Source organism: Streptomyces sp. NPDC090088, assembly GCF_044747345.1.
GTDB lineage: Bacteria > Actinomycetota > Actinomycetes > Streptomycetales > Streptomycetaceae > Streptomyces.
Map to the genome: position 1 here is coordinate 817,692 of NZ_JBIVDZ010000003.1, position 57,671 is coordinate 875,362.

General features: G+C 70.1%; 45 protein-coding genes, 1 tRNA gene and 5 pseudogenes (2 of these 51 cut by a window edge). 31 read left to right on the forward strand and 20 right to left on the reverse strand.

Features of this window, described 5'->3' with window-relative positions; genetic code table 11:
* A protein-coding gene (locus ACIPSJ_RS19530) for a hypothetical protein (protein WP_401347219.1) crosses the window boundary here: on the reverse strand, positions 1–1,529 show its 5' portion. It extends 304 nt beyond the left edge of the window; the window shows 1,529 of its 1,833 coding nt (coding positions 1–1,529); its start codon is at positions 1,527–1,529; the stop codon falls past the left edge of the window.
* 498 nt (positions 1,530–2,027) lie between these two features.
* Between ACIPSJ_RS19530 and ACIPSJ_RS19535 the strand changes: the two genes are divergently transcribed.
* Positions 2,028–3,173: a DNA cytosine methyltransferase gene (locus ACIPSJ_RS19535; protein WP_401347220.1), complete on the forward strand. Its 1,146-nt coding sequence runs from the start codon at positions 2,028–2,030 to the stop codon at positions 3,171–3,173.
* 43 nt (positions 3,174–3,216) lie between these two features.
* On the opposite strand, the gene ACIPSJ_RS19540 is transcribed toward ACIPSJ_RS19535, so the two are convergent.
* On the reverse strand, positions 3,217–3,474 hold the full coding sequence (locus ACIPSJ_RS19540; protein WP_401347221.1) for a DUF397 domain-containing protein: 258 nt from the start codon (positions 3,472–3,474) through the stop codon (positions 3,217–3,219).
* Positions 3,471–3,981, reverse strand: a pseudogene (locus tag ACIPSJ_RS19545) (DUF5753 domain-containing protein). The gene ACIPSJ_RS19540 and the pseudogene ACIPSJ_RS19545 overlap by 4 nt, the downstream one beginning before the upstream one ends.
* A gap of 152 nt (positions 3,982–4,133) precedes the next feature.
* On the opposite strand from ACIPSJ_RS19545, the pseudogene ACIPSJ_RS19550 reads away from it, so the two are divergent.
* A pseudogene (locus ACIPSJ_RS19550) lies at positions 4,134–5,293 on the forward strand (IS3 family transposase).
* Between the two features lie 598 nt (positions 5,294–5,891).
* Here the strand turns inward: ACIPSJ_RS19550 and ACIPSJ_RS19555 are convergent.
* The 3 genes from ACIPSJ_RS19555 to ACIPSJ_RS19565 all read right to left on the reverse strand — a co-directional run bounded on the left by ACIPSJ_RS19555 (position 5,892) and on the right by ACIPSJ_RS19565 (position 7,780).
* Positions 5,892–5,965, reverse strand: a tRNA-Pro gene (locus ACIPSJ_RS19555).
* A 74-nt stretch (positions 5,966–6,039) separates the two neighbouring features.
* Positions 6,040–6,798: a Pr6Pr family membrane protein gene (locus ACIPSJ_RS19560; RefSeq protein ID WP_401347224.1), complete on the reverse strand. Its 759-nt coding sequence runs from the start codon at positions 6,796–6,798 to the stop codon at positions 6,040–6,042.
* A 55-nt stretch (positions 6,799–6,853) separates the two neighbouring features.
* Entirely contained in the window at positions 6,854–7,780 is a 927-nt protein-coding gene (locus ACIPSJ_RS19565) for a metallophosphoesterase (protein WP_355712574.1), read from the reverse strand.
* 117 nt (positions 7,781–7,897) lie between these two features.
* Here ACIPSJ_RS19565 and ACIPSJ_RS19570 point away from each other — a divergent pair, with 117 nt between their 5' ends.
* On the forward strand, positions 7,898–8,365 hold the full coding sequence (locus tag ACIPSJ_RS19570) for a GatB/YqeY domain-containing protein (protein ID WP_355712572.1): 468 nt from the start codon (positions 7,898–7,900) through the stop codon (positions 8,363–8,365).
* A gap of 153 nt (positions 8,366–8,518) precedes the next feature.
* Here the strand turns inward: ACIPSJ_RS19570 and ACIPSJ_RS19575 are convergent, their stop codons facing one another.
* A complete protein-coding gene (locus ACIPSJ_RS19575; protein WP_359206158.1) occupies positions 8,519–10,798 on the reverse strand; it encodes a transglycosylase domain-containing protein in 2,280 nt (759 codons plus the stop codon).
* 538 nt (positions 10,799–11,336) lie between these two features.
* Here ACIPSJ_RS19575 and wblA point away from each other — a divergent pair.
* Positions 11,337–11,675: a transcriptional regulator WblA gene (wblA, locus tag ACIPSJ_RS19580; protein WP_063777071.1), complete on the forward strand. Its 339-nt coding sequence runs from the start codon at positions 11,337–11,339 to the stop codon at positions 11,673–11,675.
* A gap of 29 nt (positions 11,676–11,704) precedes the next feature.
* On the opposite strand, the gene ACIPSJ_RS19585 is transcribed toward wblA, so the two are convergent.
* Positions 11,705–13,174, reverse strand: coding sequence for an ArsA family ATPase (locus ACIPSJ_RS19585; protein ID WP_401347227.1), 1,470 nt, complete (start codon positions 13,172–13,174; stop codon positions 11,705–11,707).
* Complete coding sequence (locus ACIPSJ_RS19590) at positions 13,171–14,148, reverse strand: ArsA-related P-loop ATPase (RefSeq protein ID WP_355712562.1); 978 nt, start codon at positions 14,146–14,148, stop codon at positions 13,171–13,173. Before ACIPSJ_RS19590 ends, ACIPSJ_RS19585 begins: the two co-directional genes overlap by 4 nt.
* A 107-nt stretch (positions 14,149–14,255) precedes the next feature.
* Between ACIPSJ_RS19590 and ACIPSJ_RS19595 the strand changes: the two genes are divergently transcribed.
* Genes ACIPSJ_RS19595 through ACIPSJ_RS19610 form a run of 4 tightly spaced genes read left to right on the forward strand, consistent with a single transcriptional unit; the run spans position 14,256 to position 16,638 of the window.
* Positions 14,256–14,411: a DUF4177 domain-containing protein gene (locus ACIPSJ_RS19595; protein WP_355712560.1), complete on the forward strand. Its 156-nt coding sequence runs from the start codon at positions 14,256–14,258 to the stop codon at positions 14,409–14,411.
* Positions 14,411–14,875 carry a RidA family protein gene (locus tag ACIPSJ_RS19600; RefSeq protein WP_359206153.1) on the forward strand — a complete coding sequence of 155 codons (465 nt, stop codon included), beginning with the start codon at positions 14,411–14,413 and terminating at the stop codon, positions 14,873–14,875. Before ACIPSJ_RS19595 ends, ACIPSJ_RS19600 begins: the two co-directional genes overlap by 1 nt.
* A 57-nt stretch (positions 14,876–14,932) precedes the next feature.
* Positions 14,933–15,811: an NUDIX hydrolase gene (locus tag ACIPSJ_RS19605; protein ID WP_359206151.1), complete on the forward strand. Its 879-nt coding sequence runs from the start codon at positions 14,933–14,935 to the stop codon at positions 15,809–15,811.
* Positions 15,808–16,638, forward strand: a complete 831-nt coding sequence (locus ACIPSJ_RS19610; RefSeq protein ID WP_359206149.1) for an MBL fold metallo-hydrolase — start codon at positions 15,808–15,810, stop codon at positions 16,636–16,638. The genes ACIPSJ_RS19605 and ACIPSJ_RS19610 overlap by 4 nt, the downstream gene beginning before the upstream one ends.
* On the opposite strand, the gene ACIPSJ_RS19615 is transcribed toward ACIPSJ_RS19610, so the two are convergent.
* Positions 16,635–17,465 carry a nucleotidyltransferase domain-containing protein gene (locus ACIPSJ_RS19615; RefSeq protein ID WP_359206148.1) on the reverse strand — a complete coding sequence of 277 codons (831 nt, stop codon included), beginning with the start codon at positions 17,463–17,465 and terminating at the stop codon, positions 16,635–16,637. The genes ACIPSJ_RS19610 and ACIPSJ_RS19615 overlap by 4 nt on opposite strands.
* Positions 17,466–17,552: 87 nt before the next feature.
* A complete protein-coding gene (locus tag ACIPSJ_RS19620) occupies positions 17,553–18,227 on the reverse strand; it encodes a Crp/Fnr family transcriptional regulator (protein ID WP_018547939.1) in 675 nt (224 codons plus the stop codon).
* A gap of 275 nt (positions 18,228–18,502) precedes the next feature.
* Here ACIPSJ_RS19620 and nth point away from each other — a divergent pair, with 275 nt between their 5' ends.
* The 3 genes from nth to ACIPSJ_RS19635 all read left to right on the forward strand — a co-directional run bounded on the left by nth (position 18,503) and on the right by ACIPSJ_RS19635 (position 21,615).
* A complete protein-coding gene (gene nth, locus ACIPSJ_RS19625) occupies positions 18,503–19,588 on the forward strand; it encodes an endonuclease III (RefSeq protein WP_401347233.1) in 1,086 nt (361 codons plus the stop codon).
* An 82-nt stretch (positions 19,589–19,670) separates the two neighbouring features.
* A complete protein-coding gene (locus ACIPSJ_RS19630; protein ID WP_359206144.1) occupies positions 19,671–20,402 on the forward strand; it encodes a CoA pyrophosphatase in 732 nt (243 codons plus the stop codon).
* Positions 20,403–20,415: 13 nt separating this feature from the next.
* Positions 20,416–21,615: a MarP family serine protease gene (locus ACIPSJ_RS19635; protein WP_359206142.1), complete on the forward strand. Its 1,200-nt coding sequence runs from the start codon at positions 20,416–20,418 to the stop codon at positions 21,613–21,615.
* A gap of 45 nt (positions 21,616–21,660) precedes the next feature.
* Here ACIPSJ_RS19635 and ACIPSJ_RS19640 read toward each other — a convergent pair whose 3' ends face one another.
* From ACIPSJ_RS19640 to ACIPSJ_RS19665, 6 genes and pseudogenes are all read right to left on the reverse strand, one after another.
* Positions 21,661–21,840, reverse strand: coding sequence for a hypothetical protein (locus ACIPSJ_RS19640; protein WP_355712546.1), 180 nt, complete (start codon positions 21,838–21,840; stop codon positions 21,661–21,663).
* A gap of 127 nt (positions 21,841–21,967) precedes the next feature.
* Positions 21,968–22,888, reverse strand: coding sequence for an alpha/beta fold hydrolase (locus ACIPSJ_RS19645; RefSeq protein ID WP_401347237.1), 921 nt, complete (start codon positions 22,886–22,888; stop codon positions 21,968–21,970).
* Positions 22,885–23,370 carry a phage holin family protein gene (locus ACIPSJ_RS19650; protein ID WP_401347240.1) on the reverse strand — a complete coding sequence of 162 codons (486 nt, stop codon included), beginning with the start codon at positions 23,368–23,370 and terminating at the stop codon, positions 22,885–22,887. Before ACIPSJ_RS19650 ends, ACIPSJ_RS19645 begins: the two co-directional genes overlap by 4 nt.
* A 51-nt stretch (positions 23,371–23,421) precedes the next feature.
* Positions 23,422–24,884 (reverse strand): annotated as a pseudogene (gene nhaA, locus ACIPSJ_RS19655) (Na+/H+ antiporter NhaA).
* A 191-nt stretch (positions 24,885–25,075) separates the two neighbouring features.
* The gene (gene acs / locus ACIPSJ_RS19660; RefSeq protein WP_401347241.1) at positions 25,076–27,034 is read right to left on the reverse strand and encodes an acetate--CoA ligase; all 1,959 of its coding nucleotides are present in this window, start codon (positions 27,032–27,034) and stop codon (positions 25,076–25,078) included.
* A 131-nt stretch (positions 27,035–27,165) separates the two neighbouring features.
* Complete coding sequence (locus tag ACIPSJ_RS19665; protein WP_401347244.1) at positions 27,166–29,574, reverse strand: bifunctional SulP family inorganic anion transporter/carbonic anhydrase; 2,409 nt, start codon at positions 29,572–29,574, stop codon at positions 27,166–27,168.
* A 336-nt stretch (positions 29,575–29,910) separates the two neighbouring features.
* Between ACIPSJ_RS19665 and ACIPSJ_RS19670 the strand changes: the two genes are divergently transcribed.
* Positions 29,911–31,176, forward strand: a complete 1,266-nt coding sequence (locus ACIPSJ_RS19670; protein WP_359206133.1) for a hypothetical protein — start codon at positions 29,911–29,913, stop codon at positions 31,174–31,176.
* A 22-nt stretch (positions 31,177–31,198) separates the two neighbouring features.
* Here the strand turns inward: ACIPSJ_RS19670 and ACIPSJ_RS19675 are convergent, their stop codons facing one another.
* Positions 31,199–32,179, reverse strand: coding sequence for an ATP-binding protein (locus ACIPSJ_RS19675; protein ID WP_401347247.1), 981 nt, complete (start codon positions 32,177–32,179; stop codon positions 31,199–31,201).
* A 100-nt stretch (positions 32,180–32,279) separates the two neighbouring features.
* Here ACIPSJ_RS19675 and ACIPSJ_RS19680 point away from each other — a divergent pair, with 100 nt between their 5' ends.
* On the forward strand, positions 32,280–33,104 hold the full coding sequence (locus ACIPSJ_RS19680; RefSeq protein ID WP_355725024.1) for an oxidoreductase: 825 nt from the start codon (positions 32,280–32,282) through the stop codon (positions 33,102–33,104).
* Positions 33,105–33,487: 383 nt separating this feature from the next.
* On the opposite strand, the gene ACIPSJ_RS19685 is transcribed toward ACIPSJ_RS19680, so the two are convergent.
* On the reverse strand, positions 33,488–34,312 hold the full coding sequence (locus ACIPSJ_RS19685; protein ID WP_401347249.1) for an HAD family hydrolase: 825 nt from the start codon (positions 34,310–34,312) through the stop codon (positions 33,488–33,490).
* 583 nt (positions 34,313–34,895) lie between these two features.
* Here ACIPSJ_RS19685 and ssd point away from each other — a divergent pair.
* The 10 genes and pseudogenes from ssd (at position 34,896) to ACIPSJ_RS19735 (ending at position 44,337) form a co-directional block, all read left to right on the forward strand.
* Positions 34,896–35,993 carry a septum site-determining protein Ssd gene (ssd, locus tag ACIPSJ_RS19690; protein ID WP_401347252.1) on the forward strand — a complete coding sequence of 366 codons (1,098 nt, stop codon included), beginning with the start codon at positions 34,896–34,898 and terminating at the stop codon, positions 35,991–35,993.
* Positions 35,990–36,868 (forward strand): annotated as a pseudogene (locus ACIPSJ_RS19695) (TadA family conjugal transfer-associated ATPase); the annotation flags it as partial. The gene ssd and the pseudogene ACIPSJ_RS19695, both read left to right, overlap by 4 nt.
* A 186-nt stretch (positions 36,869–37,054) precedes the next feature.
* On the forward strand, positions 37,055–38,224 hold the full coding sequence (locus ACIPSJ_RS19700) for a tyrosine-type recombinase/integrase (RefSeq protein ID WP_401347255.1): 1,170 nt from the start codon (positions 37,055–37,057) through the stop codon (positions 38,222–38,224).
* On the forward strand, positions 38,221–40,668 hold the full coding sequence (locus ACIPSJ_RS19705) for a tyrosine-type recombinase/integrase (protein ID WP_401347258.1): 2,448 nt from the start codon (positions 38,221–38,223) through the stop codon (positions 40,666–40,668). The genes ACIPSJ_RS19700 and ACIPSJ_RS19705 overlap by 4 nt, the downstream gene beginning before the upstream one ends.
* A gap of 498 nt (positions 40,669–41,166) precedes the next feature.
* Positions 41,167–41,469 (forward strand): annotated as a pseudogene (locus ACIPSJ_RS19710) (secretion protein); the annotation flags it as partial.
* A 95-nt stretch (positions 41,470–41,564) separates the two neighbouring features.
* Entirely contained in the window at positions 41,565–42,431 is an 867-nt protein-coding gene (locus ACIPSJ_RS19715) for a type II secretion system F family protein (protein ID WP_401347260.1), read from the forward strand.
* Positions 42,428–43,231, forward strand: coding sequence for a type II secretion system F family protein (locus tag ACIPSJ_RS19720; protein WP_401347262.1), 804 nt, complete (start codon positions 42,428–42,430; stop codon positions 43,229–43,231). The genes ACIPSJ_RS19715 and ACIPSJ_RS19720 overlap by 4 nt, the downstream gene beginning before the upstream one ends.
* Before the next feature lie 59 nt (positions 43,232–43,290).
* Positions 43,291–43,479 (forward strand): DUF4244 domain-containing protein, encoded by a 189-nt coding sequence (locus tag ACIPSJ_RS19725; protein WP_359206122.1) that lies wholly within the window; start codon positions 43,291–43,293, stop codon positions 43,477–43,479.
* Positions 43,466–43,822: a TadE family type IV pilus minor pilin gene (locus ACIPSJ_RS19730; protein ID WP_401347265.1), complete on the forward strand. Its 357-nt coding sequence runs from the start codon at positions 43,466–43,468 to the stop codon at positions 43,820–43,822. The genes ACIPSJ_RS19725 and ACIPSJ_RS19730 overlap by 14 nt, the downstream gene beginning before the upstream one ends.
* A gap of 29 nt (positions 43,823–43,851) precedes the next feature.
* Positions 43,852–44,337 (forward strand): Rv3654c family TadE-like protein, encoded by a 486-nt coding sequence (locus ACIPSJ_RS19735; RefSeq protein WP_401347446.1) that lies wholly within the window; start codon positions 43,852–43,854, stop codon positions 44,335–44,337.
* On the opposite strand, the gene ACIPSJ_RS19740 is transcribed toward ACIPSJ_RS19735, so the two are convergent.
* Entirely contained in the window at positions 44,306–46,756 is a 2,451-nt protein-coding gene (locus ACIPSJ_RS19740; RefSeq protein ID WP_359206118.1) for a DEAD/DEAH box helicase, read from the reverse strand. The two genes, ACIPSJ_RS19735 and ACIPSJ_RS19740, sit on opposite strands and share 32 nt — an antisense overlap.
* Positions 46,757–46,838: 82 nt before the next feature.
* Between ACIPSJ_RS19740 and bldG the strand changes: the two genes are divergently transcribed.
* From bldG to tmk, 8 genes are all read left to right on the forward strand, one after another.
* Positions 46,839–47,180 carry an anti-sigma factor antagonist BldG gene (gene bldG, locus ACIPSJ_RS19745; protein ID WP_010986038.1) on the forward strand — a complete coding sequence of 114 codons (342 nt, stop codon included), beginning with the start codon at positions 46,839–46,841 and terminating at the stop codon, positions 47,178–47,180.
* Between the two features lie 240 nt (positions 47,181–47,420).
* Positions 47,421–47,855: an ATP-binding protein gene (locus ACIPSJ_RS19750; RefSeq protein WP_359206116.1), complete on the forward strand. Its 435-nt coding sequence runs from the start codon at positions 47,421–47,423 to the stop codon at positions 47,853–47,855.
* A gap of 329 nt (positions 47,856–48,184) precedes the next feature.
* A complete protein-coding gene (locus ACIPSJ_RS19755; protein WP_401347269.1) occupies positions 48,185–50,590 on the forward strand; it encodes a sodium-translocating pyrophosphatase in 2,406 nt (801 codons plus the stop codon).
* Between the two features lie 270 nt (positions 50,591–50,860).
* Positions 50,861–51,475: a small secreted protein gene (locus tag ACIPSJ_RS19760; RefSeq protein ID WP_355722501.1), complete on the forward strand. Its 615-nt coding sequence runs from the start codon at positions 50,861–50,863 to the stop codon at positions 51,473–51,475.
* 89 nt (positions 51,476–51,564) lie between these two features.
* Positions 51,565–53,094 (forward strand): methyltransferase, encoded by a 1,530-nt coding sequence (locus tag ACIPSJ_RS19765; protein WP_401347272.1) that lies wholly within the window; start codon positions 51,565–51,567, stop codon positions 53,092–53,094.
* Positions 53,095–53,369: 275 nt separating this feature from the next.
* Complete coding sequence (locus tag ACIPSJ_RS19770; protein ID WP_355722496.1) at positions 53,370–53,567, forward strand: hypothetical protein; 198 nt, start codon at positions 53,370–53,372, stop codon at positions 53,565–53,567.
* A gap of 255 nt (positions 53,568–53,822) precedes the next feature.
* On the forward strand, positions 53,823–56,660 hold the full coding sequence (gene topA / locus ACIPSJ_RS19775; RefSeq protein WP_401347275.1) for a type I DNA topoisomerase: 2,838 nt from the start codon (positions 53,823–53,825) through the stop codon (positions 56,658–56,660).
* 167 nt (positions 56,661–56,827) lie between these two features.
* Positions 56,828–57,671, forward strand: the 5' portion of a protein-coding gene (tmk, locus tag ACIPSJ_RS19780; RefSeq protein ID WP_401347278.1) for a dTMP kinase. Its footprint extends 2,471 nt past the window's final position; only the first 844 of its 3,315 coding nucleotides appear in the window; the start codon lies at positions 56,828–56,830; the stop codon falls past the right edge of the window.

Consider the following 57,671-nt stretch of genomic DNA (forward strand, 5'->3'; position numbering starts at 1 on the left):
GGGGCGACGCCCGTGCGGCCTTCCTCTTGCCACTGAGTGACCTGGTCGACGACCTCAACGCCCTTGCTGGGGACTCGCCGGGAGATCACGGCCGCGCGTGCGCGGTGGGTGAAGAAGGCGGGGTCGAGTATGAAGAAGTCAGGGTTGCTCCCGGCCCGGTGGATGCCCTGGACGGCCTCCAGGCCCTTGAGGAAGCGGTCTCTCACCCTGGTGTCTGCAGGGTCCCGGTTCTTGTCCTGGACAAGAACGAAGTCATCGCCAGCCTGCAAACCCATGCGGGCGAAACGGTCCGTGTTGTCGTCGCTGTTGAAGAAGTCAGCTCGTCGCAGGAATGTGTACAAGCCCCGCAAGTGTTCGGCCTGTTTCTGGACGTCCCGATTCGTACGGACCTTCTGCAGGTAGCTGCTGGCATCCGCGGGAGGGAAGTCGCCGGCCGTGTCCGGGTCCAGCCGGTCGTCGACCTGGCGACGGGAGACCTTGCCTGGGTCCAGCTTTCGTAGGGCGAAGAAGGCAGGGACCAGATGACGCTGTTGCTGGGTCATCCGGTCGCCGAAGAGCGCCTGGTGATACAAGTGGGGAGCCTGCCACAACCTGTTCGAGTGCGACCGCTGGTACTTGGCATGGACGTTCTCACAGGACAGCCCGCCGGTGAGCATGTAACTGGTCACCGACAGCGCCTGACGGGTCGTTACTACAGCCCCGGTGCGCTCGGCCGCGGCGAACACGTCCCGGATCGCGTCTCGGCGCTGAGGCCCGCGGGTGAGATCGCTTAGCTCGTCGCGGTTGGCCAGGATCGGGCAGACCTTCCGCGCATCACAGGTCTCGCAGGGCTTCCACCGCGACCATTGCGTCGTCGTCCACTGCTTCAGGATCCAAGGGATGAGCCCGCCGTTGGGGCTGTCTGCCGCTACGGACTGGTAGTTGAGGTTGATGACGGTGACTGTGCCATCGGGGTCGCTGACCTGCCCACGGACAATGCCTCCCGTGAGGGTCTCCACCAGAATCTTGGCGTGTCCGGTGCCGTCTTTGTTGAGGTTGTCGTCTTCGGCGACGCACTTACGTAGCTGGCCCTCGTTTGCGCAGATGACTGCGATGCCCTCGTCCGGAGGGTCAAGCAGCTCCACGAGCTTGCGAGCGCCCGCCCGCAGGCTGAGTTCGCTGAGATCTTTGAGGATGTACAGCGGGCGTCCGCTACGGGTCCGGCCGATAGGGCGGCTGGCGTCTCCGGACTCGGACAGCTCACGGAAAACTGCCTTCCGGACATCTGCTGTGTTCGTCTCAGCCTCGGTCCGCAGCTCGGCCAGAAGGCTGGCACACAGGCTCGTCTTGCCATGCCCGGCGTCCCCGGTGAGGACGATGGTCTTCGTGGTCGGTCGCTCGATAGCGTTCAGCAGGTAGTTCAGCGTCACGACGGTGAACAGTGGCTGCGTCCAGTCTGCCTGCAGCTCGTAGATCATCTCAGAGGTGTCGGCGTCGAACGGCTGGTAACGACGTATCCGTTGGACGTGTTTGTTGACCTCTAGCGGCATGCTGCTGTCCTTTGTCGACCGGGCCCGGAGCGCTACAGAATTTTAGCTGCCAGCGCTCCTGACGGTAGATCAAATTCCGCGTCAGAGCGCCCAAGTACGCCTGGTTTGCCAGCGCGTAACTGTGTCGCGGATCCTGAGTCCGTGATCGTCGTGCTTGGCTGCGACGCTCGATGCTGACTGCGATCGCGTTGAGGAAGCGCGGGACGTCGGCCTTGTCGATGCTGTGGTAGCAACAGCGTGGCATCTGATGGCCGTTGATGAGCTCGTTCAGGGGCCCGTGATGCCGGAAGGAGAGGCGTAGAACCGTAGCGATCGGCACGTCAGGCGGCACTTAGGTATCGGTCTACCGCGCGTGCCCACTCTTGATCGAGTACGATTACCGCTCGTTCCGCCGGTTCTACAAGCAAGCGCAGATGGGGGTCACACGTGGGTGAGCGGTACCCCTTGCGGGCCAAGCGGCGGCCGAAGTTCGAGGAGGGTGTCGGCTCCCTGCGAGTCGTGGATCTCTTCGCCGGCTGCGGCGGCCTCACCCTCGGTATTGCCCAGGCAGCCCACAAGCATGACGTCTCGCTCGACGTTCGTCTCGCAGTTGACTTCGAGGCAGCTCCCACCAAGGTCTTCAAGGCTAACTTTCCCACGGCCAACGTCCAGCAGGGAACCGTCGAATCCTACTTCGACGGTGACCTTGGCGCCTCGTTGACCGCTCGGGAGAACGAGACTCTCTCCATGGTGGGTGAGGTGGAGCTCCTGATCGGCGGACCGCCGTGTCAGGGGCACAGTAACCTCAACAACCACACACGCCGCGATGATCCCAAGAACCGGCTGTACCTGCGTATGGCTCGCGCCGCAGAGGTTCTGCGCCCCAGCGTAGTCGTCATCGAGAACGTGCTGGCCGTTGTCAATGACAAGCAGCAGGTGGTCTCTCGCGCCATCTTTCACCTTAGGAAGCTTGGATACGATGTCGCCACTAGTCGTATCGACCTACTCAAACTCGGGGTCGCCCAGACGCGCAAGCGCCACATACTGCTGGCCGTCCGCGAAGACGCGCTGCCTTTTGGGTATTCGGCGGCTGACCTGCTGCAGATCGAAGACCACAAGGCCACGCCTCATGACCTGCGTTGGGCGATCGACGACCTGCTCGACGTTCGACCGAAGTCATTCTTCGATGAAGCTGCCGTACCCAACCCGGACAACGAACGGCGTATGAAGTATCTCTTCGAGAACGACGAGCACAATCTGCCGAACGAAGAGCGCCCCGAATGTCATCAGGGTAAACATAATTACACCTCAATGTATGGCCGTTTGTGGTGGGATCGTCCTTCTCAGACCATTACCAGCGGTTTCGCGACGATGGGTCGCGGGCGGTTTGTCCATCCTGGTGTCCCCCGATGTCTGACCGCCCATGAGGCCGCGCGTATCCAGGGCTTCCCGGACTATTTCAAGTTCGTCGACGAGAGGGTCAAGCCTCGCTACGAGCTGACTCGCACCGAGGTTCAGGTCATCATCGGCAACGCCGTACCTCCGCCTCTGACCGAGGCGCTGACCTCCAGGCTCTTCGACGCTGACGTTTTGCATGCGAAGGACGACGCTCCCGGGCTGCTTGAGGACGACTACGCCGCTTCTGCTGTTGACCTTGCCTGCTGAGCCTGCAACGGGCTGATTCTGTCCGAGGGGAGTGTCTTTTTCCTCAGCCCCAATGCTCACTGTTGGATCCGCTAGCGATTCCGGTGACCAGCGCACGCATCGCCGCCATCGAGAAGAGCAACGGCCCACGGCTGATGTCCTTGGAGTCGCGCACTGCGGCTCGCTCGCCCAGTTCCGCAACTTCCACACAGTCGTTCGCACCCCCGCTGTATGAGCTCCTGCGCCACTGCGCGTGCGCGAGATCGACGCAGTGTGAGGCTGTTGTGACGTTGTGCGAGGCGGCTGTGCTGGGCGTGCTCACTCTTCGAGCTCCTTGCTGATGCGTGCGATGCGGGTGCGGGTCTCCGACGGGTCGAGGGCGCTTTCCCTCAACTGATCGAAGATGTCCGTGTAGTTGTCCACGTCCTCAGGGGACTCCAGATACACGGAGTTCTTGGGGTTCTCCAGCCACACCAGGTCCGGCGTGGGATTGCGGGAAGGCCAAGATGACGAACGGGCCGTACAGCCCGGGATGCGCGCCGAGTGAGAAGGGCAGCAGCTGCACGGTGACGTTCGACTGTTCGCTCGCCTCCACCAGTTTCTGTAGCTGGTCGCGCATCACTTCTGCAGAGCCGACCGTCCTGCGGAGCACGGCTTCGTCGAGGATCGCCCAGAGTCTGGCGGGGGCCTCGCCACCCAGGCGGCTGTTCTGCCGCTCCAGGCGGACCCTGACCAGGGACTCGACTTGCGGCGGGGACAGGTCCTTCCTCATCTGGGAGATCACGGCACGTGCGTAGTCCTCGGTCTGGAGCAGCCCTGGCACGAGCATCGGTTGGTAGCTGGCGAGGTGCGTCGCGCCGGCCTCCAGTGCGAGGTACCCGTCGGGTCTGCCGCACGATCGGGTGACATCTTGACCTGCCTCACCTCTGGGGTTCCAGTTCTGGTGGCTAACTGACAGCCCTTCACGGAAGGCTGGCAGTCATGCCTCGTCCCTATCCTCCGGAGTTCCGGGCGCGCGCCATCGCGCTGATCCGCGCCGGCAAGCAGGCCAGACAGACAGCGGTGGAGCTCGGCATCCATCCCGTCACGTTGTCGAAGTGGTTGCGGCAGGACGACATCGACAACGGGCGGCGACCGGGAACCCCGTCGAGCGAGTCTGCTGAGTTGCGGGCCGCGCGTCGGCGGATCCGAGAGCTGGAAACCGAGCTGGCGATCGTCCGGCAGACGGCGAAGTTCCTCGGCGAGGACAAGCCCCGCCCAAAAGGCTCTACCCGGTGATCGACCGACTCGTCGATGCCGGGGCACCGGTCGACAGGTGCTGCCGGATCCTTGGTGTCGCCCGGCAGAACTACTACAAGCACAAGCGCACACCGACCACTCCACGGCGGCTACGGCGGGACTGGCTGACCGGGCTGATCCGAGAGGTCCACGTCGCTTCCCGCGGCACCTACGGCTACCGCCGCGTCCACGCCGAACTCACCCTGGGCATGGGCATCCGGGTCTGCTCCAGGACCGTGTCGGTACTGATGACACAGGCCGGGATCCACGGACTGCCCGGACCGGTGCGCATCAAGCGGCTGCGTGGCATCGTCACCGCCGAGGACCTGGTCAATCGCAAGTTCCATCGGCTGCGTCCCGACGAGCTGTGGGTCACCGACATCACCCAGCACCGCACCAGGGAAGGGTGGGTGTACTGCGCGGCGGTCCTGGACGCGTTCAGCCGCAGGATCGTGGGCTGGTCCATCGACTCACGGCAGGACTCCACCCTCGTGGTCAACGCGCTGGACATGGCCATCCGCAACCGCCGCCCCGAGCCGGGCGGGATCGTTCACGCCGATCACGGCACCCAGTTCACCTCCTGGGTCTTCGGGGAGCGGATCCGCTCCGCCGGCCTCCTGCCGTCGTTCGGCACCGTCGGGGACGGCCTGGACAACGCGATGATGGAGTCGTTCTGGTCCTCGATGCAGATCGAGCTGCTCAACCGCAAACGCTGGAAGACCCGGGTCGAACTGGCCAACGCGATCTTCGAGTTCATCGAGATCTTCTACAACCGCCAGAGACGACACTCGGCACTGGGCTACCGCGCCCCCATCGAGTACGAACTACTCTCCGAGAACGACACCACCCCAGCTGCCGGTTAGCCACCGAGCCTGGAGCCCAAACGGTGGGGCAGGTCAACCTGTCACCCCAACCTGCATCAGACCCGGGACGGGGCCGTGACTTGCTTCTGTGGTGGCGGGGCCGGTCGTGCTCGCTGGTCGGAGTCCGTTGACCGTTGCCTGCGCTGAGTTGGTTCCGGCCGGTCCGGGTGATGGCCGTGTTCCAGGTAGAAGCGCCCCGCGTCAGTGATCTCCGCTTGCCACTTCCCATCCTGCTTGGGCATGGTGATCAGGCGCCGCTCCTTCAGCGCGCGGGCGGTGAGAGCGAACTCGGGGCTGTCCGACGTCACGGGGTCGGCTCCGCCCCCGATGCGGGTGAGGAGTGCGAGCTGCCGGTCATTTAACGGAGACCATCGGTGCATGTCGATCGTCGTACCGTTTGTTGTCTCCTCGGCACAAGCTGTGGGGAGGACTCCTGCGGAGCGCGCGGCGCACTCGGAGGCGGAACATCTCTCGCTGGGAGCCGCCGGGGAGCCGCTCCTCGAAGTCGGCTCCCAAATGGCTCCCAAAACGGGGCCGCAAAGCAAATCAGGCCCGTTGCTGATCCCTCAGCAACGGGCCTGACCTGCTCTTTTGGCTGTCGGGGTGGCGGGATTTGAACCCACGACCTCTTCGTCCCGAACGAAGCGCGCTGCCAAGCTGCGCTACACCCCGGTGTCGCTGCTGTACTGCTTGTTGCGGCGACGTCGTTTACTTTAGCCCACTGGTGGCCGGAGACGAAATCCGGTTTAGGGGCGGCGGCCGACGGGGTTCGGGCGGGTGTGGTCGAGGGCTACGAGGAGGACCGCCAGGGCGTAGAAGGAGAGGCCGAGGAGGAGGGCGTTGGCGAGGGTGGCGCGGTAGGTGTGCTGCTCGGCGTCGAGGAAGGGGTAGAGGTAGCGGCCGGGCGTGCCGGGCAGGAGCAGTTCGGCTCGGGTGAGGTAGAAGGCCAGGTAGGCCAGGGGGCAGAGCATCCAGCCGGCCGTCTGGCGGAGGTGGAGGCGGGCGGGGGGCGTGAGGAAGAGCCAGTCCACCAGGGCCGCTGCGGGGGCCGCCGTATAGAGGAGTTGCAGGGCCAGCCACTGGGGGTGCCAGGGCACCGGAGGGTGTGCGGCGCCCGGCATGGAGAACGGGGGCGTCGTGTGGCCGAGGAGCAGGTGGTAGACCAGGGCCGAGATCAGCGCGTAGAGAAGTGCCGCGCCGGTCAGGGACGAGGACAGGGGGCGGGCCGCCTGCCAGGCGCGGCGGGCCGAGGCGAGGCTGACCAGGACCAGGAGCAGCGCCGCCTGGACTCCGAAGTAGCTCATGATCCGGCCCGGGCTGCCCAGCAGCAGCTCCAGGGCCACGCCCGCCGCGGCCAGCGCGGCGGTCACCAGGCGGAACACGGCGGTGACGGGGCGGCGGATCGGGGCCACCACCGCCGTCGCCGGAACGTATGCGGGCATCAGTACGGGCGTGCCCGGGACCGCGGGGAGGTCCGGGATGTCCCTGGGTATCGGGGCCGTCATGCCCTCAACGTAGAGAGGAGGGGCATATCCGGCATTTCGGTGTACGCCGGGTGGGTTACTCCCGGGCCACCAGCGTCAGCAGCGTCGCCTCCGGCGGGCACGCGAAGCGGACCGGCGTGTAGCGGTTGGTGCCGCAGCCGGCCGAGACATGGAGGTAGGAGGTGCGGCCGTCCGCCGTGTGCGTCGACAGGCCCTTCACCCGGTCCGCGTCCAGGTCGCAGTTGGTGACGAGGGCGCCGTAGAAGGGGATGCAGAGCTGGCCGCCGTGGGTGTGGCCGGCCAGGACCAGCGGGTAGCCGTCGGCGGTGAAGGCGTCCAGGACGCGCAGGTACGGGGCGTGCACGACGCCCATCGAGAAGTCCGCCGTACCGGACGGACCGCCCGCCACCTGCGGGTAGCGGTCGCGCTTGATGTGCGGGTCGTCCAGACCCGTCAGCTCGACCGAGACGCCCTCGATCTTCAGGACACCGCGGGTGTTCGTCAGGTTCAGCCAGCCCGCCCCGTCGAAGCCGTCCCGCAGGTCCTCCCACGGGTTGTGGATCACGCCGACGGCCGGCGGGTTGCCGTTCAGGCCGTGCTTGCCGCTCGCCTTCTCCACCAGGTAGCGGGCGGGGTTGCGGGGGACCGGGCCGTAGTAGTCGTTGGAGCCGAAGACGTACGCGCCCGGGAACTCCATCAGCGGGCCGAGCGCGTCGAGCACCTCCGGGACGCCCTCCGGGTCGGACAGGTTGTCGCCCGTGTTGAGTACGAAGTCCGGGCGCAGGCCCGCCAGCGACCGCAGCCAGCGCTGCTTCTTGCGCTGACCGCCGACCATGTGGATGTCGGAGACCTGGAGCACGCGCAGCGGGCGCATCCCCGGCGGGAGGACCGGGACCGTCACCCGGCGCAGACGGAACGAACGGACCTCGAAGCCGGCCGCGTACAACACACCGGCGGCGCCGAACGCCGCGATTCCCAGGGGTACTCCGTATCGAGCGCGCATACGACCATCGTGTCAGACCGGGAGCGGGGCCCGGGACCGCCCTGTCCCGCAGGCGTCCGACGGGCGGGGGCAAAAAGGGCGGGCGGTCGGCTTGCGGCACCTGCGACAATCGGTGTCATGACCACCACGCTCAAGTCGAAGCTGCACGACGACCTCAACGTCGCGATCAAGGGCCGCGACGAGCTCCGCTCGTCCACGCTCCGGATGACGCTCGCCGCGATCACCACCGAGGAGGTCGCGGGCAAGCAGAAGCGCGAGCTCTCCGACGACGAGGTGCTCAAGGTGATCGCCAAGGAGGCGAAGAAGCGCCGCGAGGCGGCCGAGGCCTTCGCACAGGGTGGCCGTGCCGAGAGCGCCGAGCGGGAGAAGGCGGAGGGCGCGGTCCTCGCCGAGTACCTGCCGAAGCAGCTCGACGACGCGGAGCTGGACGCGGTCGTCGCCCAGGCCGTCGCGGAGGCGAAGGCGGCGGGCGCCGAGGGCCCGCGGGCCATGGGCGCCGTGATGAAGATCGTGAACCCGAAGGTGGCCGGCCTGGCCGAGGGCGGCCGCGTCGCCGCCGCGGTCAAGAAGCACCTCCAGGGCTGAGAAGGCCCAAAGGCTGAGCAGACCCCCAAGTCTGCGCAGACCCCCAAGGCTCAGCAGACAGTACGACGGCGGGGCCGCACCTCTTTCCTCGAGGTGCGGCCCCGCCGTCGTACCGGAAACCGGAAGAGTGGCTCGGGCGCCGGAGGCCGGGGCTCAGCCCCGGCCGCCCCCGTTCCCGTTGTTCCCGCCGTTCCCGTTCCCCTGGATGAAGCCGTCGGGGAAGGAGAAGGTCGGGGTCGGGGTGGTGCCGCCGTCGGTGGAGCCGTCCGTCGTGCCGCCGTCGCTCGTGTCGCCGATGAGACCGCCGATCAGGCCACCCGTGTTGTCGCCGTTGCCGTTCCCGTCGTGCTTGCCGTTGTTGTCGTCGTCCGGGATGTCGACGAGGTTGAAGGACTCGTCCGACTTGCCCACCAGGGCGCCGGTCATGGCGTCCTTCCAGATCGGGCCGGGGGTGTCGGCGCCGTAGACCTCGGAGTGGTAGACGCCGCCGATGGTGATGTTGGTCATCTCGATGTTCTGCTTGGCGCTGCCGACCCAGACCGCGCCGGCGAGGTTCGGCGTGTAGCCGACGAACCAGGCGTTCTTGCGGGAGTCCGTCGTACCCGTCTTGCCGGCGCTCTCCCGGTCGTCCAGACCGGCCTGCTGACCGGTACCGGAGTCGATCACGCCGCGCAGCAGGGTGTTGATGGTGTCCGCGGTCTTCTCGCTCATCGCACGCGAGCAGGTCGACTTCGGGACGGCGAGGGACTTCTCCTCGTTGCCGACCTTCTGGGTGATCGACTCGATGGCGACCGGCGTGCAGTACATGCCGCGGTCGGCGAAGGTGGCGTACGCGCTCGCCATGGTCAGCGGCGAGAGGCCGATCGCGCCGAGGGCGATGGCCGGGGTCTGCGGGAGCTTCGAGCCGTCGCCCTGGTGGACGTGGAGCGCGTCCGTCATCTTGACCACCGGGCACAGGCCGATGTCGGAGATCAGCTGGACGAAGTAGGTGTTGATCGACTTCGCCATGGCCTTCTTCATGGCGTACGGCCCGACCTCGGACTCGTTCTCGTTCTCGACCTGCTCGCCCGTCGTGTTGACCCACTGCTTGCCGTCGCACTGCTGGACGGGGCTCGGGTAGTTCATCTTGTACGGCGACGAGTACTTCTGCGTCGCCGACTTGCCGCCCTCGATGGCGGCGGCGGCCACGAACGGCTTGAACGTCGAGCCCGTCGGGAAGCCGTAGTTGGAGCCGCCGTAGTCCCGGTCGACCGAGAAGTTGTACTCGGTCTCGTTCTTGCTGTAGCCGTACGGCTTCGACTGGCCCATCGCCAGGATCTTGCCGGAGCCGGGCTCCACGAGGGTGGCGGCCGCCGCGACCGAGTCGGACTTGTAGACGTGGTCCTTGATCGACGTCTGTACCGACTCCTGGGCCTGCGGGTCCAGCGTCGTACGGATGGTCAGACCGCCCTGGTTCCAGAGCTTGGCGCGCGCCTCGCGGGTCTTGCCGAAGACCGGGTCGGTGAGGAAGACGTTCTCGACGTACTTGCAGAAGAACCCGGCGCCCTTGACGGCGGTGATGCAGCCGTTCTTCGGCTGGGTGATCTTCAGCCCGAGCGGCTTCTCCTTGGCCTTGTCCGCCTCCGCCTGGGAGATGTCACCCAGCTGGGCCATGCGCTCCAGCACGACGTTGCGCCGCTTGGTGGCCTCGGCCTCGTCGTTGACCGGGTCGTAGCGGCTGGGCGACTGGACGATGCCGGCCAGCAGGGCGGACTGCTCCAGGGTCAGGTCCTTGGCGTGCTTGGAGAAGTACCGCTGGGAGGCGGCCTCGATGCCGTAGGCCTGCTCGCCGAAGAAGGTGATGTTCAGGTAGTTCTCGAGGATCTTCTTCTTGCCGAGCTTCTCCTCCAGCTGGATCGCGTACTTCAGCTCCTTGACCTTGCGGCCGAGGGTCTGCTGGGTGGCCTGGGCGACCTTCGTCGGGTCGTCGCCGGCCTCCTCGATGAAGTAGTTCTTCACCAGCTGCTGGGTGAGCGTGGACGCGCCCTGGGAGACCCCGCCGCTCTGCGCGTTCTTGTTCAGCGCGCGCAGCACGCCCTTCAGGTCGATGGCGCCGTGCTGGTAGTAGCGGGAGTCCTCGATCGCGACGATCGCCTTCTGCATGTACGGCGAGATGTCCTTGAGGTCCACCACCGTGCGGTCGCGGGAGTAGACCTGGGCGATCTGGTTGCCCTTGCTGTCGAGGATCGTGGTCCGCTGGCTGAGCTGCGGGCTCTTCAGGTTGGCCGGGATCTCGTCGAAGCCCTGGACCGAGCCCTTGGCCGCGAGGCCCAGGGCGCCGGCCGCGGGCAGCGCGATGCCCGCCATCACGGCTCCCGCGAGCACACTGACACCGAGGAACTTGGCGGCCTGCTGCGTGGTCGACAGACCACCGCCCGAGCGCTTCTTTGGCATGGGGGCAGCCTAATCCGTGGGGATGAGCATTCCGGGTGAGCGGGTGGCCCTCGGGATGTTCAAGTGCCGGATCGTGACATAGAGGGCGACACCGCGGACTGTGTCCCAGGGCACGACGACATGAACGGTCTACCTTGCCATTCGCCGGACACGCGTACAGGCCTTGGCCTAAGCTGCTCTCAACTGTCACAGCAGTGCGGCCACGTATCAATACGTCCGGCGACCCCGAATCGTTTCGGAACCCGACCACTTTTTTTCGGGTGATGTGTTGATGGCGCGTCCGAATCCGCCTCGTGTGTCACCAGGCGTCCGTTGTGGCGCACCACAGCTGTACCGGTTTGCCGGGATGATCACGCATGTCGCCAGCTCACTCCCGCGGGTGATCTGCCGCTTACCCATAGTCCGTTCGGGCCATTCAAGATTGGGCCCGAAGGGGGTGTTGCGCTGTGCCCACCTTCCGTAACGTCCTCAACTGGCGGCGGTGAATATGCCGCTGCCGCCGTGGGGGAGCCTCGATTCGGGAGAGGACGGCGCCGGTATGGGCTGGGTAACCGACTGGAGTGCGCAGGCTGCCTGCCGCACTACCGATCCGGATGAACTGTTCGTTCAGGGAGCAGCGCAGAACAGGGCCAAGGCGGTGTGCACCGGATGTCCGGTACGCACGGAATGCCTGGCCGATGCGCTGGACAATCGCGTCGAGTTCGGCGTGTGGGGAGGCATGACGGAGCGGGAGCGCCGCGCACTGCTGCGCAGGCGGCCCACCGTGACCTCCTGGCGTCGGCTCCTGGAAACAGCGCGCTCGGAGTACGAGCGGGGGACCGGAATCGTCCCCCTCGACAACGACGAGGTGTACGAGAACTACGCGGCCGTGAGCTAGACCGCACAGGTCAGCTGGACCGCACGGGTCTAGGGCAGCTCCGGCCGGCCGGCCGCGAGCCGGTCACCGATGTCCCGCAGTCCCGCGAGGTCATGTACGTCGCCGGGCAACGCGGCCACCTCCACCACGGCCACCTCGGGGTGGCGCGCGGTGAAGCGGTCACGTGTGCGCTGCTCGCGGGAGAGCAGCTGCATGCGCTCGGCATGCAGCCTCAGCAGGCCTGCGGTGAGCTGGTCGACGGTGCGATCCGGATCCTCTGGCGAGTCCGAGTCTTCTGACGGGTCCGGGTCTGCTGATGAGTCCGGTTCTTCTGACGAGGGGGATTCGTCAGTCCTGTCCGCGTGCCCTGACGAGGGGGATTCGTCGGGCCGGGACCCGGACGGCGCGGGCGCGGGTGATTCAGAACTCGCGGGTGATTCAGAACTGCCGTACGTGTCGGGAGAGTTACGAAGTCCAGCTTTCCCGCCACCCTGATCGACAATGCGGGGCTCTTCAAGATTTTCCGCGGCGGCGAGTGCCCGTTCGGCCGACAGCCGGTCGGCGTCGCTGCCGTGGACACGGTTGAGGACCAGCCCGACCAGCGGCATGTCCTCGGCGGCCAGCCGTTCCACGAAGTACGCGGCCTCCCGCAGCGCGTCCCGCTCGGGAGCCGCCACCACCAGGAACGCCGTACCGGGCGCCTGAAGCAGCTTGTACGTCGCGTCCGCGCGCGTGCGGAACCCGCCGAACGTCGTGTCCATCGCGGCCACGAACGTCTGGACGTCCTTCAGCAGTTGCCCGCCGAGCAGCTTGCCGAGGGTGCCGGTCATCATCGACATGCCGACGTTCAGGAAGGCCATGCCCGCGCGGCCGCCCAGTTTCGCCGGCGCGGTGAGCAGCCGGATCAGCTTGCCGTCCAGGAAGGAGCCGAGCCGTTTCGGCGCGTCGAGAAAGTCCAGCGCCGAGCGGGAGGGCGGGGTGTCGACCACGATCAGGTCCCACTCGTCCCGGGCCCGCAGCTGGCCCAGCTTCTCCATCGCCATGTACTCCTGCGTGCCCGCGAAGCCCGCCGAGAGCGACTGGTAGAAGGGGTTGGCCAGGATGACGGCCGCCCGCTCCGCGTCCGCGTGCGCCTCGACGACCTCGTCGAAGGTGCGCTTCATGTCGAGCATCATGGCGTGCAGTTCGCCGGTGCCGTCGGTGCCCTTCACCTTCCGCGGCACGTTGTCGAGCGAGTCGATGCCCATGGACTGCGCCAGTCGCCTGGCCGGGTCGATGGTGAGCACCACCACCTTGCGGCCGCGCTCGGCCGCCCGCAGGCCCAGCGCCGCCGCGGTGGTGGTCTTCCCGACCCCGCCCGAGCCGCAGCACACCACGATCCGGGTCGCCGGGTCGTCGAGCAGCGGGTCGACGTCGAGCGCGGGCGCGTGGGCCAGCCGCCGCGTGCCGTCCTGCGCCGGTTCCTGTGCCGACTTCTGTGCCGGTTTCCGCGCCGGGTCCTTTGCCCGTTCCGGAGTCATGACATCCCCTGTTCCCGCAGCTCGGTCGCGAGTTCGTACAGGCCCGCCAGGTCCATCCCCTCGGCGAGCAGCGGCAGTTCGTGCCGCTCCAGGTCCAGCTCGGCGAGGACCGCGCGCTGCTCGTGCTCCAGCGCGTACCGCTCGGCGTACTCGGCGGCCTGCCGCAGCAGCGGGTTCACCAGCTGCTCGGCCTTCCCGCCGCGCCGCGCCCCGCCGAGGCCCGCGGCCGACAGCGCCTGCGCGACGGCGGTACGCGGCACGGTCCGTACGAGTTCCAGGTCGGCCGCGTCCAACACCTCCGGCCGGACCATGTTCACGATGACCCGGCCCACCGGCAGCCGCGCGGCCCGCAGTTCGGCGATGCCGTCGGCGGTCTCCTGGACCGGCATCTCCTCCAGCAGGGTGACCAGGTGCACAGCCGTCTCCTTGGACTTGAGCACCCGCATCACGGCCTGCGCCTGATTGTGTATCGGGCCGATCTTCGCCAGCCCGGCCACCTCGTCGTTGACGTTCAGGAAGCGGGTGATGCGGCCGGTCGGCGGCGCGTCCATGACGACGTAGTCGTACACGAACCGGCCGGCCTTGTCCTTCCGGCGCACCGCCTCGCACGCCTTGCCGGTGAGGAGCACGTCCCGCAGGCCGGGCGCGACGGTGGTGGCGAAGTCGATCGCGCCGAGCTTCTTCAGTGCCCGGCCGGCCCCGCCGAGCTTGTAGAACATCTGGAGATAGTCCAGAAGGGCCAGTTCGGGATCGATGGCGAGGGCGAACACCTCGCCGCCGCCCGGCGCGACGGCGATCTTCCGCTCCTCGTAGGGCAACGCCTCCGTCTCGAAGAGCTGGGCGATGCCCTGCCGGCCCTCGACCTCCACGAGAAGCGTCCGCTTCCCCTCGGTCGCGAGGGCCAGCGCGATTGCGGCGGCGACCGTCGTCTTTCCGGTCCCGCCCTTGCCGCTGACGACCTGGAGCCTGCTCACGTCTTCGAGACTAACCAGTCGGCCCGACACTCACGCGGGAGGCTGTGGATAACCGCGCTCCCGGCCGCACGACTGTCCCGTGCGTCACAGCGGATAAAGTCGGCCACATGACCAAGTGGGAATACGTGACCGTACCGCTGCTCGTGCATGCCACGAAGCAGATTCTGGACAACTGGGGTCAGGACGGCTGGGAGCTCGTCCAGGTCGTGCCCGGGCCCAACCCCGAGCAGCTCGTCGCCTACCTGAAGCGGGTGAAGGAGTAGTGGGCGCGGTCGAGGCCAGGCTGGCCGAACTCGGTCTGTCCCTGCCGGCGGTCGTCCCGCCGCTCGCCGCCTACCAGCCGGCCGTGCGGTCGGGTGTGTACGTCTACACCTCCGGCCAGCTGCCGATGGTGGACGGCAAGCTGCCGGTCACCGGCAAGGTCGGCGCCGAGGTCACCGCGGAGGAGGCCAAGGAGCTCGCCCGCACCTGCGCGCTGAACGCCCTGGCCGCCGTGAAGTCCGTCGCCGGTGACCTGGACCGCGTCGCGCGCGTGGTGAAGGTCGTCGGCTTCGTGGCCTCCGCGAGCGACTTCACCGGCCAGCCCGGTGTGATCAACGGCGCCAGCGAACTGCTCGGCGAGGTCCTCGGCGAGAAGGGCGTGCACGCGCGGAGCGCGGTGGGCGTCGCGGTGCTCCCGCTGGACGCGCCGGTCGAGGTCGAGGTCCAGGTCGAGCTGCTGCCGTAACGGCGACGCCACGGGCCACCCCTCGAACATTCGCTCACCAAGGGATAGCCTCCGGTAATGGCCGATGGACAGTGGTATCCCCCCGAGTGGCCGGACCGCATCCGGGCGCACGCGGAGGGCACCCTCGTGCCGGTGACCCCGAAGCGCGCGGCCACCGTGCTGCTCCTGAAGGACACCCCGGACGGCTCCGTCGTCCACATGCTGCGCAGACGCGCCTCCATGGCCTTCGCCGGAGGCGCGTACGCGTATCCGGGCGGCGGCGTGGACCCGCGCGACGACGACCACCAGATCCGCTGGGCGGGCCCCACGCGCGCGTGGTGGGCCGAGCGGCTCGGCGTGGACGCGGCGGGCGCCCAGGCGATCGTCTGCGCGGCCGTGCGGGAGACGTACGAGGAGGCGGGCGTGCTCCTCGCGGGCCCGGCCGCCGACGCGGTGGTCGGGGACACCACCGGGGACGACTGGGAGGCCGACCGCGCCGCCCTCGTCGCCCGTGACCTGTCCTTCGCGGAGTTCCTGGACCGCCGGGGCCTGGTGCTCCGCTCGGACCTGCTGGGCGCCTGGACGCGCTGGATCACCCCGGAGTTCGAGACCCGCCGCTACGACACCTGGTTCTTCGTCGCCGCCCTGCCCGCGGGCCAGCGCACCCGCAACGCCTCCACGGAGGCCGACCGCACGGTGTGGATCCGCCCGGCCGAGGCCGCCGCCGGGTACGACAAGGGCGAGCTGCTGATGATGCCGCCCACCATCGCGACCCTGCGCCAGCTGACGCCGTACGCCACCGCCGCCGAGACGCTCGCGGCGGCGCCCGCGCGGGACATGACCCCGGTGCTGGCCCGCGCCCGTCTGGCGGCCGGGGAGATCGTCCTGACCTGGCCGGGGCACGAGGAGTTCACCAAGCACATACCGACCGCGCCCGGCGCAGGAGGCCCCGCATGACCGAGGCAGCAGCCCTTCCCGGCCAGCCCCGCGGCGGAGTCCTCTCGGGTCCCGCCACCGCGCGGGCGGTCAACGTGCTGGCGCCCAACGCCTCCGCGATGACCCTGGACGGCACCAACACCTGGATCGTCGCCGAGCCCGACTCCGACCTGGCCGTGGTGATCGACCCGGGCCCGCAGGACGACGACCACCTCCGCGCGGTCATCGACACGGCCGAGAAGACCGGCCGGCGCGTCGCGCTCACCCTCCTCACCCACGGCCACCCCGACCACGCCGAGGGCGCCGTCCGCTTCGCCGAACTGACCGGCACCCGCGTGCGCGCCCTCGACCCGGCGCTGCGCCTGGGCGACGAGGGCCTGGCGGCCGGTGACGTGATCACGACCGGCGGCCTGGAACTCCGGGTCGTGCCCACCCCCGGCCACACCGCCGACTCGCTCTGCTTCCACCTCCCGGCCGACCGCGCGGTCCTGACCGGCGACACCATCCTGGGGCGCGGCACGACGGTCGTGGCCCATCCGGACGGCCGGCTGGGCGACTACCTGGACTCGCTACGACGGCTGCGCTCGCTGACGGTCGACGACGGCGTCCGCACCGTCCTGCCGGGGCACGGTCCCGTCCTGGAGGACGCCCAGGGCGCCGTGGAGTTCTATCTGGCCCACCGCGCCCACCGGCTCGCCCAGGTCGAGACGGCCGTCGAGAACGGCCACCGCGACCCCGCCGACGTCGTCGCCCATGTCTACGCCGACGTGGACCGCTCCCTGTGGCCGGCGGCGGAACTGTCCGTGCGGGCCCAGCTGGAGTACCTCGGCGAGCACGGGCTGATCTAGGCCTCCTCGGCGGGCCTCGGGGCCTTCACGCCGTGCACGCGCGCGTACTCGGCGGCGAGCCAGGGGCCGAGGTCGTCGACGTACGTGCGCAGGACGGCACGGTCGCCGACCGGCTCGTAGCCCGACTCGGCCGCGCGGCGCAGCTGTTCGGCGCGCTCCGGGTAGTAGCCGGCGAACGCCTCGGCCATCTCCCGCAGATCGCTGGTCCAGCCGTTCCAGCGGGGCATGACGAGGGTGAACCCGGTGCGGACCAGATGCCGTGACATGAAGCGCACCAGGGGCCGCAGGGCCTCCTCGGTGTCCTCGGCGGCCGCGATCCGGTCCCGCCAGCGCGGCAGGAACCGGGCCAGGTCGCCGTTGGTCTCGCGGGCGAGCAGGGAGTCGGGGCGGTAGCGGGGCAGGAACTCGGCGAGGTCCTCGCCGAGCAGCGGGGTGCACTGGCAGGCCACGAACCAGCCGATGTCGTACCGCTCCAGCTCGCTCAGCACCCGTGCCCGCGAGTAGAGCAGCGTCCCCACCCCGTCGATCTGCGGGAACTCCTTGTCGACGGCCTCCCCGAGGCCCCGGGCCGCCTCCCGGTCGGCGCCGGTCGGCTCGGCGCGCAGCACCGCCACCAGATCCAGGTCGCTACGCCCCACGCGCGCGGTGCCGCGCGGGATCGATCCGTAGAGGTAGGCGCTGTCCAGCCGCGCCCCGAAGGCGTCCAGCAGCCGGTCACGGGCGGCCGCGACGACGGGACGGAAGACGTCCGGCACGCGCGCGTGCGAGCCCTCGCGCTCGATGAAGCCCAGGGAGTCGAGCCCTCTGGAGGGAGCGGGTTCAGCCATGGGGCAACTGTGTCAAAGATCCGGACACGGCTCAGGGTTCCGCCCCATCGGGGGCGGAACCCTGAGCCGTACGGTCCGGTGCCGGTGTCAGCGCGAGCGCTTGGCCAGCCGCTCGACGTCCAGCAGGATCACGGCGCGCGCCTCCAGGCGCAGCCAGCCGCGCTGGGCGAAGTCCGCCAGCGCCTTGTTCACGGTCTCGCGGGACGCGCCGACCAGCTGGGCCAGCTCCTCCTGCGTGAGGTCGTGGACGACGTGGATGCCTTCCTCGGACTGCACGCCGAAGCGGCGGGAGAGGTCCAGCAGGGCGCGCGCGACACGGCCCGGCACATCGGAGAAGACCAGGTCGGACATGGCGTCGTTGGTCTTGCGCAGCCGTCGGGCGACCGCGCGCAGCAGGGCGGTGGCCACCTCCGGGCGGGCGTTCAGCCAGGGCTGGAGGTCGCCGTGGCCGAGGCCCAGCAGCTTGACCTCGGTCAGCGCGGTGGCGGTCGCCGTGCGCGGGCCCGGGTCGAACAGCGACAGCTCGCCGATCAGCTCGCCGGGGCCGACGACGGCGAGCATGTTCTCGCGGCCGTCGGGGGAGGTGCGGTGGAGCTTGACCTTGCCCTCGGTGACGACATAGAGCCGGTCGCCCGGGTCGCCCTCGTGGAACAGGGAGTCACCACGCGCGAGGGTCACCTCACTCATGGAGGCACGCAGCTCCGCGGACTGCTCGTCATCGAGCGCCGCGAAGAGCGGGTTGCGCCGCAGAACGTCGTCCACGAGTTCTCTCCTTGTCGACCTGCTCAGGGGATCTTGCTCCCCGTCGTACCAGGGGACCGTGCTCCCCATTTTGCCGGACGGTCCAAACAGTGTGATCTGTCACAAGGATGCCGCACAGGTGTGCCGAGGTAAGCGGCAGGGGTCCAATCGGGGGCTGATCTTCCGGGTCCGGGGCGGATGTCGGTGCCGGGCTTTAGGCTGGCCGGGTGTCCAAATCGCCGGTGAGAGCACAGGCCAAGGGGGCTGCGCGGGTGGTTGTACGTCGTGATTCCGCTGTGGGCGAACAGGGGTCCGATGCTGCCCCTGGCGCGCCGAAAAAGGCGACCAAAGCGGCGAAAGCCGTGAAGAAGGCCGCCGCCGAGAAGACCGCTGTGAAGAGGGCGGCGCCGGCGAAGAGCGCGGCGAAGAAGGCCGTGGCGAAGAAGGCGGCGCCGGCGAAGAAAACGGCGCCGGCCAAGAAGGCCGTGGCGAAGAAGACGGCGCCGGCGAAGAAAACGGCGCCGGCCAAGAAGACGGCGCCGGCGAAGAAGGCCGTGGCCAAGAAGGCCGCCGCCGAGAAGCCGAAAGCCGCGTGGAAGCCGGAGTCGCACACCGCTCTCGTCCGGCGGGCCCGGCGGATCGACCGCGAGCTCGGTGAGGTGTACCCGTACGCCCACCCCGAGCTGGACTTCGAGAACTCCTTCCAGCTGCTGGTCGCCACGGTGCTGTCCGCTCAGACCACCGACCTGCGCGTCAACCAGACCACCCCGACGCTGTTCGCGAGGTACCCCACCCCCGAGGACCTGTCCGCCGCCAACCCGGAGGAGGTCGAGGAGATCCTGCGGCCCTGCGGGTTCTTCCGGGCCAAGACCAAGTCGGTGATAGGGCTCTCCAAGGGGCTGGTGGAGCAGTTCGGCGGTGAGGTGCCGGGCCGGCTGGAGGACCTGGTCAAGCTTCCCGGTGTCGGCCGCAAGACCGCGTTCGTCGTGCTCGGCAACGCCTTCGGGCGCCCCGGGATCACCGTGGACACCCACTTCCAGCGCCTGGTCCGGCGGTGGCGGTGGACCGAGGAGACCGAGCCGGACAAGATCGAGGCGGCCGTGGGAGCGCTCTTCCCCAAGAGCGACTGGACCGACCTCTCGCACCACGTGATCTGGCACGGCCGCCGGATGTGCCACGCCCGCAAGCCCGCCTGCGGGGTCTGTCCCATCGCCCCGCTCTGCCCGGCCTACGGCGAGGGCGAGACCGACCCGGAGAAGGCGAGGAAGCTGCTGAAGTACGAGAAGGGCGGCTTCCCGGGGCAGCGCCTCAAGCCCCCGCAGGCCTATCTGGACGCGGGCGGCAGGCCGGCCCCGCCGCTGGGCGGCGTACAGGGGAAATGACCTAGGGACCTTCTGGGGGTCGAGTGACGGAACGATCAAGGGGCGCCCGGGCGTTGGACCGGGCAGGACGACGGGGGATGCCATGACACACACCGGCAAGGCGCATACCGACGCGCATATCGACGGGCGTGCCGACGGGCCACGGGCGAGCGCGGCGCTCAGCAAGAAGGACCTCCCGGGCTGGCTGGATCCGGTGGTGCGGGCCGCCGAGACGGTCAAGCCGCTCCAGCTGAGCCGCTTCCTGCCGCCGGAGAACGGCGCGGGACGGCAGTCGGCCGTGCTGATCCTGTTCGGGGAGGGCGCGACCGGCCCCGAGCTGCTGCTGATGGAGCGGGCCGGCTCGCTGCGCTCGCACGCCGGGCAGCCCTCCTTCCCCGGTGGCGCCCTCGACCCCGAGGACGGCGACCCGAAGGCCGACGGGCCGCTGCGGGCCGCTCTCCGCGAGGCCGAGGAGGAGACCGGGCTCGACCCGGCCGGGGTCCAGCTGTTCGGGGTGCTGCCCAAGCTGTACATCCCGGTCAGCAGCTTCGTCGTCACCCCGGTGCTGGGCTGGTGGCGCGAGCCGACCCCGGTGGGGGTGGTCGATCCGAACGAGACGGCACGGGTCTTCACGGTCCCCGTGGCGGATCTCACGAATCCGGCCAACCGGGCCACCGCGGTGCACCCGGCCGGCCACCGAGGTCCGGCATTCCTGGTCGAATCGACCCTGGTGTGGGGGTTCACGGCCGGGGTGATCGACCGGTTGCTGCACTACGCGGGATGGGAGCGCTCCTGGGACCGCGAGAAGCTGGTCCCGCTCGACTGGCGGTCATGACAGGGTGTCCACCGTGAATGTGCTGGACATCCTGTTGCTGGTCGCCGCCGTGTGGTTCGCGATCGTCGGCTACCGCCAGGGGTTCGTCGTCGGCATCCTGTCGGTGATCGGCTTCCTGGGCGGCGGACTCGTCGCCGTCTACGCCCTGCCCGTCATCTGGGACGCGGTGACCGACAACTCCGAGGTGGGCACGACCGCGGCGGTCGTCGCCGTGGTCGTCGTCATCGTCTGCGCCTCGGTCGGCCAGGCACTCACCACGCACCTGGGCAACAAGCTCCGCCGGTACATCACCTGGTCCCCCGCCCGCGCCCTGGACGCCACCGGCGGCGCGCTGGTCAACGTCCTCGCGATGCTGCTGGTGGCCTGGCTGATCGGCTCCGCCCTCGCGGGCACCACCCTGCCGACGCTCGGCAAGGAGGTCCGCAACTCCAAGGTGCTGCTCGGGGTCTCCAGAGCCCTGCCCAACCAGGCCGACACCTGGTTCGCGGACTTCTCCGCGGTCCTCGCCCAGAACGGCTTCCCGCAGGTCTTCAGCCCCTTCGCCAACGAACCGATCACCGACGTCTCACCGCCCGACCCGGCCCTCGCGAACAGCGTGGTCGCCACCACGGCCAAGCAGTCCATCGTCAAGGTGACCGGCACCGCGCAGAGCTGCGGCAAGATCCTGGAGGGCACCGGCTTCGTCTTCGCCGACCGCCGCGTCATGACCAACGCGCACGTGGTCGGCGGCGTCGACGAGCCCACCGTCCAGATCGGCGGCGAGGGCCGCAAGTACGACGCCAAGGTCGTCCTCTACGACTGGCAGCGCGACATCGCCGTACTGGACGTGCCCAACCTGCGGGCGAAGGCGCTGAAGTTCTCCGCCGCGGACGCGGACACCAACAACGGCGCGATCGTCGCCGGCTTCCCGGAGAACGGCTCGTACGACGTCCGTGCCGCCCGGGTGCGCGGCCGGATCACGGCCAACGGCCCGGACATCTACCACCGCGGCACCGTCCGCCGTGACGTCTACTCGCTGTACGCCACCGTCCGCCAGGGCAACTCCGGCGGCCCGCTGCTCACCCCCGAGGGCAAGGTGTACGGGGTCGTCTTCGCGAAGTCGCTGGACGACGCCGACACCGGTTACGCCCTCACGGCCGACGAGATCCAGGCGGACATCGCCCGGGGCCGTACCGCGAGTCAGCAGGTGGGCACCGACAGCTGCGCCCTCTAGAGCCCCCGCGGAGATCTGCGGAGATCCGCGGGGCCCCCTAGGGGGTCAGCCGCGGGTGTGGCGCAGGCGGACCGAGACCCAGCGGGCCCGGCGGCGCAGGATGCGCGGAATCCCCACCCTGAGGTCCGTGCCCGGCAGCTGCGGGGAGGCTCCTCGATGGGAGTTCAGACCGCCTGTCGTACGGCGGTTGCGGGGTGCGTCACTGTAGTCGTGCGTCCAGCCCATACCCCGACGTCTGCCCCTGCCCCAAGGTCGATAACCTCCCCCACGCCCCTCAATCGGCCTATGCGCGGGGCATGTGGCCGTTCGTAGAACAGGTGTGCAGCTCCGGATACCGGGCGCATCGGAACGGTCACCGATCCGGTTCGGGGTCTTTGAGCCAGTTGACCAGTTCGGTGGAGAACGCGACCGGGTCCTCCTCGTGCGGGAAGTGCCCGAGACCGTCGAACAGCCGCCAGCGGTAAGGCGCTTCGACGTACTCGCCGGAGCCGGCCGCGCTGCGGGTGCGGGCCACCGGGTCCAGGGAGCCGTGCAGATGCAGCGTCGGGACGCGCACCGGCCGCTTCATCCGCCGGTTGAACTGGATGCCGTCGGGACGCGCCAGCGAGCGCACCAGCCAGCGGTACGGCTCGATCGAGCAGTGCGCGGTGGAGGGGATGCACATCGCCCGCTGGTACGTCTCCACGGTCTTGTCCTCGGGCAGCCGCGGTCCGGACCAGTCCCGGATCAGCCGGCCGACCAGCGCGCCGTCGTCGGCGACGAGCTGGCGCTCCGGGATCCAGGGCCGCTGGAAGCCCCAGATGTAGGAGGCGGCGGCGGACTGCCGGCGGTCCCGCAGCATCGCCGCGCGCCAGCGCCGCGGGTGCGGCATGGACACGACCGCGAGCCGCCGGACCAGCTTGGGCCGCATCGCGGCGGCCGTCCACGCCAGATAGCCGCCCAGGTCGTGGCCGACCAGCGCGGCGTCCGGCTCGCCCAGGGAGCGGATCACGCCGGTGATGTCGAGCGCGAGGTTGGCCGGGTCGTAGCCGCGCGGGGTGCGGTCGCTGCCGCCGACACCGCGCAGGTCCATGGCGACGGCCCGGAAGCCCGCGTCGGCCAGCGCGACCAGCTGGTGCCGCCAGGTCCACCAGAACTCGGGGAATCCGTGCACCAGCATGACCAGCGGGCCGTCGCCGAGCTCGGCGATGTGGAACCGGGCGCCGTTCGCGGCGACGTCCCGGTGCGTCCAGGGGCCCTCCAGCCGTACGGCCGAGGGAGCGGGATCCGTCATGAGGTCGAGCGTGCCACAGCCTCGATGGCCGGCACGTCATCCCTGGGCAGTTCCGGACGCGGATGCGGCTTGGCGTTCTGCAGCACGCCGGCCGTCTCCTTCATCGACGCGGCCACCTTCTGCGGGCCCTTGCCCTGCTTGGCCTTCTTCGCGAACAGCACGCCGACCAGCGCGAGGACGACGGCCACCAGGACGTTCGCCGCGAAGGAGAGCAGGAAGCAGATCGCCAGGTTCCAGTGGCTCCAGGTCCGAATGCCGTACGCCAGCGCGAAGTTGAGCATCGGCAGGGAGAACAGCAGCAGCACGGCCGCCACCGTGAACGCGCCACCGCTGGTCGCGCCCCGCTTGACGTCCTGCTTCAGCTGGGCCTTGGCCAGCGCGATCTCGTCGTGCACCAGCGCCGACATCTCGGCGGTCGCCGAGGCGAACAGCTGGCCGATGCTGCGTTCGGCACCGACCGGGCTGCCGTCGGGTGCGCTCATCGCGGTCTCCCTCTGCGTACTTGTCATCGTCTTTTGTACCGTCTCGTCAGATCATGCCGGACGGCCGCCCTGCTCGCCTGCCCCGCCCGGCACTTCGACAGGCGCGTCGCGCCCGCCGGGCCCTATCCGGTGGCCTGCCGGGCCGCCTTCTCGGCGGCGATCCGGCGGTGCTCGGCGGCCTTGCGGTCGTATATCTCCGCCATCCGCAGGTGGTACGCCGGGTCGTCCTGCTCGTAGACGTCCGGGATGCCGTCGAGGTCGTCGTCCCGTTCCTCGGCCTCTACCAGCCCGCGGTAGCGGGCGTTGCGTATCTTCAGCAGCACGGTGGCGCACAGGGCCGCGATGAGCGATCCGGTGAGGACGGCGGCCTTGACCTCGTCCGTGAGCACGGTGTCGTCCGCGAAGGCCAGTTCGCCGATGAGCAGCGACACCGTGAAGCCGATGCCGGCGAGCGAGGCGACCGCGAAGACGTCGGCCCAGGCGAGGTCCTCGCTGAGCGAGGCCCGGGTGAAGCGGACGGTCAGCCAGGTGCCGCCGAAGATCCCGACCGTCTTGCCGACGACCAGCCCGAGGACGACCCCGAGCGTCTCGGGTTTGGTGAAGACGTCCGCGAGCGCCCCTCCGGACACCGCCACGCCGGCGCTGAAGAGGGCGAAGAGGGGTACGGCCAGTCCCGCCGACAACGGCCGCACCATATGCTCGACGTGTTCGCCGGGGGAGTGCTCCTCACCCTCGCGGGTGGTGCAGCGCAGCATCAGGCCCATCGCGACACCGGCGATGGTCGCGTGCACCCCGCTGTTGTACATCAGCGCCCAGACGACGACCGCGAGCGGGACGTACACGTACCAGCCGCGCACGCCCTTGCGCAGCAGCAGCCAGAAGACGGCGAGGCCGAGGACCGCGCCGCCGAGCGCGGCGAAGTCGATCCGCTCGGTGAAGAAGATCGCGATGATCAGGATCGCGAAGAGGTCGTCGACGACCGCGAGGGTGAGCAGGAAGGCGCGCAGGGCGCTGGGCAGGGACGTCCCGATGACCGCGAGCACGGCCAGCGCGAAGGCGATGTCGGTGGCGGTGGGCACCGCCCAGCCGTGGGTGTCGCCGCCGCCGGTGAGGGTGGTGAGGGTGTAGACGAGCGCCGGTACGGCCATTCCGCACAGCGCGGCGACGACCGGCAGGACGGCGGCCCTGGGGTCCTTGAGATCGCCGGCCACCAGCTCCCGCTTGAGCTCGATGCCGGCGACGAAGAAGAAGACCGCGAGCAGCCCGTCCGCGGCCCAGTGGGTGACGGAGAGGTTCAGGCCGAGGGCCTCGGGGCCGAAGTGGAAGTGGCCGACGCTCTCGTAGCTTTGCCGCAGCGCGGGGATGTTCGCCCAGACCAGGGCGGCGATCGCGGCGATCAGCAGCAGCACACCGCCGACGGTCTCGGTCCGCAGCGCGTCCGCGACGAAGGTCCGCTCGGGCAGCGAGAGCCGCCCGAGGACCTTGCGGGCGGGGCTGGTGCGGGGCGCGGACACGGGGACCTCCGGTCGGTGGGCAGGACGGAGCTACTTGCCGACCAGACTTCCCGGCACACCTTGAGGATCACGCTACTTTGCTTAGTTTACCTAAGGTGTGCCGGGAAGTGCCAGGTGAGATTCACGGTAGGCGCAAAAGGGGTGCCCGGCGCGTTTCGCGCCGGGCACCCCTCGGGCCGTGCCGCTGCGGGTCAGTCCTCGCTGGGCGCCGCCGGGAGCTTCGCCTGGATGAGGTCCATGACCGTGGAGTCCGTCAGCGTCGTGACGTCACCGAGCTGGCGGTTCTCGGCGACGTCGCGCAGCAGCCGGCGCATGATCTTGCCGGAGCGGGTCTTCGGCAGCTCCGCCACCGGCAGCACCCGCTTGGGCTTGGCGATCGGGCCGAGCGTGGCGCCGACGTGGTTGCGCAACTCGTTGACCAGGCCCTCGTCCTCGGCGTTCGCCGTGCCGCGCAGGATCACGAAGGCGACGATCGCCTGCCCGGTCGTCTCGTCCGCCGCACCCACCACGGCCGCCTCGGCGACCGCCGGGTGGGAGACGAGCGCCGACTCCACCTCGGTGGTGGAGATGTTGTGCCCGGAGACGAGCATGACGTCGTCCACCCGGCCGAGCAGCCAGATGTCGCCGTCGTCGTCCTTCTTGGCGCCGTCACCGGCGAAGTACTTGCCCTCGAAGCGGGACCAGTACGTGTCCAGGAACCGCTGGTCGTCGCCCCAGATGGTGCGCAGCATCGACGGCCACGGCTCGGTCAGCACCAGGTAGCCGCCCCCGCCGTTGGGCACCTCCTGCGCCTCGTCGTCGACGACCGTCGCCGAGATGCCGGGCAGCGGGGTCTGCGCCGAACCGGGCTTGGTCGCGGTGACGCCCGGCAGCGGGGAGATCATCATCGCGCCGGTCTCGGTCTGCCACCAGGTGTCCACGATCGGCGTCCGGTCGGCGCCGATGTGCTTGCGGTACCAGATCCACGCCTCGGGGTTGATCGGCTCGCCCACCGAACCGAGCACCCGCAGGCTGCTCAGGTCGAACTTGGCGGGGATGTCGTCGCCCCACTTCATGAACGTCCGGATCGCGGTGGGCGCCGTGTACAGGATCGTCACCCCGTACTTCTGCACGATCTCCCAGAACCGGCCCTGGTGCGGGGTGTCCGGGGTGCCCTCGTACATCACCTGTGTCGCGCCGTTGGCCAGCGGCCCGTACACGATGTAGGAGTGGCCGGTGACCCAGCCGACGTCGGCCGTGCACCAGTACACGTCCGTCTCCGGCTTGAGGTCGAAGACCGCCCAGTGCGTGTACGACGCCTGGGTGAGGTAGCCGCCCGAGGTGTGCAGGATGCCCTTCGGCTTACCCGTCGTACCGGACGTGTACAGGATGAACAGCGGGTGCTCGGCGTCGAAGGCCTCCGGCGTGTGCTCGGCCGACTGCCGCTCGACGATCTCGTGCCACCACACGTCCCGCGAGTCGTCCCAGGCCACCTCCTGCCCGGTGCGCCGCACGACCAGCACGTGCTCGATGTTGTCCACCTTGCCGATCGCCTCGTCCACGGCCGGCTTGAGCGCGGACGGCTTGCCGCGCCGGTAGCCGCCGTCGGAGGTGATGACGACCTTGGCGTCCGCGTCCTGGATGCGGGTGGCCAGCGCGTCCGCCGAGAAACCGCCGAAGACCACGGAGTGCGCGGCGCCGATCCGGGCGCAGGCGAGCATCGCGACCGCCGTCTCCGGGATCATCGGCATGTAGATCGCGACCCGGTCGCCCTTCTGGACCCCGAGTTCCAGCAGCGCGTTCGCCGCCTTGGAGACCTCGTCCTTCAGCTCGGCGTAGGTGATCGCGCGGCTGTCGCCGGGCTCGCCCTCGAAGTGGATGGCGACCCGGTCGCCGTTCCCGGCCTCCACGTGCCGGTCCACGCAGTTGTACGCGACATTGAGCTCGCCGTCCTTGAACCACTTGGCGAACGGCGGGTTCGACCAGTCCAGCGTCTCCGTCGGCTCCTTGGCCCAGGTCAGCCGACGGGCCTGCGCGGCCCAGAAGCCGAGCCTGTCAGCCTTGGCCTCTTCGTACGCCTCGGCCCCGACGTTGGCGTTCTCGGCCAGGTCGGCGGGCGGCGCGAAGCGTCGCTCCTCCCTCAAGAGGTTGGCCAGGCTTTCGTTGCTCACGACATCTCCCTTTCGAAGGGTGTCCGTTGTGTCCCAGGCCACACAGCTCATCAGACCCAGGGGTCCGGTGACAAGGGCCGTCGGAATATTGGTTTAGACCTGTCGGCTTCCGGCGGGCCCGTCGCCCCTTCTCAGGCCGGGCTGCGCAACTCCTCCGCGCCCGGCACCCCCTCGAACACCGCTCCCTCCTCGTCCCCCTCGGGCCGGCCCAGCAGATACGCCTGCGCCTCGCCCACATGGAAGTACATCCCGTGCAGCTCCAGCGCCCCCGCGGCCAGCGCCCGGGCCACCGAGTCGTGTGCCCGCAGATGCTCCAACTGCTGGACCACATTGGTCAGGCAGAGCTGCTCCACCGCGTCCGCCGGCGCCCGCCCGGCCAGCCGGACCCAGGGGCGGCTGTCGTCGGCCACCCGCGCCAGGCTCGGCTCGCCGTGCCGCAGCCACCGCCCGAGCGGGGTCGTCTCCTCCTCCCCGGACCCCGAGGTCAGCAGCGTCTGCATCGCCCCGCACCCGGAGTGCCCGCACACCGTGATGGAGCGCACCTTCAGCACGTCCACCGCGTACTCGATCGCCGCCGCCACCGAGTCGTCGCCGTTCTCCTCACCCGGAAGGGGGACCAGGTTGCCGACGTTGCGGACCACGAACAGGTCACCCGGTCCACTGGAGGTGATCATCGAGGTGACGAGCCGGGAGTCCGCGCAGGTGAGGAAGAGCTGCGAGGGCCGCTGCCCCTCGCGCGCCAGCCGGGCCAGCTCGTCCCGCACCAGGGGCGCGGTCTCGCGCTGGAACGCGCTGATCCCACGGGCGAGTTCATGCCCGGAGCCGACCGGACCGCCGTCGACCGGTGTCCCGTCGGCCGGTCTGCCGCCGACCCATCGGGTGAGGCCCGCTCGGTGGCCGTGGCCCGCGCGGTGCTCGGGACGTGGGCCGTGCTCGGGGCGGTGGCCGTACTCCGGCGAGCGGATGCCCGCGCGGCAGCCGGTGAGTTCGGCGGAGCCGCCCTGCGCGGTGTGAGCCTTGCGCCAGTCCTGCAGTGACTCGTACGCCGCGTGGTCCATGAACGAACCGTCCAGCTCCACCACGGCGTGGGCGCCTTGGGGTACGAGATGCAGGGCTCTGCTGAGCCGGGGAACCGCGAGGAACGTCAGCTGTCCTCTGACATGGACGTAGTGGACTCCTCCCTTCTCTTCACGGGTGATGCGGGTGCGGGCGAGGCGGTGCAGGGCGAGGGCGACGGCCACGGCGACCCCGAGGACCACGCCCTCCAGGACACCGAGGAGAACCACGCCGAGTGTGGTGACGGCGTACACCAGCACTTCGCGGTGGCGGGTCACCGTGCGGATGTGGTGCAGGGACACCATCTGGATGCCGACGGCCATCACCAGGGCGGCGAGCGAGGCGAGTGGGATGAGATCCAGGAGCGGGACCATCAGCAGCGCGGCGACTACTACGAGAACGCCGTGCAGCATCGTGGAGTTCCGGCTGACGGCACCGGATCTCACATTCGCCGAACTGCGCACCGCGACCCCGGCGACCGGCAGTCCGCCGAGCGCCCCGGAGACGATGTTGGCCGCGCCCTGACCGAGCAGTTCGCGGTCCAGGTCGGAGCGGCCGACCCGGGACTGCGGGCCGGTGCGCCCGGCGACCAGCTTGTCCACCGCGACCGCGCCCAGCAGCGACTGCACGCTGCACACCAGCGTGGTGGTGAGCACGGCGGCGGCGATGCCGAGCACCGGCCCCTCAGGCAGCCCCGCCAGGGCATGGCTGCTCCAGGACGGCAGGTCGACCCTCGGCAGGGTGAGCCCGGTGAGCGAGGCGGTCGCGGTGGCACCGGTGACGGCGACCAGGGCGGCCGGGACCGTGCGCAGCCGGCGGCCCAGGGCGCCGGGGATCCGGGGCCAGCCGAGCAGCAGGGCCAGGGTCAGCGCGCTCATCGCCACGGCGGCCGGGTGCAGGTGGGCCAACTGGGCGGGCAGCGCCCGGACGTTGGCGAGGACCGAACTCTGCGGGTTGCCGCCGAGCACGATGTGCAGCTGGGCGACGGCGATGGTGACGCCGATGCCGGCGAGCATGCCGTGGACCACCGCGGGGCTGACGGCGAGCGCGGTGCGGGCCACGCGCAGGCAGCCCAGGCCCAGCTGGGCCAGCCCGGCGAGGACGGTGATGCCGCAGGTGGTCCGCCAGCCGTACCGGTGGATCAGGTCGGCGGTGACCACGGTGAGTCCGGCGGCCGGGCCGCTGACCTGGAGCGGGCAGCCGCCGAGCCGCCCGGCGACCAGCCCGCCGACGGCCGCGGCGACCAGGCCGGCCTGGAGCGGGGCGCCGGTGGCGAGGGCGATGCCGAGGGAGAGCGGCAGGGCGATCAGAAACACCGCGACGGACGCGGACAGGTCGGCGCTCTCGACGCGGAAGCGACGGCGGCGCGGGGGTGCGGGCGGGCTCGGCGGCCGGCCGGTCGCCGTGGTGCTTCGGGGACTTGCGGCTCCGGCGCGGGCGAGGCCCGGGTTCTCGGGGTGGGTGGGTACGCAGGCTGATGACATGTTTCCCGTCTCCTCCGGGGCGGCGCGGTCGCGGATCAGGGGGTGCCCTCGCGGGGCGGGGGCTCGGTCGCGGCCGTGGGGCACGACGTGCAGCGGCGGGATGATTCAACGCTCGGTAAACGAATCGTAATGGTGAGTAAAGGTCAGGCATGGATTTTCCGGGCAAACGGGGCACCGGTTCACCTCGATGGGTGAAGTGGGCAGTTCATCGGCTTGTCGTATTAATCCCTCTCTCGGTCCTATGCGACCTTGGCGGCGCTGTCGGCACATACCCGGCACATCGCCAGAAAACGCCGTCACCGGCGTTCGCCGAGAGAAGGAAGAAGGTGAGCGGAATTGGCCGCCACCCAGAGGATGGCTGTCGGCGCCGTGGCCGCCGCCGCGGCCTGTGCCGCGTCGCTGGCCGGTTGTGCGAGCGGCACCAAGTCCGAGGAAGGGGCGTCCGGGCCGCAGAAAGGAGCGCCGGCGCCCCAGAGTGTGGTCCGTCTGATCGGCGACGGTTCCACCGCGTACACCGGGGCGCAGCCGCATCAGCCCCAGCCCGAGCGGCTCAAGTCCGGTGAGAAGCCTCCGCAGTTCGTGGTCTTCTCCTGGGACGGCGCGGGCGAGGACAGCCAGAAGCTGTTCTCGCACTTCCGCAAGGTCTCCAAGGAGAACAACGCGAACATGACGTACTTCCTCAGCGGCGTCTACATGCTGCCCGAGGAGAAACGTGACCTCTACCGGCCCCCGCAGCACTCGCCCGGCAGTTCCGAGATCGGCTTCAACGACCAGCAGGGCATCGCCGACACGGCCAAGCAGGTACGGCTGGCCTGGCTGGAGGGCAACGAGATCGGCACCCACTTCAACGGGCACTTCTGCGGCCCCGACGGGGGTGTCGGCGAGTGGTCGGTGGCCGAGTGGAAGAGCGAGATCGCCCAGGCCAAACGGTTCGTGGAGACCTGGAAGACCAACACCGGCATGAAGAACGCCGCACCGCTGCCCTTCGACTACGACAAGGAGCTCATCGGCGCCCGCACCCCCTGCCTGGAAGGCCAGAAGAACTTCGTGAAGGCGGCGAGCCAGTTGGGCTTCCGCTACGACACCAGTGGCGTCAACGACCAGGTCTGGCCCAAGAAGAGGGAAGGGCTGTGGGACCTGTCGATGCAGCTCGTCCCCTTCCCCGGCCACACCTACGAGCAGTTGACCATGGACTACAACTTCATGGTCAACCAGTCCGGCACCTCGACCCAGGGCGACCCCGACATGTACGACTACTGGGGCGACCAGATGCGGGACGGGCTGCTCCAGGGCTTCAACCGGGCCTACAACGGCAACCGCGCGCCGATGGTCATCGGCAACCACTTCGAGTCCTGGAACGGCGGCACCTACATGCGTGCCATCGACGAGGTCGTCCAGGACGTGTGCAACAAGCCCGAGGTGCGCTGTGTCTCCTTCCACCAGCTGGCCGACTGGCTGGACGCCCAGGACCCGAAGGTCCTGGCGAAGCTGCGCACCCTGAACGTGGGCGAGGCCCCGCGGCCGGGCTGGGCGTCCTTCCTGTCCGGCCGCCCCGCCCCGGCCCCGAAGGGGGTGCCCGGGGCGCCGGCGGTCAAGCAGTAGCGGAACCGGGGCGGCGCCTTCGTCAGGCGGGCGCCGCCACCCCCTCGCCGAGCACGAAACCGGGGTCGATCTGTGCCGCCAGGTCGGCCCCGGTGCGCTCGTTCCCCCAGGACAGGGCGTTCTTGAGATGGAAGTGGACCATCTGCCGGGTGTAGCGCTCCCAGTCCCGCAGCTCGTGGGTCGCGTCGGTGGCGATCTTGAGGGTGCGCAGGGCGCGGGCGTTGTCGTCCTCCAGGAGGTCGAACCGGGGCGGGCGGCGCTTCTCCATGGCGCGCACCCAGTCCGAGTGCCCGACCGTCACCAGCAGGTCGTCCCCGACCTCGGCGCGCAGGAAGTCCAGGTCGTCCTGTCCCTGCACCTTGTTGCCGACCACCTTCAGCACGACGCCGAAGTCCCGGGCGTACTCCTTGTACTGGCGGTAGACGGAGACCCCCTTCCGGGTCGGCTCGGCGACGAGGAACGTGATGTCGAAGCGGGTGAACATGCCGGAGGCGAAGGAGTCCGAACCCGCCGTCATGTCGACCACGACGTACTCGTCGGGGCCGTCGACGAGGTGGTTCAGGAACAGCTCCACCGCTCCCGTCTTGGAGTGGTAGCAGGAGACCCCCAGGTCGGCCTCCGTGAAGGGCCCGGTGACCATCAAACGGACGGCGCCGCCGTCGAGTTCCACCGGCCGCGCGCAGGCGTCGTACACCGCGTTCGGCTCCCGCACCCGGACCAGCCGCGAGCCCTCGCCGGGCGGGGTGGTCTTGATCATCGTCGCGGCGGAGGCGATCCGCGGGTTGTGGCCCCGCAGGTAGTCCTTGATCAGGGAGAGCCGCTCGCCCATCGCGGGCAGTGCCGCCGACTCCGCCTCGTCGAGGCCGAGCGCGGGGCCCAGGTGCTGGTTGATGTCGGCGTCGACGGCGACGACCGGCGCGCCGCCGGCCGCGAGATGGCGGATGAACAGGGAGGAGAGCGTGGTCTTGCCGCTGCCGCCCTTTCCGACGAAAGCAATTTTCATGTTCACGAAGGGTAGTCGGGTGATAGCTGTATGTGTCAGATGGAGTGAAGAAGACCACTCCTTCGTGGAGGGGGAGGGCGGGGTGCGTAGGGTCGTACTCATGAGTACGACAGGTGCGACCGCCGATCCGCTCGCGGCGCTGGGCTCGCTGCCCTCCGTGGCCGAGTCCGTGGAGTCCGTGCGCAAGGCCGTGGACCGGGTCTACGGCCACCGGGTCATGCGGCGCCGCAGCAACGCCGTCACCTCCGAGGCCGCGCTGCGCGGCGCCCGGGGCAGTGCGGCGCTCTCCGGTGCCGACTGGGCGCTGGAGGAGGTCCGCCGGCGCTCCGACTTCGGTGTCGACGAGGACGCGCGCGTGGTGGGTGCGGCCCTGCGGCTGACCGCGGAGGCGGGCCAACTGCTCTCCGTCTGGCGGCAGTCGCCGTTGCGGGTCCTGGCCCGGCTGCACCTCGTGGCCGCCGCGACCGACGGCGACGAGGTCGGGCGCCCGCGGCAGGCCGGCGAGACCGTCGACGAGCCGCTGATCGAGCTGCCGCTGCCGGGCGCGGCCGAGGTGTCGGGCCGCCTCGAAGGGCTGGCCGACCTGATCATCGCGGGGACGGAGGCGCCCGCGCTGGTGACGGCCGCCGTGGTGCACGGCGAGCTGCTCGCGCTGCGCCCCTTCACCTCGTACAACGGGCTGGTCGCGCGGGCGGCCGAGCGGATCGTGCTGATCGGCAGCGGCCTCGACCCCAAGGCGATCTGCCCCGCCGAGGTCGGCCACGCCGAGCTGGGCCGCGCCTCCTACCTGGCGGCTCTCGACGGGTATGTCTCCGGCACTCCGGAGGGCATGGCGGCCTGGATCGCGCACTGCGGCCGGGCGGTCGGGCTGGGCGTGCGCGAGTCGACGGCGGTGTGCGAGGCGCTCCAGCGCGGAGCGGCCTGAAACCGGCGCGGGAGGGCCCCGGAAAAGGGTTGCGGCGGTACGAGGAGTCGTACCGCCGCTGGCATGTTCACCGGGTTACCAAGCGTCCTCGATGTGTTGCCCATCAGGTCGGGTGCTTTGCCCGTCACCTGGTGCGGCTGGCCCGTAATCGACGGGTCGACGTCGCGTGGGTGCTCGGTGTTCATGCTGGGTCCGTGGGGCCGAATGCGTTTTAAAGGTGATCCTCTCGGATGTCCTTAGGTCTCGCGGGCCGCTAACCCCTTTGTACTGCAAGCCCCGAGCAAGCGGAACCCCTGCCTGCAGTTCTTTACTTTTAGGTTCAAAGACGCACCAAAAGGGCGCCGTTAGGCCGAACGGGTCACCGGGGGTGCCGGACGGCCGGTTCAGGCGACCGAGTTCCGGCGCCGGCTCGCGTACCAGACCAGGCCCGCGGTGGCGGCCGCCGCCCCTATGGCGGCCGCGGCGACCAGGGCCGGACGCGGGGGCGCGGAGATCCGCTGCTTGAGCCGTACCGGACGGTTGAAGTCCAGAATCGGCCAGCCGCGCGCCAGGGCCTCGCGGCGCAGCGCCCGGTCCGGGTTCACGGCGTGCGGATGCCCGACGGCCTGGAGCATCGGCAGGTCCGTCGCCGAGTCGCTGTAGGCGTGGCAGCGGTCGAGGTCGTACCCCTCGGAGGCGGCCAGCTCGCGTACGGCCTCGGCCTTCGTCGGGCCGTACGCGTAGTACTCCACCTCACCCGTGTAGCAACCGTCCTCGCCGACGACCATGCGGGTGGCCACCACCCGGTCGGCGCCGAGGAGTTCACCGATCGGCTCGACCACCTCGGCGCCCGAGGTGGACACGATGACGACGTCCCGGCCGGCCTTGTGGTGCTCCTCGATCAGGGAGGCGGCCTCGTCGTAGATGATCGGGTCGATCAGGTCGTGCAGGGTCTCGGCGACGATCTCCTTGACCTGCTGGACATTCCAGCCACGGACGAGGGAGGAGAGGTACGCGCGCGTGCGCTCCATCTGGTCGTGGTCCATACCGCCGACCAGGAACACGAACTGGGAGTACGCGTTGCGCAGCGCCGCCCTGCGGTTGATCAGACCGCCTTGGTAGAACGACTTGCTGAACGTGAGCGTGCTCGACTTCGCAATGACCGTCTTGTCCAGGTCAAAGAAGGCTGCTGTGCGGGGCAAGGAGTGGTTTTCCACGCCCCCGAGCATAGGCGCCCACCATTCGGCGTAAGGTGGGGCGCGTGGGTTTGCCTGAGAGGGCTCTCGGGTACACCATGGAAGTCACGGATCGTTCGCGACCGTGCTAACGCGGCCCGGCTCCTCCCCCCCCGAGTCGGCCGTGAAGACGACCCCCACTCTCCCCCCCGGTGGGGGTCGTCGCATGTCCGGGTGGGTTTTCCTCCTCTCTCGCGGGCCGTGAGGCCTTGGTCGGGCGGCTTCGGTCGCCCCTCTCGCATACCCATGCTCCGTCACGCTGGGTAGCCGTGGCGCTGCGCTGTGGAAGTCGCACAGACCCTGGAACGGGCCTCACCGGTATGGGTGACAGCGATATTCACAGCCCCCGAGTTGTCCACAGTTTTGGACCAAGATCCACACGTTTTCCGGGTTCGCCGCACCGTGATTCCTGCGCGCTCCGACGGCGGCGAGTTCATGGCCGGTTCCGATTGCCGGGCGCCAATGGCCGGTTTCTGTCGGCCGTGCATATGGAGGCCGCTTGCCGGTTCTCCACACGTTTGGGAATCGCGGGGCCGCAGGGGCCGCGCGCGAGAACACAGCCAAGGGGGAAGCTCACGTGGCCGGAACCGTCACCCACGAACCGCCGTCCGCCCCATCAGGACGGCCCGGACGCCCGATGATCGTCACCGAGGACGCCGAACTCCTCGACGACCTGTTGCGCCTCTGCGCGGCGGCCGGCGCCCGACCCGAGGTCCACCACGGGGTACCGGAACGCGGCGGCGGCTGGGAGTCCGCCCCGCTCGTCCTGGTCGGCGACGACGCCGCGCGGCGGGTCCGCGGGGCCGCGCGCCGACGCGGGGTGGTGCTCGTCGGCCAGGACCAGGACGACCCGGATGTCTGGAAACGGGCCGTGGAGATCGGCGCGGACCACGTCCTGATGCTGCCCGACGGCGAACAGTGGCTCGTGGACCGGATCGCCGACGTCGTCGAGGGCGTGGGCCGCCCGGCCCTCACCGTCGGGGTCATCGGCGGCCGGGGCGGGGCCGGCGCCTCCACGCTGGCCTGCGCGCTCGCCGTCACCTCCGCGAGGGAGGGACTGCGCACCCTCCTCGTGGACGCGGATCCGCTGGGCGGCGGACTCGACGTACTCCTCGGCTGCGAGACCGCCGAGGGACTGCGCTGGCCCGCCTTCGCCGCCTCGCGCGGCCGGCTCGGCAGCGGCGCCCTGGAGGAGTCGCTGCCCGAACTGCACTCGCTGCGGATCCTCAGCTGGGACCGCGGCGACAGTGTGGCGATCCCGCCGCCCGCCGTCCGCGCGGTGCTCGCCGCCGCCCGCCGGCGCGGCGGCACGGTCGTCGTCGACCTGCCGCGCCGTCTGGACGACGAGGTCGCCGAGGTCCTCACCCAGCTCGACCTCGCCGTCCTCGTGGTCCCCGCCGAACTCCGCGCGATCGCGGCCGCCGGCCGGGTGGCGGCCACCGTCGGCATGGTCGTCCGCGATCTGCGGGTGGCGGTACGGGGGCCGTACGCGCCCGGACTGGACGACCGCGAGGTGGCCCGGCTGCTCGGCCTCCCCCTGGCCGGCGAGGTGCCCGTCGAACCGGGCCTGGCCCGCCCGAACCGCAAACCGCCCGGCTCCGCCGCACGCGGACCGCTGGGCCGCTTCTGCAAGGACTTCTGGGAGCGGACGCTGGTCGAGGCGGGTGGCGTATGAGGCCCGGCACGGCGGGCGCCGACGGCCCGGCCCTGCTCGACGGGGTACGGCGCTGGCTCGCCGAGAGCGGCGCCGAACCGACACCCGCGCGCGTGGCGCAGGCGCTGCGCGAGCAGGGCCGGGTGCTCGGCGACGCCGAAGTCCTCGGCGCGGCCGAGCGGTTGCGCTCCGAACTGGTCGGCAGCGGCCCGCTGGAGCCCCTGCTCACCGACCCCATGGTCACCGACGTGCTGGTGACCGCCCCCGACCGGGTCTGGGTGGACCGCGGCGGCGGCCTGGAACTGACCCGGGTCGCCTTCCCGGACGCGGCGGCGGTACGACGGCTCGCGCAGCGGCTGGCCGCAGTGGCCGGCCGGCGCCTGGACGACGCACGGCCCTGGGCGGACGCCCGGCTGCCCGACGGCACCCGGCTGCACGCGGTCCTGCCCCCGGTGGCGGTCGGCTGCACCTGTCTGTCCCTGCGGGTGGCCCGGCCCCGGGCCTTCACGCTCGACGAACTCGTGGCGGCCGGGACCGTACCGCCCGGCGGCGACCGGATCCTGCGCGCCCTGCTGGCCGCCAGGCTCTCCTTCCTGGTCAGCGGCGGCACCGGCACCGGCAAGACGACCCTGCTGAGCGCCCTGCTCGGCCTGGTCGGACCGGGGGAGCGGATCGTGCTGGCCGAGGACTCGGCGGAGCTCAGGCCCGAACACCCGCATGTCGTACGGCTGGAGACCAGACCCGCCAACCAGGAGGGCGCCGGCCTGGTGACCCTGGAGGACCTGGTCCGGCAGGCACTGCGGATGCGCCCCGACCGGCTGGTCGTCGGCGAGGTGCGCGGACCCGAGGTCGTCCATCTGCTCGCCGCGCTCAACACCGGACACGAGGGCGGCTGCGTCCCGTTGACTGAACTAGCTCACTTCTTTTCGCAGGTCAGATGGGGTCTCTGCTAACTTCCGTGCATGCTTGAGAGCAGTGGTTCCGAGAGGGACTTATCGAACTTCGTGCTACCTGAGATAGGGCAGCTCTCCGAGACGGGGAACCCATGGGCTCCCTACCAGCTGTTGGATCAGAACTGCGCTGTGGTCGAGCCGGTCGACATCTACTTCGCCGAGATGCAGGCATGCGGGCGGCCTGCGACCACGATCCGCTCGTACGGCCTGGACCTGCTGCGCTGGTGGCGGTTCATGTGGGCGTTGGGCATCGAGTGGAACCAGGCGACCCGGGTGGACGCACGTGACTTCGTACGGTGGATGCAGATCGGTGACAAGCCGGTACGGGTTCACTGGCGGCACCGTCTGGCCGGTCTCACCGCGGAGACCGCACCGAAGCCGCAGCGCAAGCGCAAGCTTCCGGCCGGGGCACCGAACCCGATCACGGGGAAGTCGTCACCGGGCACGAAGTACGCGCTCAACACCTGGGCCCACTGCGAGACGGTCCTGCGGACGTTCTACGACTTTCATCTCGACGAGGGCACGGGGCCAATCATCAACCCGTTTCCCCTCGTTCGGGCCCGCCGGTCAGGGCGGGCCAACGCCCACAAGGACCCTGCCAGCCCGTTCAGGAACGAGCGCTCGGGGCGCTACCGGCCGACGATCCCGAAACGGGCCCCCCGCCGCATCCCCGACGACATGTTCAACGCGCTCTTCGCCGCACTCAAGTACAACCGCGACCGCGCGCTACTCGCCTTCTGGGTCTCCAACGGCGCCCGGGCCGATGAACTCCTCACCAGCCGGCAACGCGACGCTCTGCCCGGCGATCAGCTGATCGGTGTGATCCGCAAGGGATCCCGCGACTATCAGCAAATCCCGTGTTCCACCGACTCGTTCGTCTGGCTGCGGCTCTACCAGGAAGAGGCCTGGCGGGCTGGGGTGCCGCGAGGGCGGAACGAGACGCTGTGGTGGACCCTGCGCCGTCCGTGGCGGCCATTGAACTATCACGCGGCCCGGGCGATGTTCGAGAGTGCCAACGATCTACTGGGGTCGAACTGGACCCTGCACGATCTACGTCACACCGCAGCCTACCGGCTCGCTCAGGACCCGAAAATGCCGCTCACGGACATCCAATGGGTCCTCGCGCATGCCCACTTGACCACAACCCAGCTCTACCTCCCGGCAGGCAAGGACGAAGTGATCGAGCACGTCCGGGCCCACCATGCCCGGCAAGCTCGCCTGCGAGAACAGCCCCCACCGCAGCCGGCACCCGGCTACAACCCCGACTCTCTCAACAACCTCTTCGGGATGTCCCTGTGATCGCTTTTGACACCCTGACGGCTGCGCAGTCGACCCACGCTCTGCCATCTCCGCGACTGCTGGGAACGGCCGAGAAGACACTCAAGGAACGCTTCCCGCCCCGCCCGATCGTGGACACCTGGCCTATGACGGCCGAACCTCTCGAAGCCGTCATGGGCCGTCTGGAGCATCCACCTCTGCGGGCCGCGCACCCCACCACCCACGACATGCGACGCCGAGGGGCCCGCAAGATCCTTCAGTGGCTCGACGGCTTCCCGGGAGACACCTGGCAGCAGCGCTGGAACGCCAGCCCCGCCGCCACCGTCCCAGGATCCCAGTGGAGCAAGCTCGCCCCGGTCTGGATCGGGACCTCACACGAGAAGGCCGGCCGGATGGCGCTCACGGCGGGGATGCTCCTGCTGACCTGCGCGGATGTTCTCCGACCCTCGCTCGAGTGGCAGATATCCCGCAACTCGACTCACATCCGCTCCGCGTTTCCGCCCATCCGTGATCCAGAGGGCTTCGCCCACCTGGAAGCGCTGGTCCCGGCCACAACATGGTCTTCCAGAGTCGGCACGAGCGCCCAGGGCGACCTCATCAAGATTCTTGCCGCCAAGGGCGGAAAGATCACCGACATCACCGTCGGAGACGCCCTGGAGTTCCTCGACACCCTGAGGAGTATGCGGAAGTACTACAGCGGCCACACGCTGTTCTACTCCTGGCTGCACAAGCTCGGCCAGCTTCCAGAGGGAGCCCCGGGCACCTTGCGGCACCTGGCGAAGGCCAGCGGCCAGGTCTCGGTGGAGCAACTCGTCGACCGCTACAACGTCCAGTGCAAGCCGGTCAGAGACCTCCTGGTCGACTACCTCAAGGAGCGCCAGCCCGCTCTCGACTACAACACGTTGGAGACCCTTTCAAGAGACCTGGTCAAGTCCTTCTGGACCGAGCTTGAGCACCACCATCCAGGCATCGACTCCCTTCGCCTCCCCCCAGAGATGAGTTCGGCCTGGAAGCAAAGGCTCCGCACGAAGGTCGAACGGAAGAGGCAACCCGACGGCAGCGTCCGCGAGATCGTGAGCGAGCGCGCGAACTTCCCTTCGCTCATGATCACGGTCCGGGCCTTCTACCTCGACATTTCGCAGTGGGCTATCGAGGAACCGGGTCGATGGGGCCTCTGGGCCGCGCCATGCCCCATCGGCGAAGCCGACGTGGTCATGAAGAAGCACGTCAAACGGGTCAAGGCGAAGATGGACCAGCGCACTCGTGAGCGCCTGCCAGCCTTGCCGGCCGTCGCACGGGCCGCCAAGGAGTATCTCGACGCCGCCAAGCTCCGCCTCGAGGCACTGGCGGCGGCTCCGCTGGGCGGGGCGTTCACGGTCCTGGGGCAGACTTTCACACGGACCAAGAGCTCCACGTCCACCTGGGCGTTTGACGACTCCGGACATCGTCGGATGCTCGGAGTGGCGGAGAACCGGGCCTTCTGGACCTGGGCCACGATCGAGTTCCTGCAGCACACCGGCGCCCGGATCGAAGAGATGATGGAGACGAGCCATCACAGCTTGATCCAATACAAGCTGCCCACCACAGGCGAGATCGTCCCGCTACTGCAGATCGCACCGTCCAAGATGGACGAGGAGCGGCTCATCCTCGTCAGCCCCGAGCTGGCCGACGTCCTGAGCACGATCATCTCCCGCGTCCGCGATCGGCGAACCGGCGCCATCCCACACATCACAAGCTACGACCCGGCAGAGCGGGTCTGGAATCCGCCCATGCCTCTCCTGTTCCAGTGGGAGTACGGGGGCGAGCGATCTTCCATTTCACAGCGGGTGATCAGGCACGGCCTGAACGAAGTCCTGGATTCCACCGGGCTGACTGACTCGGCCGGCCGGCCGCTGGACTTCGACCCGCACGACTTCCGCCGGATCTTCATCACGGACGCCATCCGCAGTGGTCTGCCCCCACACATTGCCCAGGTGATCGCCGGGCACGGCGACATCAACACCACCATGGGCTACAACGCGATCTATCCCGCCGAGGCCATAGAGGCCCATCGCGCGTTCATCGCACGGCGGCGGGCCACCCGCCCGAGCGAGGAATACCGCACGCCCACCAACCAGGAGTGGGATGCCTTCCTCGGCCACTTCGAGCGGCGCAAGCTGTCCATCGGAATCTGCGCTCGCGCCTTCGGCACCGCCTGCGTTCACGAGCACGCCTGCGTCCGTTGCTCGATGCTGCGGCCCGATCCAGCTCAACGACCGCGGCTGGTCGAGATCCGTGACAACCTCATCGACCGGATCGCCGAGGCCGAACGAGAGGGATGGCTCGGCGAAATCGAAGGGCTGGACGCCAGCCGCGCTGGCGCGGAGGACAAGCTAGCTCAAGTCGATGCAGAGCAACGCCGCAGCCAGCAGGTTGTCGACCTCGGGATGCCGACCTTCAGCCAACTTGCGGGGCGAACTGTCTGATCCATGAGTCGTGGCGCGGGGAAGCGTCCGCCGCCCGTCGGGCGGCGGACACCAAGATCCTCATCGACTATTTCGAGTCCACTCGGCCAACGCTGTCACCATCTCGAGGACAACTCGTTGGCGTGATTCGGACAGAAAAGGCCACGTCAGCCAGGCCGGCGCAGACAGCACGACGACAAGGGTGACGGGAAGGATCTTCAGCACGACCAAGGCGTGCCTCAGGCCTACGGAACTCAACGGACAGCCAGCCTTAATCCGCATCTGCGGGGTCCGGTCCGTCCGGTGTGCCTAGTTACGTCCCATCGTCTCCTGTGGGACACATCACACGCGGCGGACTTTTTTTTAAGGCCGCCGCTCCAAGGTGTGCACGGCACCAAGGATGCAGGCCAACGTCGATGTTAGAGGGCGCAGTTGCCAGCGAACAAGTTGATCAGAATCCACTCAAGTTGAGCTGCGGCGATGGCCGCCTCTCTCGCGCCCATCTCTTAGTTCAGAGAAGGCACGGTCCACGCCAACGCGGCCGCGGACGTACCGGCCCGCCTGGAGGCCCTCGGCACCGCCGCCGGACTCGACCGGGCCGCCCTGCACAGCCAGTTGGCGGCCGCGCTCTCGGTGGTGCTGCACCTCGTGCGCGACCGCGCGGGCCGACGGCGGATCGCCGAGGTGCATGTGCTGGAACGGGATCCCTCGGGGCTGGTGCGGACGGTACCGGCACTGCGCTGGGGCGAGGAGGCGTTCGCGCGGGAGCGGGGGTGGGAGCGGCTGCGGGAGCTGCTGCGAGGCGACGTGGGGGACCTGTGAGGCACCTGATCTGCATCTGCCGGTGGGTCCGAAGTGGCTGAGTGGTCTGCCCGGAAGTGGCGGAAGTGATCGATGAGTTGGAAGGGGCGTATGTGATGGGTGAGATCGAGACGACGATCGGTGCGGCCGTGGTGTGCGGTGGGGTCATGGCATGGCTGCTGGTCGAGCGGCAGCGTGAGGGGCGGCGGGCCCGGCTGCTGCTCGCGGGGGGTCGGGTGGTGGCCACCGGGCCGCCCTCCTGGCAGCAGACGGTCGGGGAGCTGCGGCGGCTGCGCGGCCGTTGGCGGGGAGAGTGGTGGGCCCTGGCCGTCGGTGTCGCGCTCGCCCTTCTCGCCGCCTCGGCGATTCCGCTGCTCGCGGGGGCGGCCGGGGTGCCGGTGCTGCGCCGGGCGCGGCTGGCCCGCCAGGAGCGGCGGGACCGGGAGGCACGCGCCGACGCGGTGATCGCGCTCTGCGGGGCGCTCGCCGGTGAGGTGCGCGCGGGGCGGCAGCCCGGCGAGGCGCTGCTGCGCGCCGCGCGGGACTCCGGCGGGCTCGGCGAGGCCCGGGCGGCCGTGGTCGCGGCGGCCCGCTTCGGCGGGGACGTGCCGGGCGCGCTCGCGGCGGCGGCACGGCAGCCGGGCGCCGACGGTCTGCTGGGGCTCGCGGCCTGCTGGCGGGTGGCCGTCGACCAGGGCGCGGGGCTGGCCGCCGGCCTGGACCGGCTGGACGCGGCGCTCCGTGCCGAGCGGGACCAACGCGCCGATCTGCGCGCCCAGTTGTCGGGCGCCCGGGCCACCGCGTTGCTGCTCGCCGCGCTGCCCGTCCTCGGCCTGCTGCTCGGCTCGGCCATGGGCGCCGACCCGCTGCGGGTGCTGCTGCACACCGGGGCCGGGCTGGGCTGCCTGGCCGTGGGCGCGGTGTTCGAGGGTGCCGGGATGTGGTGGGCGGCCCGGATCGTGCGGGGAGCTGAGGCGGCGTGAGCGCGGACGTTGTCCACAGGCTGGGGGTGACGGTCGCGGTGCTGCTGGCCCTGAGCTGGTCGGCGTGGCGGCTGGAGAGGGCACGGCGCGGGCGCTGGGCCCGGCGCAGGGTCGCCGAACTGCTGGCCCTGGAGACGGCGGTGCGGCGGTCCGAGGGCGTGGCGGTACGGCGGTCCGACGTCCGGGGTGCCGTCCGCAGGTGGCTGCCGGGCATCGGGGCGGTGTGCGGCGGCTGGGTGCTGGTCGGCGGGGCAGTCGGGGCGCTGCTGGGACTGGCCGTCGCGGTCGGGCTGTGTCAGTGGCGCGGCCGGGAGGGCGACGGGGCCCGGACCGCGCAGGCGGAGGCGGCCGAGGCCGCGCGCCAACTCCCGCTCGCCTCCGACCTCCTGGCGGCCTGCATCGCGGCCGGGGCCGGTCCCGTGGTCGCCGCCCACGCCGTCGGAGAAGCGCTGGGCGGACCGGTCGGCGCGGGGCTCGCGCGGGGCGCGGCCGAGGTACGGCTGGGCGGCGAACCGGCCGAAGCGTGGCGGAGGTTGGCGGCGCTTCCGGGCGCCGCGGCCCTGGCCCGGCTGCTGGAGCGCGCCGACGAGTCCGGACTGCCGGCCGCCGCCCCGGTCGCCCGGCTCGCCTCGGACGCCCGCGCGGAGTGGACCCGGAACGCGACCGCGCGGGCGCGCAGAGCGGCGGTGCTGATCTCCGCGCCGGTGGGGCTGTGCTTCCTCCCCGCCTTCATCGCGGTGGGCGTGCTGCCCGTGGTGATCGGGCTGGCCGGCGGGGTGATGCGAGGGGGTGGTGGATGACGGGGGCGAAAGCGGGCTCGTCAACAGGAACTGATGTCAACGGAGTCGAAGGAGCGGGGATGTACCAGAAGGTCGAGAAGATGCGGAAGCTGCTGGGCAGGGACGCGGGCATGGTCACGTCCGAGTACGCGATGGGGATCATCGCCGCGGTCGGGTTCGCGGCGGTCCTCTACGCGGTCGTGACCAGTGGTCAGGTCAGCGCGGAGTTGCAGGACATCGTGAAACGAGCCCTCAGTGCGCGGATGTGAGCGGGGGCGCGGCGCGGACCGGGGGTTCGTGACGGCGGAGGCGGCCGTGGTGCTGCCGGTGCTGGTGGCGTTCACGATGGCGCTGGTGTGGGGGCTGCTGACGGTGGCCGCCCAGATCCGATGCGTGGACGCCGCCCGCACCGGGGCGCGGGCCGCCGCGCGGCAGGACGCCGAGGACGCGGTGATCGCGGTGACGAAGGAGGCGGCGCCGGAGGGGGCGACGGTGAGCGTGGGCCGGGAGGGGGACCTGGTGCGGGTGACGGTGGTGGCGAGGCCACCGGTGCTGGGCCGGCTGCCGTTCGAGGTACGGGAGTCGGCGGTGGCGTTGGTGGAGGGGCCGTGAGAGGGCGCGAGGTGGTCGGCCGGCTGCGGCTGCGTGGGGGCTGGTCGCGCAGTTCCCCGCGCCCCTTCAGGGCGCCTGACCGGGGGTCCGCCACAGTCTGGAGCGTCGGCGCGATCGCCGTGCTGTGCGTGGTGTTCGGGGTGGTGCTGGGGCTGGGGCACGCCGTGGTCGCCCGGCACCGGGCGGCGGGCGGCGCTGACCTGGCCGCCCTCGCGGCGGCCGACCACTGGGCCGAGGGGACGGAGGCGGCCTGCGCCCGGGCCGAGGGGGTGGCACGGGCTCAGGACGCGCGGCTGACGCGGTGCGTGATCGTCGGGGACGTCTCGGATGTGTCGGCAGCGGCCGGTGCCGGACCGTTCGCCGCGGAGGTCCGGGCCAGGGCAGGCTCGGCGACCTCTTCGACGAACGACGCCTGCAACGCGCCCCGCAGGGGCGCGGGGAACTGCGCGACCAGCCCCCACCGGCCCGCACTGACCCACCTACCTACCCCGGCGCCCCCTTCAACAGCACCGTGAGCAACCGCACCGCCCCCCGCTTGTGCAAGGGCTCGTTCCCGTTGCCGCACTTGGGTGACTGGATGCACGACGGGCACCCGGCCTCGCACTCGCACGCGGCGATCGCCTCTCGCGTCGCCGTGAGCCAGGTGCGGGCCGTGTGGAAGGCGCGCTCCGCGAAGCCCGCGCCGCCCGGGTGGCCGTCGTAGACGAAGACGGTCGGCAGGAGTGTGTCGGGGTGCAGCGGGACGGAGACACCGCCGATGTCCCAGCGGTCGCAGGTCGCGAAGAGCGGGAGCAGGCCGATGGAGGCGTGTTCGGCGGCGTGCAGGGCGCCGCCGAGGATCTCCGGGTTGATCCGGGCCTCGTCGAGCTGGTCCTCGGTGACCGTCCACCACACCGCGCGGGTGCGCAACGTACGCGGAGGGAGGTCGAGTTTCGACTCGCCCAGGACCTCGCCGGTGATGAGCCGGCGGCGGAGGAAGGAGACCACCTGGTTGGTGACCTCGACGGAGCCGTAGCAGAGGCGGCCGTCGCCCCAGGGGATCTCGGTGTCGGTCTCCAGGACGGAGATCGCGGTCGTGTCGCGGGCGACCGTGGAGTACGGCGGATCGGCCTGTTCGACCAGGGCGACCGAGTCCTCCAGGTCGAGGGAGCGTACGAGGTAGGTGCGGCCCTGGTGGAGGTGGACCGCGCCCTCGTGGACGGTGGAGTGGGCGGCGCTCGCGTCCACCGTGCCGAGCAGGCGTCCCGTGCCCGCCTCGACGACCTGGACCGGACGGCCGCCCTCGCCGCGGATGTCGGTCAGCTCGGCGGCCCGCTCCCGCCGGGTCCAGTGCCAGGCCTTGGTCCGGCGGCGCAGCAGCTTCGCGGCCTCCAGCTGCGGCAGCAGCTCCTCGCAGGCGGGGCCGAAGAGGTCGAGGTCGTCGTCGGTGAGCGGGATCTCGGCCGCGGCGGCGCACAGGTGCGGGGCGAGGACGTACGGGTTGTCGGGGTCGAGGACGGTCGATTCCACCGGTTGGTCGAACAGGGCCTCGGGATGATGGACGAGGAAGGTGTCCAGCGGGTCGTCCCGGGCGACCAGCACGGCGAGGGCCCCCTGGCCGGAGCGACCCGCCCGACCCGCCTGCTGCCACACAGAGGCCCTCGTACCCGGGTACCCGGCGATCAGTACGGCGTCCAGCCCGGAGACGTCCACACCCAGCTCCAGGGCCGTTGTGGCGGCCAGTCCGAGGAGTTCCCCGGAGTGCAGCGCCTGTTCCAGGGCGCGCCGCTCCTCGGGGAGGTAGCCCCCGCGGTAGGCCGCGACACGCCGGGCGAGGGAACGGTCGACCTCGGCCAGCCGTTCCTGCGTGATGACGGAGATCAGCTCCGCGCCGCGTCTGGAGCGCACGAAGGCGACCGAGCGCACCCCCTGCACGGCGAGGTCGGTCAGCAGGTCGGCGGTCTCGGCGGTGGCGGTGCGGCGGACCGGGGCGCCCTTCTCGCCGTGCAGCTCGGTCAGCGGCGGCTCCCACAGGGCGAAGACCAGCTCGCCGCGCGGGGAGGCGTCGTCGGCGATCTCCACGACCGGCAGGCCGGTCAAGCGCCCGGCGGCCACGGCCGGCTCGGCGGCGGTCGCGGAGGCCAGCAGGAAGACCGGGGAGGCGCCGTAGCGGGCGCACAGGCGGCGCAGCCGGCGCAGCACCTGGGCGACGTGCGAGCCGAAGACGCCCCGGTAGGTGTGGCATTCGTCGACGACGACGTACTTCAGCGACTTCAGGAAGGAGGACCAGCGCGGGTGCCCGGGGAGGATCCCGCGGTGCAGCATGTCCGGGTTGGTGAGCACGTAGTTGGCGTACTGGCGGATCCACTCCCGTTCCTCGTACGGGGTGTCGCCGTCGTAGACCGCGGGACGCACCGCATGGCCCAGCGGTTGTGAAAGTTCCTTCACGGAACGGCACTGGTCGGCCGCGAGGGCCTTGGTGGGCGCCAGGTAGAGGGCGGTGGCGCCACGGCCGTTGGCGGCCTCGGAGCCGTCCAGCAGGGTGGACAGGACCGGTACCAGATAGGCCAGGGACTTGCCGGAGGCGGTGCCGGTGGCGACCACCACCGAGTCGCCGTCCAGGGCGTGCTCGGCGGCCAGCGCCTGGTGTTCCCAGGGGTGGTCGATCCCGCAGTTCTGCACGGCCGCCACGACTTCCGAACGAATCCGGTCAGGCCAGACGGCATGCCGACCGGCGCGCGGGGGCAAGTGCTCCGTATGAGTGATGCGCGAAGCCCGGCTCGGCCCGGAGGCGAGCCGGTCCAGGACCGTGCCCGGAGAGAACCCGGACGCGGCCGGAACCGAGGGTCGATCGGATCGGTGATTTATGGCCATCGGGACCGAGTGTGTCACTGGAGTGACGGACAATGGGGCCAAGGCGTCGTGCACGCCTGCCGGTAAGTGATTGAATGCCATCGCGGCTGGCGAACCGCCCCGGGGGCCGCAAGCCGAGGTGTCCCGAGGGGCGACCGCTCGATAGCAAGGTGCTGGAGGATCCGTGGACCTGTCCCTGTCGACCCGTACAGTCGGCGATCGTACGGTTGTCGAGGTCGGTGGCGAAATCGACGTATATACCGCGCCCAAGTTGCGCGAACAGCTGGTGGAGCTGGTGAACGACGGGAATTTCCACCTCGTCGTCGACATGGAGGGCGTGGACTTCCTCGACTCCACCGGGCTCGGCGTGCTGGTCGGCGGCCTGAAGCGAGTGCGTGCCCATGAGGGTTCGCTGCGCCTGGTGTGCAACCAGGAGCGCATTTTGAAGATCTTCCGCATCACCGGCCTCACCAAGGTGTTCCCGATCCACACCTCGGTCGAGGAAGCGGTAGCGGCCACCGACTGACCCGGAGCCGGCCGACGTCACCCGGACCGCCGATCGGTCCGCGCCGTCCGGCCGGCTCTCGGCACGGGCCCGTACACCAGTACGTACGCCCGTGCCGCCCCCGCCCGCTCGGGCCCGCGTGCCCGTGCCGGCAGCCGTCCGCGGGACGCAGTGCCCGTGGCGGACGCAATTCGAGGGGGCCGTCCGGGTTCTTCGGCGGCCCGGCCCCCCATCGCACGCCCGTAGTTCCGAGGGGGACGTATGGCCACCGTTGAACTCCGCTTCAGCGCGCTGCCCGAGCACGTCCGCACCGCCCGACTGGTGGCGGCGGCGGTGGCTCGCAGGGCCGGAGTGGACGAGGCCGTCCTGGACGAGGTCCGGCTGGCCGTCGGTGAGGCCTGCTCCCGTGCCGTAGGTCTGCACCAGAGCGCGGGCATCACCGATCCGGTGCGGGTGGCGCTGATCGAGGAGGAGAAACAGTTCTCCATCGAGGTCGGCGACGAAGCACCCCGCTCCGCTCCGGGCGACCGGGCACCAGGCGGCGCGGCGGACGTGGACGTGGAGGCCGAGGAGGACGAGATGGGCCTCGCGGTCATCAGCGGCCTCGTCGACGACGTGGAGGTCACTGCCGGGGAGCACGGCGGACTCATCCGCATGACCTGGCCGACCACCCCGCAGGGGGTCGCGCTCTCCTGAGAGTCACCTGATCGATCAAGAAGGGCCCTGCTGAGCAGGGCCCTTCTTGTTATTTTCCGGCGGATGTCGTCCGGTCGCCGAATTCGTGAAAGAATTCACGATCAATGCCCTGGCGGATCGCCCGATAATTTGATCAAGCGTCGATTGCGCCAATGGTGATCGTCAATGCTTTTGGGGCATTACCACTTTCGGGTTCGGTGGCATGGCCCCGATCATTTGCTGAAGAGCACGAGAAGGCCAATTCCGTTTACCGTCCCCTGTTGAGATCACTCCGGGGTACCTAGAATCCGTCCACATCTTGAGCTCAGCCCAAGCGTCAAGGAGGACGAATGGCGGGGCTTTCTACCCCTCAACAGTTGGGCCACCCCACGACTCTCGCGGCCGCGGTCCTGACCGACGGCAACCGGGTCCTGGTGGCGGTGATCGCCGTCGTGGCGCTGGCCGCGCTCGTGGTCGCCTGGATCCTGGTGCGCCAGGTGCTCGCGGCGGGCGAGGGCACCGAGAGCATGAAGAAGATCGCGGCGGCGGTCCAGGAAGGCGCGAACGCCTATCTGGGCCGGCAGTTGCGCACCCTCGGCGCATTCGCCGTCGTGGTGTTCTTCCTGCTCCTGCTGCTGCCCGCGGACGACTGGAATCAGCGTGCCGGCCGATCGATCTTCTTCCTGATCGGCGCGGCCTTCTCGGCGACCACCGGTTATATCGGCATGTGGCTCGCCGTACGCAGCAATGTGCGGGTCGCCGCGGCGGCCCGCGAAGCCACTCCGGCGGAAGGAGAACCGGAAAAGGATCTCACCGCCGTCTCGCACAAAGCGATGAAGATCGCTTTCCGTACGGGCGGCGTCGTCGGCATGTTCACGGTGGGGCTCGGCCTGCTCGGCGCCTCCTGTGTGGTGCTGGTCTACGCGGCCGACGCGCCGAAGGTGCTCGAAGGCTTCGGCCTCGGTGCCGCCCTCATCGCGATGTTCATGCGTGTCGGCGGCGGCATCTTCACCAAGGCCGCCGACGTCGGCGCCGACCTGGTCGGCAAGGTCGAACAGGGCATTCCGGAGGACGACCCGCGCAATGCCGCGACCATCGCCGACAACGTGGGCGACAACGTCGGCGACTGCGCGGGCATGGCGGCCGACCTCTTCGAGTCGTACGCCGTGACCCTGGTCGCCGCGCTGATCCTCGGCAAGGTGGCCTTCGGCGACTCCGGACTCGCCTTCCCGCTCCTGGTGCCGGCGATCGGCGTGCTCACCGCGATGATCGGCATCTTCGCGGTCGCCCCGCGCCGCAGCGACCGCAGCGGCATGAGCGCCATCAACCGCGGCTTCTTCATCTCCGCGGTGATCTCGCTGGTGCTGGTCGCGATCGCGGTCTTCGTCTACCTGCCCGGTAAGTACGCCGACCTCGACGGCATCACCGACGCGGCCATCCGGGCCAAGGACGGCGACCCGCGGATCCTCGCGCTCGTCGCGGTCGCCATCGGCATCCTGCTGGCGGCCGTCATCCAGCAGCTGACCGGCTACTTCACCGAGACCAACCGGCGTCCGGTCATGGACATCGGCAAGACCTCGCTGACCGGCCCGGCCACCGTGGTCCTCGCCGGCATCTCGATCGGTCTCGAATCGGCCGTCTACACCGCCCTGCTGATCGGCCTGAGCGTCTACGGGGCGTTCCTGCTGGGCGGCACGTCGATCATGCTGGCGCTGTTCGCGGTGGCGCTGGCCGGCACCGGCCTGCTCACCACGGTCGGTGTGATCGTCGCGATGGACACCTTCGGTCCGGTCTCCGACAACGCCCAGGGCATCGCGGAGATGTCCGGCGACGTCGAGGGCGCGGGCGCGCAGGTGCTCACCAACCTGGACGCCGTCGGCAACACCACCAAGGCCATCACCAAGGGCATCGCGATCGCCACCGCCGTCCTCGCGGCGTCGGCGCTCTTCGGGTCGTACCGCGACGCGATCACCACGAACGTGCAGGACGTGGGAGCGAAACTCAGCGGTGCGGGAGCCCCGTTGACCCTGTCGATGGACATCTCGCAGCCGAACAACCTCGTCGGGCTCATCGCCGGCGCGGCGGTCGTCTTCCTCTTCTCCGGGCTCGCCATCAACGCCGTGTCGCGGTCGGCGGGTTCGGTGGTCTACGAGGTGCGGCGGCAGTTCCGCGAGCACCCCGGGATCATGGACTACACGGAGACGCCCGAGTACGGCAAGGTCGTCGACATCTGCACCAAGGACGCCCTGCGCGAGCTGGCCACGCCGGGACTGCTCGCCGTGATGGCGCCCATCTTCGTCGGGTTCACGCTCGGCGTCGGCGCGCTCGGCTCGTATCTCGCGGGCGCGATCGGCGCGGGCACCCTGATGGCGGTGTTCCTCGCCAACTCCGGTGGCGCCTGGGACAACGCCAAGAAACTCGTCGAGGACGGCCACCACGGCGGCAAGGGCAGCGAGGCCCACGCGGCCACGGTCATCGGCGACACGGTCGGCGACCCCTTCAAGGACACCGCGGGCCCCGCGATCAACCCGCTGCTCAAGGTCATGAACCTGGTGTCGCTGCTCATCGCACCCGCCGTGATCAAGTTCTCGTACGGCAGCGACAAGAGCATCGGCGTCCGGATCACGATCGCGGTCCTCGCGCTGATCGTGATCGTCGGCGCGGTGTACGTCTCCAAGCGGCGCGGCATCGCCGTCGACGACGACGAGAGTGCCGAACGCGTGGCCAAGTCGGCCGATCCCGCGGTGGTTTCGTAGGCGGTCTTACGACGCCCACCCGGGGCTCTCGCCAGAGGGACCGGTCAACGAGCGGGCGGACGGCGTGTGTTGACACGCCGTCCGCCCGTTTCGCGCTCCGGGGAGCTCACCCGGATCCCGTACGCCGTCGCGCACTCCCGCTCCGGGTGTGCGCGTCGTCTCGTCGTGAGCCTTCTCTCCCCGGTGCTAATCGACCTAAAAGCATACTTTTCGGGTGCTCTCCATGGGGGTCCTGTCCGTCCGCCGTGTAGATTCCGGGTGCCGAGAGCCATGGAAGGGACCGATCCGGTGAACAAGAAGCTCGCGGCCGCACTGTCCGGCGGTGCGGTACTGATAGTGGCGCTGTCCGGGTGCAGCGAAAACAAGGGCACCGACCCCAAGCTGATCGCCTGGGCCAAGACCGTGTGCGACGCCGTGCCGGCACAGGACGCGAAGATCAAGGCGGCCAACGAGGCGATCGCGCAGACGGCCTCGGACACCACGAGTTCGCCCGCGACCATCCAGAAGACCGACTCCCAGGCCTTCCAGGACATGTCCGACGGCTACAAGGCGCTCGCCACCGCCATCAACGGCGCCGGCGCGCCCCCCGGGATCGACGACGGCGCCAAGCGCCAGCAGGACGTCGTCAAGAACCTCAACAGCCTCTCCGCGTCCTACGCCGACCTGAAGAAGAAGGTCGACGCGCTGGACACCAAGGACCAGGCGAAGTTCGCCACCGGTCTGCACGACGTCGCCTCCCAGATGGCGGACCTGGAGACGCAGAACAAGAGCGGCACCGCGGCGCTGCAGGCCCTGGAGCAGGGCGAGGTCAAGGACGCGATCGCCGAGCAGGCCAGCTGCAAGAAGGTCTCCGCGACGGCGTCGGCCTCCTCGACCGCTAGCTGACGGCCCCGGCGGGGTGGGCCGGGCCCGCGTCCGAGGGCGCTCCGGCGGCGGTGGGCCGAGCCCGCGTCCGAAGGCGGCCGCGGGCCACAATGGAGGGCGTGACTGACTCCGGCCTCGCCATCCTGCCCGCCTCCGACCGCCCCGACGTCGCCGCCCGGCTGCGCACCGCCCTGCTGGGCGCCTCCTTCACCGCCGACGGGCTGCTCGAACTGCTCGGCGCCCCCGCGTACGCGGCGCTGGCCCGCAGCGAGACGGTGCCCGCGCTCCGGGCGACCCGCGGGGACACGCCCCTGGAGACGCTCGTCCGGCTGTTCCTGTTGCAGCAGCCCGTGCCGCACGCGCGCGTGGCCGACGTGCTGCCCGTGGCCGACCTGGTGGACAGCGGCTGGCTGACCCGCGTCGGCGGCGACGAGGTCGCGGCCACCGTGGACGTACGGCCGTACGGCGGGCCCGACGGCGAGGACTGGTTCATCGTGTCCGACCTCGGATGCGCCGTGGGCGGCGCCGGGGGCATCGGGCAGCGCCACGAGGGCGTCGTGCTCGGGGTCGGCGGCGCCTCCACCACGCTCGCCGGCATCACCGTCCGCACGCCCGTCGCGGCCGCCCTCGACCTCGGCACCGGCTCCGGGATCCAGGCGCTGCACGCCGCCCAGCACGCCACGCGCGTGACGGCGACCGATCTCAACCCGCGCGCGCTGCACATCACGGCCCTCACGCTGGCGCTCTCCGGGGCCCCGGCCGCCGACCTGCGCGAGGGCTCGCTGTTCGAGCCGGTGAAGGACGGGGAGACGTACGACCTGATCGTCTCCAACCCGCCGTTCGTGATCTCTCCCGGTGCCCGACTCACCTACCGGGACGGCGGGATGAGCGGGGACGATCTGTGCCGCTCGCTCGTTCAACAGGCCGGGGAGCGGCTGAACGAGGGCGGGTTCGCGCAGTTCCTCGCCAACTGGCAGCACGTCGCGGGGGAGGACTGGCAGGACAGGGTCAGGTCGTGGGTGCCGCGCGGCTGCGACGCGTGGATCGTGCAGCGCGAGGTGCAGGACGTCAACCAGTACGCCGAGCTGTGGCTCAGGGACTCCGGCGACCACCGCGGGGACCCGGCCGAGTACCAGGCGCGGTACGACGCGTGGCTCGACGAGTTCGAGGCGCGCAAGGTGAAGGGGGTGGGGTTCGGCTGGATCACGCTGCGCAGGACGGGGGCCGCCGTGCCGTCGGTCACCGCGGAGGAGTGGCCGCATCCGATCGAACAGCCGCTCGGTGAGACGATCCGCGCGCACTTCGACCGGCTCGACTACCTCCGCGACCACGACGACGCGGACCTCCTCGAAGGCCACTTCCGGCTCGCCGTCGAGGTGGTCCAGGAGCAGGTCGGGCTGCCCGGCGCCGAGGACCCGGAGCACGTGGTGCTGCGCCAGCACCGCGGGATGCGCCGCGCGACCAAGGTGGACACGGTGGGCGCCGGGTTCGCCGGGGTGTGCGACGGCTCGCTGAGCGCGGGGCGGATTCTCGACGCCATCGCCCAACTGATGGGCGAGGACCCGGTGTCGCTGCGCGACCGTACGCCCGCGCAGATCCGGCTGCTGGTGGAGCAGGGCTTCCTGGAGCCGGCGGGCTGACGGGGCGTCCGGGAGGGGTGCGGGGAGGCGCCGGGAAGGACCCGGGGCCCGCCCGCGCCGGGAGGGATCCGAGCCCGCGGGACACGCCGGAAGAAGAAAAAGGCCGGAAAAATGTGGCCGGGAGGTCCGCCCCGTAGTCCGTCGATCGAATGTTCGATCATCTTGGGGTGCCTCGTTCACCTCCAGTTCGCCCGCCCGCCGTCCGCCCGCCGCCCGTGCGTGCCAGTCTCCCGGCGCTGGGCAGTCACGGACGGCAGGGAAGGGGCGCACGGCCCATGGAGAACGGACCGGCGATCTTCGCGGGGGCGGTGTTCGCCCTGTTCGGAGCCGCGCTGCTGGTGTGGACCGGTATCCGGGTCCGGCGTGGCGAACCCGTCGCCCAGGGTGTGAGTCAGATCGCATCGGCGACCCTCACGAGCCTCGCCGCGGTGGTCTCGCTGGGCCTCGGGGCGTACTGCCTGACCCGCTTGTGAGGGTGCGGTTCCGGTAATCGGAGCATCACGCTCCGGACAGGGCCGGAAGAGTGACCGGGGACTCCGGGCGGCAGGAATGGCGGTAGTCGGGTTACCGTTCGAGTGGCCGTTGTGAGCTTTTCCCGTTTGACACGGGGGCGGGATGTACCGTCACACTCCGCAGCGTCACCAAGTGAGCGGGCATCCCTGCCCGTGCCACGACCCCGGGAGCAAGGCCTGGGGAGGCCCCAGCGTCGACCGGAGAGAAGAGCGAAGTTGTCCCCGACCAGCGAGACCGCACAGGGCGGCCGCCGACTCGTCATCGTCGAGTCGCCTGCCAAGGCGAAGACGATCAAGGGCTATCTGGGCCCCGGATACGTCGTCGAAGCGAGCGTCGGGCACATCCGTGACCTTCCCAACGGCGCCGCGGAGGTGCCCGAGAAGTACACCGGCGAGGTCCGGCGGCTCGGCGTGGACGTCGAGCACGACTTCGAACCGATCTATGTGGTCAACGCGGACAAGCGGGCCCAGGTCAAGAAGCTCAAGGACCTGCTGAAGGACTCCGACGAGCTCTACCTCGCCACCGATGAGGACCGCGAGGGCGAGGCCATCGCCTGGCACCTCCAGGAGGTGCTCAAGCCCAAGGTCCCGGTCAAGCGGATGGTCTTCCACGAGATCACCAAGTCCGCGATCCAGGCCGCCGTCGCCAACCCGCGCCAGCTCAACCAGAAGCTCGTCGACGCCCAGGAGACCCGCCGCATCCTCGACCGCCTCTACGGCTACGAGGTCTCGCCGGTCCTGTGGAAGAAGGTCATGCCGCGCCTGTCGGCCGGCCGTGTCCAGTCCGTCGCGACCCGGCTCGTGGTCGAGCGGGAGCGCGAGCGCATCGCGTTCCGCTCCGCCGACTACTGGGACCTGACCGGCACCTTCGCGACCGGCCGCGCGGGCGACTCGTCGGACCCGTCGTCCCTGGTCGCCCGGTTGCAGGCCGTCGACGGCAAGCGTGTCGCCCAGGGCCGTGACTTCGACTCCCTGGGGCAGCTCAAGAGCGCGAACACCCTCCACCTCGACGAGGCGAACGCCCGCGCCCTGGCCGCCGCCCTGGAGAACACCCGGTTCGCGGTCCGCTCGGTCGAGTCCAAGCCGTACCGCCGCTCGCCGTACGCCCCGTTCCGTACGACGACGCTGCAGCAGGAGGCGAGCCGCAAGCTCGGCTTCGGCGCGAAGGCCACCATGCAGGTGGCCCAGAAGCTGTACGAGAACGGCTACATCACCTACATGCGTACGGACTCCACGACGCTGAGCGACACCGCGATCGCGGCCGCCCGCGCCCAGGTCACGCAGCTGTACGGCGCCGACTACCTGCCGCCCCAGCCGCGTACGTACGCCGCGAAGGTCAAGAACGCCCAGGAGGCGCACGAGGCGATCCGCCCGTCGGGTGATCGTTTCCGCACCCCGGCGGAGACCGGGCTGACCGGCGACCAGTTCAAGCTCTACGAGCTGATCTGGAAGCGGACCGTCGCCTCCCAGATGAAGGACGCGACCGGCAACAGCGTCACCGTGAAGATCGCCGGCACCGCCGCCGACGGCCGGGACGTCGAGTTCAGCGCCTCCGGCAAGACGATCACCTTCCACGGCTTCCTCAAGGCCTACGTCGAGGGCGCCGACGACCCGAACGCCGAGCTGGACGACCGCGAGCGCCGGCTGCCCCAGGTCGCCGAGGGCGACGCGCTGTCCGCCGAGGAGATCACGGTCGACGGCCACTCCACCAAGCCGCCGGCCCGCTACACCGAGGCCTCGCTGGTCAAGGAGCTGGAAGAGCGCGAGATCGGCCGCCCGTCGACGTACGCGTCGATCATCGGCACGATCCTCGACCGCGGCTACGTGTTCAAGAAGGGGACGGCCCTGGTGCCCTCCTTCCTGTCCTTCGCCGTGGTCAACCTCCTGGAGAAGCACTTCGGCAGGCTGGTCGACTACGACTTCACCGCCCGCATGGAGGACGACCTCGACCGCATCGCCGCCGGCCAGGCCAAGGCCGTGCCGTGGCTGAAGCGCTTCTACTTCGGTGAGGGCGGCGAAGCCACCGGTGGCGCGGCCGACGCCGGCAACGGCGACGGGGACCACCTCGGCGGCCTCAAGGAACTGGTGACCGACCTGGGCGCGATCGACGCGCGCGAGGTGTCGTCGTTCCCGGTGGGCAACGACATCGTGCTCCGCGTCGGCCGCTACGGGCCGTACGTCGAGCGCGGCGAGAAGGATTCCGAGGGCCACCAGCGCGCGGACGTGCCGGAGGACCTGGCCCCCGACGAGCTGTCCGTCGAGCTCGCGGAGGAGCTGCTCGCCAAGCCGAGCGGCGACTTCGAGCTGGGCGCCGACCCCGCGACGGGCCACCAGATCATCGCCCGGGACGGCCGCTACGGCCCGTACGTCACCGAGGTGCTCCCCGAGGGCACCCCGAAGACCGGCAAGAACGCGGTCAAGCCGCGCACGGCCTCGCTCTTCAAGTCCATGTCCCTGGACACCGTCACCCTGGCGGACGCGCTCCGGCTGATGTCGCTGCCGCGCGTCGTCGGCGCCGACGCCGAGGGCCAGGAGATCACCGCGCAGAACGGGCGCTACGGGCCGTACCTGAAGAAGGGCACGGACTCGCGTTCGCTCACCTCCGAGGACCAGCTCTTCACGATCACCCTCGAAGAGGCGCTGGCGATCTACGCGCAGCCCAAGCAGCGGGGCCGGGCCGCCGCCAAGCCGCCGCTGAAGGAGCTGGGCACCGACCCGGTCAGCGAGAAGCCGGTCGTGGTGAAGGACGGCCGCTTCGGGGCGTACGTCACCGACGGGGAGACCAACGCGACCCTGCGCTCCGGCGACAGCGTCGAGACGATCACCCCCGAGCGCGGCTACGAGCTGCTCGCCGAGAAGCGGGCGAAGGCGCCCGCCAAGAAGACGGCGAAGAAGGCGCCCGCCAAGAAGACGGCGACCGCCAAGAAGGCCGCGCCGGCGAAGAAGGCCGCGGCCAAGAAGACCGTCGCCAAGAAGACGACGACGGCCGCGAAGAAGACGGCCGCAGCCGCCAAGAAGACGACGGCCGCTTCCCAGGCGACCGCGGAGGACTGAGCCGCCGCTCCGGGCGCCCGCTCCAGGGCTCCTGAAGCCCTCTCAGGTCCTTCAGGTCCTCACATCGGCTTCGCATTGCGCACGCCCCGGCATCAACTTGGTGTCGGGGTGTGTGTACCTGTGGACGCTCGCGCCGGGCTGTCGGCGGCTGCCGATAGGCTGAAAGCATGACGCGAGCCGAGCAGCCAACGGCCCCCCGGACAGAACCCGACGACGCGCTGGTAGCGGATTCCCGCGAGCGCGCCGTCCGCGCGTTGCTGCGCCGACCCGAACTGAGGCGCTTGTGGAGCGCCCAGCTGGTGAGCGGTGTCGGCGACGCACTGGCGCTTCTCGTGCTGGTCGTGCTCACGCTCCAGGCGGCCGTCGCCCAGGGCTCCTTCGGCGGCGGCTACCGGGGCCTGGCGTTCGCGGTGGCGATCGTCTTCGGGGTGCGCATTCTGGCCACCCTGCTCTTCGGCGCGGTCCTGCTGGGCCCGCTGACCGCGCTCACCGCGCAGGACGGACCCCTCGACCGCCGCTGGACCATGGTCGGCGCCGACGGCCTGCGCGCCCTCCTGCTGCTCGTCGCGCCCCTGTGGATCGACTGGACCCCGCAGAACGCCCCGGCGATCCTCCTGGCGACGGCCTTCGTCGTCGGAATCGCCGAGCGCCTGTGGACGGTCTGCCGGGAGAGCGCGGCCCCCGCACTGCTGCCCGCCCCGCCCCCGGAGGGCGCGACGGTACGACCGCTGCCCGACCACCTGGACGCGCTGCGCCGCCTCTCGCTGCGGACGACGTTCCTGGCGATCCCGCTCGCGGCCGCCGCGCTGGTCGCCGCGTCGCTGGTCAACAACCTGCTGGGCACCGGCCTCGCGTGGTTCGCCCAGCACCAGGCGGCCCTGGCCGCGTACGTGGCGGCGGGCCTGTTCGCCGGATCCCTCTCGGTGCTGGTCTACCTGGAGGTGCCCGGCACCCGCACCCCGCGCGCGCGGTCGCCGCTGGAGGGTCTGCGCCGCCCCAGGACCGGCTCCG

Coding starts and splice junctions, on each gene's coding strand:
- ACIPSJ_RS19740 (WP_359206118.1), bottom strand. CDS start 46,756: ATGGCATTCAATCACTTACCGGCAGGCGTGCACGACGCCTTGGCCCCA.
- ACIPSJ_RS19680 (WP_355725024.1), top strand. CDS start 32,280: ATGAGTACGACAGGTGCGACCGCCGATCCGCTCGCGGCGCTGGGCTCG.
- ACIPSJ_RS19615 (WP_359206148.1), bottom strand. CDS start 17,465: ATGGCTGAACCCGCTCCCTCCAGAGGGCTCGACTCCCTGGGCTTCATC.
- ACIPSJ_RS19715 (WP_401347260.1), top strand. CDS start 41,565: ATGGGTGAGATCGAGACGACGATCGGTGCGGCCGTGGTGTGCGGTGGG.
- ACIPSJ_RS19750 (WP_359206116.1), top strand. CDS start 47,421: ATGGCCACCGTTGAACTCCGCTTCAGCGCGCTGCCCGAGCACGTCCGC.
- ACIPSJ_RS19725 (WP_359206122.1), top strand. CDS start 43,291: ATGTACCAGAAGGTCGAGAAGATGCGGAAGCTGCTGGGCAGGGACGCG.
- ACIPSJ_RS19565 (WP_355712574.1), bottom strand. CDS start 7,780: ATGCGCGCTCGATACGGAGTACCCCTGGGAATCGCGGCGTTCGGCGCC.
- ACIPSJ_RS19665 (WP_401347244.1), bottom strand. CDS start 29,574: ATGTCATCAGCCTGCGTACCCACCCACCCCGAGAACCCGGGCCTCGCC.
- ACIPSJ_RS19760 (WP_355722501.1), top strand. CDS start 50,861: ATGGAAGGGACCGATCCGGTGAACAAGAAGCTCGCGGCCGCACTGTCC.
- ACIPSJ_RS19595 (WP_355712560.1), top strand. CDS start 14,256: ATGACCAAGTGGGAATACGTGACCGTACCGCTGCTCGTGCATGCCACG.
- ACIPSJ_RS19645 (WP_401347237.1), bottom strand. CDS start 22,888: ATGACGGATCCCGCTCCCTCGGCCGTACGGCTGGAGGGCCCCTGGACG.
- wblA (WP_063777071.1), top strand. CDS start 11,337: ATGGGCTGGGTAACCGACTGGAGTGCGCAGGCTGCCTGCCGCACTACC.
- ACIPSJ_RS19570 (WP_355712572.1), top strand. CDS start 7,898: ATGACCACCACGCTCAAGTCGAAGCTGCACGACGACCTCAACGTCGCG.
- ACIPSJ_RS19560 (WP_401347224.1), bottom strand. CDS start 6,798: ATGACGGCCCCGATACCCAGGGACATCCCGGACCTCCCCGCGGTCCCG.
- ACIPSJ_RS19575 (WP_359206158.1), bottom strand. CDS start 10,798: ATGCCAAAGAAGCGCTCGGGCGGTGGTCTGTCGACCACGCAGCAGGCC.
- ACIPSJ_RS19650 (WP_401347240.1), bottom strand. CDS start 23,370: ATGAGCGCACCCGACGGCAGCCCGGTCGGTGCCGAACGCAGCATCGGC.
- ACIPSJ_RS19770 (WP_355722496.1), top strand. CDS start 53,370: ATGGAGAACGGACCGGCGATCTTCGCGGGGGCGGTGTTCGCCCTGTTC.
- ACIPSJ_RS19765 (WP_401347272.1), top strand. CDS start 51,565: ATGGAGGGCGTGACTGACTCCGGCCTCGCCATCCTGCCCGCCTCCGAC.
- ACIPSJ_RS19685 (WP_401347249.1), bottom strand. CDS start 34,312: ATGCTCGGGGGCGTGGAAAACCACTCCTTGCCCCGCACAGCAGCCTTC.
- ACIPSJ_RS19605 (WP_359206151.1), top strand. CDS start 14,933: ATGGCCGATGGACAGTGGTATCCCCCCGAGTGGCCGGACCGCATCCGG.
- ACIPSJ_RS19640 (WP_355712546.1), bottom strand. CDS start 21,840: ATGGGCTGGACGCACGACTACAGTGACGCACCCCGCAACCGCCGTACG.
- ACIPSJ_RS19585 (WP_401347227.1), bottom strand. CDS start 13,174: ATGACTCCGGAACGGGCAAAGGACCCGGCGCGGAAACCGGCACAGAAG.
- ACIPSJ_RS19755 (WP_401347269.1), top strand. CDS start 48,185: ATGGCGGGGCTTTCTACCCCTCAACAGTTGGGCCACCCCACGACTCTC.
- ACIPSJ_RS19675 (WP_401347247.1), bottom strand. CDS start 32,179: ATGAAAATTGCTTTCGTCGGAAAGGGCGGCAGCGGCAAGACCACGCTC.
- ACIPSJ_RS19630 (WP_359206144.1), top strand. CDS start 19,671: ATGACACACACCGGCAAGGCGCATACCGACGCGCATATCGACGGGCGT.
- ACIPSJ_RS19610 (WP_359206149.1), top strand. CDS start 15,808: ATGACCGAGGCAGCAGCCCTTCCCGGCCAGCCCCGCGGCGGAGTCCTC.